This is a genomic window from Mesorhizobium qingshengii, assembly GCF_900103325.1.
Lineage (GTDB): Bacteria > Pseudomonadota > Alphaproteobacteria > Rhizobiales > Rhizobiaceae > Mesorhizobium > Mesorhizobium qingshengii.
On sequence record NZ_FMXM01000028.1, the window covers coordinates 1 to 54594 of the forward strand.

At 61.8% G+C, this 54594-nt stretch carries 59 protein-coding genes, 2 tRNA genes and 1 pseudogene; 38 read left to right on the top strand and 24 right to left on the bottom strand.

Going from position 1 to position 54594, the window contains the following annotated elements; all coding sequences use genetic code 11:
• The 3 genes from BLS48_RS30300 to BLS48_RS30310 form a co-directional block, all read left to right on the top strand.
• Positions 1-501, top strand: a 501-nt coding sequence (locus BLS48_RS30300) for a helix-turn-helix domain-containing protein (RefSeq protein WP_091585863.1), incomplete at its 5' end; no start/stop codon positions are given.
• A gap of 49 nt (positions 502-550) precedes the next feature.
• Positions 551-1072 carry a GNAT family N-acetyltransferase gene (locus BLS48_RS30305; protein ID WP_091585749.1) on the top strand — a complete coding sequence of 174 codons (522 nt, stop codon included), beginning with the start codon at positions 551-553 and terminating at the stop codon, positions 1070-1072.
• 255 nt (positions 1073-1327) lie between these two features.
• A tRNA-Ser gene (locus BLS48_RS30310) sits at positions 1328-1417 on the top strand.
• Positions 1418-1784: 367 nt separating this feature from the next.
• On the opposite strand, the gene BLS48_RS30315 is transcribed toward BLS48_RS30310, so the two are convergent.
• Positions 1785-2162 (bottom strand): YybH family protein, encoded by a 378-nt coding sequence (locus tag BLS48_RS30315; RefSeq protein WP_342028546.1) that lies wholly within the window; start codon positions 2160-2162, stop codon positions 1785-1787.
• A 239-nt stretch (positions 2163-2401) separates the two neighbouring features.
• On the opposite strand from BLS48_RS30315, the gene BLS48_RS30320 reads away from it, so the two are divergent.
• The 6 genes from BLS48_RS30320 (at position 2402) to rimO (ending at position 7264) form a co-directional block, all read left to right on the top strand.
• Positions 2402-3028 carry a CatB-related O-acetyltransferase gene (locus BLS48_RS30320; protein WP_244529975.1) on the top strand — a complete coding sequence of 209 codons (627 nt, stop codon included), beginning with the start codon at positions 2402-2404 and terminating at the stop codon, positions 3026-3028.
• Between the two features lie 158 nt (positions 3029-3186).
• On the top strand, positions 3187-3381 hold the full coding sequence (locus BLS48_RS35325) for a hypothetical protein (RefSeq protein ID WP_143019552.1): 195 nt from the start codon (positions 3187-3189) through the stop codon (positions 3379-3381).
• A gap of 370 nt (positions 3382-3751) precedes the next feature.
• Positions 3752-4450, top strand: coding sequence for a DUF2161 domain-containing phosphodiesterase (locus BLS48_RS30330; RefSeq protein WP_091585753.1), 699 nt, complete (start codon positions 3752-3754; stop codon positions 4448-4450).
• A 100-nt stretch (positions 4451-4550) separates the two neighbouring features.
• On the top strand, positions 4551-4958 hold the full coding sequence (locus tag BLS48_RS30335) for a DUF930 domain-containing protein (RefSeq protein WP_167365306.1): 408 nt from the start codon (positions 4551-4553) through the stop codon (positions 4956-4958).
• Positions 4959-5145: 187 nt separating this feature from the next.
• A complete protein-coding gene (locus tag BLS48_RS30340) occupies positions 5146-5805 on the top strand; it encodes a TerC family protein (protein WP_091585755.1) in 660 nt (219 codons plus the stop codon).
• 145 nt (positions 5806-5950) lie between these two features.
• Complete coding sequence (gene rimO, locus BLS48_RS30345; RefSeq protein WP_091585757.1) at positions 5951-7264, top strand: 30S ribosomal protein S12 methylthiotransferase RimO; 1314 nt, start codon at positions 5951-5953, stop codon at positions 7262-7264.
• 73 nt (positions 7265-7337) lie between these two features.
• On the opposite strand, the gene BLS48_RS30350 is transcribed toward rimO, so the two are convergent.
• The 8 genes from BLS48_RS30350 to BLS48_RS30385 all read right to left on the bottom strand — a co-directional run bounded on the left by BLS48_RS30350 (position 7338) and on the right by BLS48_RS30385 (position 15584).
• A complete protein-coding gene (locus BLS48_RS30350; RefSeq protein ID WP_091585759.1) occupies positions 7338-8405 on the bottom strand; it encodes a BMP family ABC transporter substrate-binding protein in 1068 nt (355 codons plus the stop codon).
• A 50-nt stretch (positions 8406-8455) separates the two neighbouring features.
• Positions 8456-9376, bottom strand: coding sequence for an ABC transporter permease (locus BLS48_RS30355; protein ID WP_091585761.1), 921 nt, complete (start codon positions 9374-9376; stop codon positions 8456-8458).
• Positions 9376-10506, bottom strand: coding sequence for an ABC transporter permease (locus BLS48_RS30360; RefSeq protein ID WP_091585763.1), 1131 nt, complete (start codon positions 10504-10506; stop codon positions 9376-9378). Before BLS48_RS30360 ends, BLS48_RS30355 begins: the two co-directional genes overlap by 1 nt.
• Complete coding sequence (locus tag BLS48_RS30365) at positions 10503-12080, bottom strand: ABC transporter ATP-binding protein (RefSeq protein WP_167365307.1); 1578 nt, start codon at positions 12078-12080, stop codon at positions 10503-10505. The genes BLS48_RS30360 and BLS48_RS30365 overlap by 4 nt, the downstream gene beginning before the upstream one ends.
• Positions 12081-12213: 133 nt before the next feature.
• Positions 12214-13191, bottom strand: coding sequence for a quinone oxidoreductase family protein (locus BLS48_RS30370; RefSeq protein WP_091585765.1), 978 nt, complete (start codon positions 13189-13191; stop codon positions 12214-12216).
• 22 nt (positions 13192-13213) lie between these two features.
• The gene (gene pcsA / locus BLS48_RS30375) at positions 13214-14020 is read right to left on the bottom strand and encodes a phosphatidylcholine synthase (RefSeq protein ID WP_167365308.1); all 807 of its coding nucleotides are present in this window, start codon (positions 14018-14020) and stop codon (positions 13214-13216) included.
• Complete coding sequence (locus tag BLS48_RS30380) at positions 14017-14631, bottom strand: DUF1326 domain-containing protein (protein ID WP_091585767.1); 615 nt, start codon at positions 14629-14631, stop codon at positions 14017-14019. The genes pcsA and BLS48_RS30380 overlap by 4 nt, the downstream gene beginning before the upstream one ends.
• A gap of 14 nt (positions 14632-14645) precedes the next feature.
• Entirely contained in the window at positions 14646-15584 is a 939-nt protein-coding gene (locus tag BLS48_RS30385; protein WP_091585769.1) for a DUF2182 domain-containing protein, read from the bottom strand.
• Positions 15585-15654: 70 nt separating this feature from the next.
• On the opposite strand from BLS48_RS30385, the gene BLS48_RS30390 reads away from it, so the two are divergent.
• Both BLS48_RS30390 and hspQ read left to right on the top strand, forming a co-directional pair.
• Positions 15655-16866 (top strand): UbiH/UbiF family hydroxylase, encoded by a 1212-nt coding sequence (locus BLS48_RS30390; RefSeq protein WP_091585771.1) that lies wholly within the window; start codon positions 15655-15657, stop codon positions 16864-16866.
• A 172-nt stretch (positions 16867-17038) separates the two neighbouring features.
• On the top strand, positions 17039-17362 hold the full coding sequence (gene hspQ / locus BLS48_RS30395; protein ID WP_167365309.1) for a heat shock protein HspQ: 324 nt from the start codon (positions 17039-17041) through the stop codon (positions 17360-17362).
• 91 nt (positions 17363-17453) lie between these two features.
• Here hspQ and BLS48_RS30400 read toward each other — a convergent pair whose 3' ends face one another.
• A complete protein-coding gene (locus tag BLS48_RS30400) occupies positions 17454-18083 on the bottom strand; it encodes an invasion associated locus B family protein (protein WP_091585775.1) in 630 nt (209 codons plus the stop codon).
• 233 nt (positions 18084-18316) lie between these two features.
• On the opposite strand from BLS48_RS30400, the gene BLS48_RS30405 reads away from it, so the two are divergent.
• From BLS48_RS30405 to mgtE, 4 genes are all read left to right on the top strand, one after another.
• Positions 18317-20137, top strand: a complete 1821-nt coding sequence (locus BLS48_RS30405) for an extracellular solute-binding protein (protein ID WP_091585777.1) — start codon at positions 18317-18319, stop codon at positions 20135-20137.
• 16 nt (positions 20138-20153) lie between these two features.
• Positions 20154-20831, top strand: coding sequence for a DsbA family oxidoreductase (locus BLS48_RS30410; RefSeq protein ID WP_091585779.1), 678 nt, complete (start codon positions 20154-20156; stop codon positions 20829-20831).
• A gap of 757 nt (positions 20832-21588) precedes the next feature.
• Positions 21589-23481 carry an ABC transporter ATP-binding protein/permease gene (locus BLS48_RS30420; protein ID WP_167365310.1) on the top strand — a complete coding sequence of 631 codons (1893 nt, stop codon included), beginning with the start codon at positions 21589-21591 and terminating at the stop codon, positions 23479-23481.
• A 271-nt stretch (positions 23482-23752) separates the two neighbouring features.
• Positions 23753-25117, top strand: coding sequence for a magnesium transporter (gene mgtE, locus BLS48_RS30425; RefSeq protein ID WP_091585782.1), 1365 nt, complete (start codon positions 23753-23755; stop codon positions 25115-25117).
• A gap of 140 nt (positions 25118-25257) precedes the next feature.
• On the opposite strand, the gene BLS48_RS35845 is transcribed toward mgtE, so the two are convergent.
• The 4 genes from BLS48_RS35845 to rpiA form a co-directional block, all read right to left on the bottom strand.
• Positions 25258-25416, bottom strand: a complete 159-nt coding sequence (locus tag BLS48_RS35845; RefSeq protein ID WP_167365311.1) for a hypothetical protein — start codon at positions 25414-25416, stop codon at positions 25258-25260.
• A 36-nt stretch (positions 25417-25452) separates the two neighbouring features.
• Positions 25453-26841: a glutathione-disulfide reductase gene (gene gor / locus BLS48_RS30430; protein ID WP_091585784.1), complete on the bottom strand. Its 1389-nt coding sequence runs from the start codon at positions 26839-26841 to the stop codon at positions 25453-25455.
• 117 nt (positions 26842-26958) lie between these two features.
• The gene (locus tag BLS48_RS30435) at positions 26959-27573 is read right to left on the bottom strand and encodes a DUF2059 domain-containing protein (protein WP_091585786.1); all 615 of its coding nucleotides are present in this window, start codon (positions 27571-27573) and stop codon (positions 26959-26961) included.
• Positions 27560-28291: a ribose-5-phosphate isomerase RpiA gene (gene rpiA, locus BLS48_RS30440; RefSeq protein ID WP_091585788.1), complete on the bottom strand. Its 732-nt coding sequence runs from the start codon at positions 28289-28291 to the stop codon at positions 27560-27562. Before rpiA ends, BLS48_RS30435 begins: the two co-directional genes overlap by 14 nt.
• Positions 28292-28456: 165 nt before the next feature.
• Here rpiA and BLS48_RS30445 point away from each other — a divergent pair, with 165 nt between their 5' ends.
• The 5 genes from BLS48_RS30445 to BLS48_RS30465 all read left to right on the top strand — a co-directional run bounded on the left by BLS48_RS30445 (position 28457) and on the right by BLS48_RS30465 (position 31222).
• Positions 28457-29143 (top strand): phosphoglycolate phosphatase, encoded by a 687-nt coding sequence (locus tag BLS48_RS30445; RefSeq protein ID WP_091585790.1) that lies wholly within the window; start codon positions 28457-28459, stop codon positions 29141-29143.
• Positions 29144-29279: 136 nt separating this feature from the next.
• Positions 29280-29354, top strand: a tRNA-Val gene (locus BLS48_RS30450).
• A 161-nt stretch (positions 29355-29515) separates the two neighbouring features.
• Entirely contained in the window at positions 29516-29773 is a 258-nt protein-coding gene (locus tag BLS48_RS30455) for a PepSY domain-containing protein (RefSeq protein ID WP_091585792.1), read from the top strand.
• Between the two features lie 133 nt (positions 29774-29906).
• A complete protein-coding gene (locus BLS48_RS30460) occupies positions 29907-30647 on the top strand; it encodes a lysozyme inhibitor LprI family protein (protein WP_091585794.1) in 741 nt (246 codons plus the stop codon).
• Between the two features lie 89 nt (positions 30648-30736).
• Positions 30737-31222, top strand: coding sequence for a hypothetical protein (locus BLS48_RS30465; protein ID WP_167365312.1), 486 nt, complete (start codon positions 30737-30739; stop codon positions 31220-31222).
• A 63-nt stretch (positions 31223-31285) separates the two neighbouring features.
• Here the strand turns inward: BLS48_RS30465 and BLS48_RS30470 are convergent, their stop codons facing one another.
• Complete coding sequence (locus BLS48_RS30470; protein ID WP_091585796.1) at positions 31286-33166, bottom strand: L,D-transpeptidase family protein; 1881 nt, start codon at positions 33164-33166, stop codon at positions 31286-31288.
• 396 nt (positions 33167-33562) lie between these two features.
• Between BLS48_RS30470 and BLS48_RS30475 the strand changes: the two genes are divergently transcribed.
• Positions 33563-33958 (top strand): rhodanese-like domain-containing protein, encoded by a 396-nt coding sequence (locus BLS48_RS30475; RefSeq protein WP_091585877.1) that lies wholly within the window; start codon positions 33563-33565, stop codon positions 33956-33958.
• Positions 33959-33970: 12 nt separating this feature from the next.
• Here BLS48_RS30475 and BLS48_RS30480 read toward each other — a convergent pair whose 3' ends face one another.
• A complete protein-coding gene (locus BLS48_RS30480) occupies positions 33971-34882 on the bottom strand; it encodes an alpha/beta hydrolase (RefSeq protein WP_091585798.1) in 912 nt (303 codons plus the stop codon).
• Positions 34883-34929: 47 nt separating this feature from the next.
• Between BLS48_RS30480 and BLS48_RS30485 the strand changes: the two genes are divergently transcribed.
• Positions 34930-35382 (top strand): MarR family winged helix-turn-helix transcriptional regulator, encoded by a 453-nt coding sequence (locus tag BLS48_RS30485; RefSeq protein ID WP_091585800.1) that lies wholly within the window; start codon positions 34930-34932, stop codon positions 35380-35382.
• Between the two features lie 25 nt (positions 35383-35407).
• Here BLS48_RS30485 and BLS48_RS30490 read toward each other — a convergent pair whose 3' ends face one another.
• Complete coding sequence (locus BLS48_RS30490) at positions 35408-36019, bottom strand: pyridoxamine 5'-phosphate oxidase family protein (protein ID WP_091585802.1); 612 nt, start codon at positions 36017-36019, stop codon at positions 35408-35410.
• A 71-nt stretch (positions 36020-36090) separates the two neighbouring features.
• Entirely contained in the window at positions 36091-36444 is a 354-nt protein-coding gene (locus tag BLS48_RS30495; protein WP_091585803.1) for a gamma-butyrobetaine hydroxylase family protein, read from the bottom strand.
• Positions 36445-36643: 199 nt separating this feature from the next.
• On the opposite strand from BLS48_RS30495, the gene moaA reads away from it, so the two are divergent.
• The 13 genes and pseudogenes from moaA (at position 36644) to BLS48_RS30560 (ending at position 46403) form a co-directional block, all read left to right on the top strand.
• Positions 36644-37639, top strand: coding sequence for a GTP 3',8-cyclase MoaA (moaA, locus tag BLS48_RS30500; protein WP_091585804.1), 996 nt, complete (start codon positions 36644-36646; stop codon positions 37637-37639).
• Between the two features lie 55 nt (positions 37640-37694).
• On the top strand, positions 37695-38168 hold the full coding sequence (locus tag BLS48_RS30505; protein ID WP_091585806.1) for a hypothetical protein: 474 nt from the start codon (positions 37695-37697) through the stop codon (positions 38166-38168).
• A 116-nt stretch (positions 38169-38284) separates the two neighbouring features.
• On the top strand, positions 38285-38644 hold the full coding sequence (locus tag BLS48_RS30510; RefSeq protein ID WP_091585808.1) for a hypothetical protein: 360 nt from the start codon (positions 38285-38287) through the stop codon (positions 38642-38644).
• 119 nt (positions 38645-38763) lie between these two features.
• Positions 38764-39684, top strand: a complete 921-nt coding sequence (locus BLS48_RS30515) for a DMT family transporter (RefSeq protein ID WP_091585810.1) — start codon at positions 38764-38766, stop codon at positions 39682-39684.
• A gap of 56 nt (positions 39685-39740) precedes the next feature.
• Complete coding sequence (gene mobA, locus BLS48_RS30520) at positions 39741-40373, top strand: molybdenum cofactor guanylyltransferase MobA (RefSeq protein ID WP_091585812.1); 633 nt, start codon at positions 39741-39743, stop codon at positions 40371-40373.
• Positions 40370-40879: a molybdopterin-guanine dinucleotide biosynthesis protein B gene (gene mobB / locus BLS48_RS30525; RefSeq protein ID WP_091585814.1), complete on the top strand. Its 510-nt coding sequence runs from the start codon at positions 40370-40372 to the stop codon at positions 40877-40879. The genes mobA and mobB overlap by 4 nt, the downstream gene beginning before the upstream one ends.
• 157 nt (positions 40880-41036) lie before the next feature.
• Positions 41037-41822 (top strand): ABC transporter substrate-binding protein, encoded by a 786-nt coding sequence (locus tag BLS48_RS30530; protein ID WP_091585816.1) that lies wholly within the window; start codon positions 41037-41039, stop codon positions 41820-41822.
• 80 nt (positions 41823-41902) lie between these two features.
• The gene (locus tag BLS48_RS30535; protein WP_091585819.1) at positions 41903-42622 is read left to right on the top strand and encodes an ABC transporter permease; all 720 of its coding nucleotides are present in this window, start codon (positions 41903-41905) and stop codon (positions 42620-42622) included.
• Entirely contained in the window at positions 42619-43524 is a 906-nt protein-coding gene (locus BLS48_RS30540) for an ABC transporter permease (RefSeq protein ID WP_091585821.1), read from the top strand. The genes BLS48_RS30535 and BLS48_RS30540 overlap by 4 nt, the downstream gene beginning before the upstream one ends.
• A gap of 112 nt (positions 43525-43636) precedes the next feature.
• Complete coding sequence (locus tag BLS48_RS30545; RefSeq protein ID WP_091585823.1) at positions 43637-44506, top strand: NAD(P)-dependent oxidoreductase; 870 nt, start codon at positions 43637-43639, stop codon at positions 44504-44506.
• A pseudogene (locus BLS48_RS30550) lies at positions 44503-45232 on the top strand (DNA alkylation repair protein). The gene BLS48_RS30545 and the pseudogene BLS48_RS30550 overlap by 4 nt, the downstream one beginning before the upstream one ends.
• On the top strand, positions 45229-45768 hold the full coding sequence (locus BLS48_RS30555) for a GNAT family N-acetyltransferase (RefSeq protein ID WP_091585827.1): 540 nt from the start codon (positions 45229-45231) through the stop codon (positions 45766-45768). The pseudogene BLS48_RS30550 and the gene BLS48_RS30555 overlap by 4 nt, the downstream one beginning before the upstream one ends.
• Positions 45765-46403 (top strand): DUF3299 domain-containing protein, encoded by a 639-nt coding sequence (locus BLS48_RS30560; protein WP_244529976.1) that lies wholly within the window; start codon positions 45765-45767, stop codon positions 46401-46403. The genes BLS48_RS30555 and BLS48_RS30560 overlap by 4 nt, the downstream gene beginning before the upstream one ends.
• A 27-nt stretch (positions 46404-46430) precedes the next feature.
• Here BLS48_RS30560 and BLS48_RS30565 read toward each other — a convergent pair whose 3' ends face one another.
• The 4 genes from BLS48_RS30565 to BLS48_RS30580 form a co-directional block, all read right to left on the bottom strand.
• A complete protein-coding gene (locus BLS48_RS30565; RefSeq protein ID WP_006205209.1) occupies positions 46431-46922 on the bottom strand; it encodes an Lrp/AsnC family transcriptional regulator in 492 nt (163 codons plus the stop codon).
• A gap of 108 nt (positions 46923-47030) precedes the next feature.
• Positions 47031-47756 carry a uracil-DNA glycosylase family protein gene (locus BLS48_RS30570; protein ID WP_091585832.1) on the bottom strand — a complete coding sequence of 242 codons (726 nt, stop codon included), beginning with the start codon at positions 47754-47756 and terminating at the stop codon, positions 47031-47033.
• The gene (locus BLS48_RS30575) at positions 47696-48307 is read right to left on the bottom strand and encodes a glutathione S-transferase (protein ID WP_091585834.1); all 612 of its coding nucleotides are present in this window, start codon (positions 48305-48307) and stop codon (positions 47696-47698) included. Before BLS48_RS30575 ends, BLS48_RS30570 begins: the two co-directional genes overlap by 61 nt.
• A 43-nt stretch (positions 48308-48350) precedes the next feature.
• Complete coding sequence (locus BLS48_RS30580) at positions 48351-48974, bottom strand: thermonuclease family protein (protein WP_091585836.1); 624 nt, start codon at positions 48972-48974, stop codon at positions 48351-48353.
• Positions 48975-49049: 75 nt separating this feature from the next.
• Here BLS48_RS30580 and BLS48_RS30585 point away from each other — a divergent pair, with 75 nt between their 5' ends.
• Complete coding sequence (locus BLS48_RS30585) at positions 49050-50570, top strand: sensor histidine kinase (RefSeq protein ID WP_091585838.1); 1521 nt, start codon at positions 49050-49052, stop codon at positions 50568-50570.
• Positions 50571-50603: 33 nt separating this feature from the next.
• Here the strand turns inward: BLS48_RS30585 and BLS48_RS30590 are convergent, their stop codons facing one another.
• Complete coding sequence (locus BLS48_RS30590; protein WP_091585879.1) at positions 50604-51602, bottom strand: nicotinate-nucleotide--dimethylbenzimidazole phosphoribosyltransferase; 999 nt, start codon at positions 51600-51602, stop codon at positions 50604-50606.
• A 198-nt stretch (positions 51603-51800) separates the two neighbouring features.
• Between BLS48_RS30590 and BLS48_RS30595 the strand changes: the two genes are divergently transcribed.
• Entirely contained in the window at positions 51801-52034 is a 234-nt protein-coding gene (locus BLS48_RS30595) for a DUF1289 domain-containing protein (protein WP_091585840.1), read from the top strand.
• A gap of 13 nt (positions 52035-52047) precedes the next feature.
• The gene (locus tag BLS48_RS30600; protein ID WP_091585842.1) at positions 52048-52749 is read left to right on the top strand and encodes a TIGR02281 family clan AA aspartic protease; all 702 of its coding nucleotides are present in this window, start codon (positions 52048-52050) and stop codon (positions 52747-52749) included.
• Between the two features lie 16 nt (positions 52750-52765).
• On the opposite strand, the gene dusA is transcribed toward BLS48_RS30600, so the two are convergent.
• Positions 52766-53764, bottom strand: a complete 999-nt coding sequence (gene dusA, locus BLS48_RS30605) for a tRNA dihydrouridine(20/20a) synthase DusA (protein ID WP_091585843.1) — start codon at positions 53762-53764, stop codon at positions 52766-52768.
• Positions 53765-54594: the final 830 nt, after the last annotated feature.

Below are 54594 nucleotides of genomic sequence, written 5' to 3' on the forward strand. Positions count from 1 at the left end.
CCCTTCTACCAGGTCGAGTTCGGCGCCGTCCGCATCTACCGCCTGCTGGCCGATGGCCGTCGCCAGATCAGCGCCTTTCACCTGGCCGGAGAAACATTCGGCTTCGAGGCCGACAGCACGCATCATTTCTTCGCCGAGGCAATCAACGCCACCGGCATCCGCGTCTTCCGCTTCGCCACGGGGGCGGACATCTCCCGTCAGTTGCTGCCGCTGGCGCTCAAAGGGCTGACCAGGGCGCAGGAACACCTGTTGGTCCTCGGCCGCCAGAATGCCATCGAACGCGTCGCCGCCTTCCTCCTCGACATGGCCGAGCGGCAGGGCGGATTGCAGCCGATCGAGCTGCCGATGTCGCGCATGGACATCGGCGACTATCTCGGCCTCACCATCGAGACCGTGTCGCGGGTGCTGACCCGGCTGAAGGACAAGGGCGTGATCCGCCTCACCAGCCTGCGCAGCATCGAAATCGTCAAGCACGACGCGCTGCAAGACATGAGCGAATGACCAACGGGTAGCGTATTGCTTCCGAACAACCCAGGACTAGAGGCCGCATATGACCACGAATAGCGCAATTACCACACGTACCGGATTTCGCTTTGAGGTGCGCCGTGCGCGGCCTGAAGACGAACCGACCCTGGCGGAATTCTTCACCCATGTGACGCCAGACGACCTGCGATTTCGCTTTCTCGGCGGAGTGAAAGAAGTTTCGCACGAGCGGCTTGTGGCAATGACGCGGTCCGATGATGCACGAATACACAATTTTCTTGCGTTCTCGACCGACGGAATGCTGATCGCGGTCGGAACACTCGCGTGCGATGAGGCTCGTCGGCACGGAGAGGTCGCGATCTGCATCAGAGCGGATCGCAAGCATATGGGCGTCAGCTGGGAACTGCTCGCCTACATAGCGAGATATGCCGAAGGCTTGGGCCTCAATACAATCGAGTCGATCGAGAATCGCGAAAACCGTGCAGCTATCGAGCTTGAACGTGACATGGGGTTCACCGTCACGGCTTACCCCGACGATCCGACCCTAGTCCTGGTTCAACGCCAGCTGGGCAGCGGACTACCGAACTAACTGCCACAGCTTGCCAGTTTTCAGAGACTCGGAAATGGAGTTTGCTGCCCACGGCCTTTCCTCCTCCGTGGGATCGACGCTGGATCCGGCAGCCTCATGTCATGCTTGGAATGCAGGCGGACGCTGCTGAGCAAGTTGACGTGGCGATCCGGAGCGCGGTAAAGGCGAAGGCGGAAACGCCCTTTCGGTAGCAAAATGGTAGCAGCGGCCACCCTCGGCTCCTGTCGAGCCAGAAAACCTAACGAAATCAGGCACGGAGGAATGGCCGAGCGGTTTAAGGCACCGGTCTTGAAAACCGGCGTGGGTGCAAGCTCACCGTGGGTTCGAATCCCACTTCCTCCGCCATTGGTCATTGATTTAACTGAACAATCTTCTGTTTTGTTGGACGTGCGTACACAATTGCGCACAGTTGAGGACGGAAGAGAATGCCAAAGGTTTCCCATATCTACTATGCCTTGAACAGGGGCGCTGGTCGTTGAGAGGTTTGAACATCGCAGCGGCGTCGGCCATTCTTTGTTGTGGATCAGTTCCGATGGGAAGCCGATCTATTTCCCGCTAAAACGTGGGGACGGTCCGGCGTGATCTCCTCGATCCGCGCCTTAGCTCGTCAGGAACCATCGCCTGTTCAAGCGCTTCGGCCACCCCTTGGCCGCTGTGGTCCGGATCGTCCGCCAATGCGGCTTGTTGAAACGGTCGTTGCCGGCTTCTCCGGTCATTCTGCGGGGTCGCTGCTGTTCAGGCTACACATACGGATCAACCAGCCTCCGCCGACCTGACGCTGAAAGACGCTGAGCGAAGTTCCGTTTCCGGTCGCCGCGCCTTCCGAATAGGCCGCGAGAGACCAGGCTAGGTCACCGGACCCTCCTGCCTGCGTTATGACCAGAGTTTTGTCGGGAGTGGCGTGTTGGGTCCAGATGCCGTGCAGTGCCTCTATCGCCGCGCGGCCGCGAGCCGGCGGCGCATAGGGAGAATGCAATTCTGCGTCAGATGTAAATATGGCCGCGCAACCGACAGCGTCCCCGGTCCGATAGGCCGCAATGTAGATGTTCCAAATTCCCTGTAATTCATCGCGGATCGACACAATCCCCACTCCCTGGCCAGCTCCTTAATTTGCATGCTTCGAATATTAGCATGAATGTATGCAATCGCGAGTGGGTCACCGCCCCGCCGCGAAGCACCAATAATTTGGGGGCTAATATTCTGTCAGGCCGTTTCTTCATGGCGGGCAGGAAGTTGCGAGCCATAGCATTGCCCTTTCGGCCAATGAATGGCTAACGTCACGCCGCGAGCGAGCAGACGGGCCGCTGCAGAAGTGTAGTTGGGGGTGCAATGTCGAAGTTGTCTATGTGGTGGCGCAACAGACGCCATCCAATTCCGAAGAGTGCCACAATCGGGCGCTGGACTTACGGTATTGACGACGGTCAAAAAATTGCCGGATGCGGTCCAGAGTCACCGCTTGAGATCGGTTCCTTTTGCTCAATCGCTGCGGAGGTCGTGCTCTTGTGCAGCGGCAACCACCCAACGGACTGCGCGACGACGTCCTATGTCCACTCGAATATGATGGGAAAGGCCTCGCCTTGGGACCGCCCCGGAAAGGGCGGAATCAAGGTCGGTAATGATGTATGGATCGGCAGAAGAACCCTTATCCTGCCTGGAGTGAACGTCGGCCACGGTGGCGTTGTGGGAGCGCAAGCCACGGTTACGAAGGACGTGCCACCCTACGCCATTGTCGGCGGCAACCCGGGCAAGATCATCCGGCTACGCTTCTCCGAAGAAATCATCGGTAAAATGCTGGTTATTCGCTGGTGGGACTGGGACGACGAAAAGATCAAGCAGGAGGCCGATTTCTTGACAGGTCCGATCGATGCTTTCGTGGCTCGGCATTTCACGCCACAGACCATCCGGGCACTTCACGGCACAGCTCGTGAGGTCGAGGCGCGAAAAGCTCTCGCATAGCGTCGCTCGAAAGTCAGCTTCCAGCGCCTGTTCCTGTTCCGGTCCCGCTGCTGGCCTTCGTAATCGGGAATGATCGTGAAGAACACCGGCCGTCGGTGGCGGCCGCAGCTTGCAGCTCAAGCAGTCAAAGATCCCCAGCAGATCCTGTGCGTCGAGCCATGGTCGACGCCGAGCCTGTCGATGAGCGCCTGGAGCTTGGTCAATTTGCAGCACATCGGATGCCCGCAATTGACGTACATCGTCTCACGGGCGGCCAGGGTGCCGACGAGGGTATTTTTGAGGTTTGGCGATCTCCATTGAAGGGTCGCCGTAACGAGGAACCTATTCCTGAAATCGAGCTGGCCGGTAAGTGAACAATCAGGGGATACCGTCGAACGCACAGGGCCGACTCCTTGCATTTTAGCCAACTTGAATGTGAGAAGGGTCATGGAATTCCGAGCGGGGGCTCATGACCACAGACCTATTTCTCGCCGCTGTCGCGGCGTTCTCGATTCTCGTCCCGCTCTACTTCATCCTGAGGTGATGCGTCAGGCCCTCTCCGAGCCTCACCAGAGCGCGTTTCTGCTCCTTGCAAAGGCCCGAAAGTATAACCCATCTAACTGGAATGAACTGTGATCCATCTTTCGGGAAGGCCAGATGTTTCCAGATGGCGATCCAGCGGGCGCACGCTAAGCCCTGCACGGACGGAAGGCTTTATCGCCCGAATCGGCTAAGCCTTGAGGGATGAACGAGACCTCACTTTATGCACCGGTGAAGCGGTTCCTCGAAAGCCTCGACTTCGTCGTGAAAGGCGAGATCGGCGGCTGCGACATTGTTGCGTTGCGCGAGGGCGAGCCGCCGGTCGTCGTCATCTGCGAACTGAAGCTGCAGTTCAATCTCGAACTGGTGCTGCAAGGCGTCGATCGCGCGACGGTCTGCGACGAGGTGTGGCTGGCCGCGCGCATGTCGGTGCGGGGCAAGGGACGCGAAGGCGATGCCAGGTTTCGCAATCTCTGCCGCAGGCTTGGCTTCGGCCTGCTTGGCGTGACCACGAATGATCGGGTCGAGGTGCTTCTCAGCCCGATCGCGCTGTCGCCGCGCAAGAATGCGCGACGGCGCTCTCGGCTGATCGACGAACATCAGCGCCGCCGCGGCGATCCCGTTGCGGGAGGCGGGTCGCGCAATCCGATCATGACGGCGTACCGGCAAAGCGCCCTCGCCTGTGCCGCCGCAATGGCCGACGGACCCAAGCGTCCGCGTGATCTGAAGGTGCTGACGCCGATCGCGCCCAAGATCCTGCTGCACAATGTCTATGGCTGGTTCGCGCGCGTCGACCGTGGTCTCTATGACCTTACCGACGCCGGCCGCGCTTCGCTGGTTCGTTGGCCGCAATTGCCTGACGCAGCAGAGCAGACGACAGATTTGAACGTGTCGGACGGGTGAAAAAGGGCGCATGTCCGGTCGGGCGGTCGCCGATCACATTTCGATCATCGATTTCTGATCGGTGCGGAATGCCCCGTCATGTTGATTTTTCCGACAAAACATGCTGCTTGTCCCGCCCATGAAGAAGCTCTGCATGACCGCCTTGGCGTCTGTGACGCTGAGTTTTCCGGCCAACGCAATGGACAGTGCATTGCGCGCCGGCCTGATGAAACTCGATCCGCAAACCCGCCTTGAACAACGTTGTGACGCTGAAGTGCTCGACCGGATCACTCACGACGATCGCAAATTCAAAGCGGATCGCGTCGTCGCCTACGCCTTCGCGACGCCCGAGATGGGCACGGATGCAATCAGGAGCCCGGGTGCCGCGTTTCGCAGCAAGGGGCAATGGTACCGGTTGAAGTTCAAGTGCCAGACGGGGCCGGACCATATGCAGGTTCTGCAACTCCGCTACCGGATCGGTGATGAGATTCCGGAAACCGATTGGGCAAAGTACAATCTCTACGATTGATTTGTTCTCGGCCGTGGCGGTTTTGCCCGGCTGTCGGAAAGTGCCGCAGATCATTTGATCCGGCCTCGGTGGAACGATGGTTTGGTGACGCCGCCATGGGCGAACCCTTGACGTCAAGGGATCACCAAGTTAGGGCCCGTCTGGATAATCGACGAACACTCGGCAAACAGGCAAGGGCTTCCGGTCGATGGACATTTTCAGCGCTGCCAGCCTGACGGCCCTGCTCCAGGTCATCGCCATCGACCTCGTGCTTGCTGGCGACAATGCGATCGTCATCGGCCTTGCTGCCGCGGGCTTGCCGGCCGAACAACGCAAGAAGGCCATCCTCATCGGCGTGCTGGCGGCAACGGTGCTGCGCATCGGTTTCGCCTCGGTGACCGTCAGGCTGCTGGCGATCGTCGGCCTGCTGCTGGCCGGCGGTATCTTGCTGCTGTGGGTCTGCTGGAAGATGTACCGCGAGCTGCGCACGTCGCATGCCGATGAGTTGGAAGCGACCGAGGCGCTGTCGAATTCCGATCTCGACAACGATAACGCGGTGGCCGGGAAGACGAAGCGCAAGACGCTCGGCCAGGCAGCATTGCAGATCGTCGTCGCCGACGTGTCGATGTCGCTCGACAACGTACTGGCGGTCGCGGGTGCCGCGCGCGATCATTTCCCGGTGCTGGTCATAGGCCTCGTGCTGTCGATCGCGCTGATGGGCCTGGCGGCCAGTTTCATGGCCAAGCTGCTGCACCGCCATCGCTGGATCGCTTATATCGGCCTGCTCATCATTCTCTATGTCGCGGTCGACATGGTCTATCGTGGGGCGATGGAAGTGTGGCCGCATGTCAGCAATGCGGTAAGCTGAAGAAAGCCTGTCTCCGGATCGTTCGATCTGGCTTGAGGTTTCACGCTTGATCGCCACGCGTCTGGCCATCGGTGTCTTCAACCATACCAATGCCGCAATAAGTGTGGTACTGGCGCCGCAATCCTGAAAAGTCCGGAAACCCTATATGTCCGCTCCCCGCGTGAGTTTTGTCAGTCTTGGATGCCCGAAGGCCCTGGTGGATTCGGAGCGCATCATCACGCGCCTGCGCGCCGAAGGCTACGAGATCGCGCGCAAGCACGACGGCGCTGATCTCGTCGTCGTCAACACCTGCGGCTTTCTCGATTCCGCGCGTGACGAGTCGCTCAACGCCATCGGCTCCGCGCTTTCGGAAAACGGCAGGGTCATCGTCACCGGTTGCCTGGGCGCCGAGCCGGACGTGATCCGCGAGAAGCACCCCAACGTTCTCGCCATCACCGGCCCGCAGGCCTATGAGAGCGTGATGGCCGCCGTGCATGAAGCGGCGCCACCTTCGCATGATCCCTATGTCGACCTGTTGCCGCCGCAGGGCGTCAAGCTGACGCCGCGCCACTATGCCTATCTCAAGATTTCGGAAGGTTGCAACAACCGCTGCACCTTCTGCATCATCCCTGCGCTGCGTGGCGATCTTGTCTCGAGGCCGGCGGCCGATGTGCTGCGCGAAGCCGAGAAACTGGCCAAGGCAGGCGTCAAGGAACTTCTGGTCATCTCGCAGGACACCAGCGCCTACGGCATCGACATCAAGTACCAGACCAGCATGTTTGGCGACCGCGAGGTCCGGGCGAAGTTCCTCGATCTGTCCGAGGAATTGGGCAAGCTCGGCATCTGGGTGCGCATGCATTATGTGTACCCCTACCCGCATGTCGCCGACATCATCCCGCTGATGGCCGAAGGCAAGATCCTTCCCTACCTCGACATCCCGTTCCAGCACGCCTCGCCGCAGGTGCTGAAGAACATGCGCCGGCCCGCCCATGGCGAGAAGACGCTCGAGCGCATTCGCGGCTGGCGTGAGGTGTGCCCGGATCTTGCCATCCGCTCGACCTTCATCGTCGGCTTCCCCGGCGAAACGGACGAAGATTTCGAGATGCTGCTCGACTGGCTGGACGAAGCCAGGATCGACCGTGCCGGCTGCTTCAAATACGAGCCGGTCCGGGGCGCCCGCTCCAACGACCTGGGCCTCGACCAGGTTCCGCAGGAGATCAAGGAAGCGCGCTGGCACCGCTTCATGCAACGCCAGCAGAAGATTTCGGCGACGCAGTTGGCCAAGAAGGTCGGCAAGCGCCTGCCGGTGCTGATCGACGAGGCGCACGGCACCTCGGCAAAAGGCCGCACCAAATACGACGCGCCTGAGATCGACGGCTCGGTTCACATCCAGTCGCGCCGTCCGCTGCGCCAAGGCGACATCGTCACCGTCAAGATCGATCGCGCCGATGCCTACGACCTCTACGGGTCGGCGGTCTGATTTCATTCCGTTCACGCAAGCAAATGAAAAAGGGCGCCTCGCGGCGCCCTCTTCATTTCGACATCCGTGCGGCTTACTGCGGCAGCTTGTCGTCGACACCCTTCACATAGAAATTCATGCCGAGCAGCGTGCCGTCGTCGGCGACTTCGCCGTCCTTCAGCCACGGCGTGCCGTCCTGCTTGGCAATCGGTCCGGTGAAGGGGTTCCAGCCGCCCGCGATCTTCTTCTCGGTCGCCTCGGCCATCGCCTTCACGTCGTCGGGCATGTTGGTGTAGGGGGCGAGCTTGACCGCGCCGTCCTTGATGCCGAGCCAGACATTGTCCGGCTTCCAGGTGCCGTCGATGGCTGCCTGGACCCGGCTGATGTAGTACGGACCCCATTCGTCGGTCAGCGAGGTCAGCTGCGCGTTCGGCGCGAATTTGATCATGTCGGAAGATTGGCCGAAGCCGTGCAGCTTGCGCTCCTCGGCCACCTGCAGGGCGGCGGTCGAATCGGTGTGCTGGACGATGATGTCGGCACCCTGGTCGAACAGCGCCTTGGCGGCGTCGGCTTCCTTGCCCGGATCGAACCAGGAATTCACCCAGACGATCTTGGCCTTGAAGTTCGGATTGATTGACTGCGCGCCGAGCATGAAGGAGTTGATGCCCATAACCACTTCGGGAATCGGGAAGGAAACGATGTAGCCGGCGACGCCGGACTTGGATTCCTTGGCGGCGATCTGGCCAAGCACGTAGCGGCCTTCGTAGAAGCGCGCATTGTAGATGCCGAGATTATCGCCGGTCTTGTAGCCGGTCGCGTGCTCGAACATCACTTTGGGGAATTTCTTGGCCACCTTCACTTCGGCGTCCATGAAGCCGAACGATGTGCCGAAGATCAGCTTGCAGCCTTCGCGCGCCAGACGCTCGAAAGCGCGGTCGGCGTCGGGGCCTTCGGAGACGTTCTCCAGATAGGCTGTTTCGACCTTGTCGCCGAGCGCCTTCTCGACCTCAAGGCGGCCCTGATCATGCTGGTAGGAATAACCGAAATCGCCGATCGGGCCGGTATAAACCCAGCAGGCTTTCAATTTGTCGGCGGCCTCCGCTGATGCTGCCAGCGAAAATGCCGCCGTCGTGGTCATCAGGGCAATAAGCAGTTTTTTCATTGTGTTACCTCTCTGTGTTAAGCCTTGGAGCTTCCCGTTTGTTTTTGTTGTCAACGATCTGGAACGAATGGCTGCCCCAAGGAAGCCGGCGTGTTCATCATCGTCAGACGCTTGTTGCGCGAGATTAGAACGAGAACCACGATGGTTGCCAGATAGGGCAGAGAAGAAAGCATCTGCGATGGCACAGGAATGCCAAAAGCCTGTGCATGAAGCTGGCCGATCCACACCGCGCCGAAGATGTAGGCACCGGCCAGTACGCGCCACGGCCGCCACGAGGCGAACACCACCAGCGCCAGCGCGATCCAGCCGCGGCCGGCGGTCATGTTCTCGACCCATTGCGGCGTGTAGACGAGCGACAGATGGCCACCGGCGAGGCCGGCACAGGCGCCGCCGAAGATGACCGAGAGATACCGATAGCGGATGACCTTGATGCCGAGAGCATGCGCCGAGGCGTGGCTATCGCCGATCGAGCGCAGCGTCAGCCCGGTACGCGTCTTGAACAGGAACCACATGACGGCCGCCGTCAGCGCGATCGAGATGTAGAAGATCGGGTCCTGGCCGAACAACAGCCTGCCGATCACGGGAAGAGAGGTCAGGCCGGGAATGTCGAGATTGGGCAGTCTTTCGCCCGGCTGACCGACGAAGCTCGTCCCCATCATCCCGGAAAGGCCAAGACCGAGCAGCGTCAGCGACAGGCCGGTCGCCACCTGGTTGGTGGCCAGCGACAGCGTCATGACGGCAAACAGCAGCGAGAACAGCGCCCCCATAGCGATTGCCGCCAAAAGGCCGATCCACGGCGATCCGGTCAGATAACCGGCGCCGAAGCCGCCGACCGCCCCCATGATCATCATGCCCTCGACGCCGAGATTGAGCACGCCGGAGCGCTCGACCACCAGTTCGCCGATCGCCGCGATCAAAAGCGGCGTCGCCGCCGTGGCGATGGTCAAAAGGATGTTGACGGTGATGTCCATCAGCGGGCTTCCTTCAACTTTGGCGCGGCTTCGAGTTTGGCCGCGGCTTCCGGTTTCGTCAGCGCCAGGCCGATCAGACGGATGCGGTAGTGGATGAGCGTGTCGCAGCCGAGAACGAAGAACAACAGCATGCCCTGGAACACCCGCGCCACCTTGTCGGAAATGCCGAGCGCGCTTTGCACGGCTTCGCCACCGAGATAGGTCAGCGCCAGCACCAGGCCGGCGGCGACGATGCCGAGCGGGTTGAGCCGGCCAAGGAAGGCCACGATGATGGCGGTGAAGCCATAGCCGGGAGAAATCACTGGCTGCAGTTGGCCGATGGCGCCGGAGACTTCCGAGATGCCGGCAAGACCCGCCAGCGCACCCGACAGCAAGAAGGCAAAGAACACCATGCGGTTGAGACCGAAGCCGGCGAACCGCCCTGCCCGCGGGCTCGACCCCAGCACGCGAACCTCGAAGCCCTTCAGCATGCGGCTCATCAGGATCCAGATCAACACCGCGGCGATCAGCGCGAAGACGAAGCCCCAGTTCGCCCGCCCGGCGTCCGGCATCAACTCCGGCAACACGGCAGAGTCACCGAACTGGATCGTCTGCGGGAAACCATGGCCCTGCGGATCGCGCCAGGGGCCGCGCACCAGCCAGTCGAGGAACAGCTGGGCGACATAGACCAGCATCAAGCTGGTCAGGATCTCGTTGGTCCCGAAACGCGTCTTGAGCAGAGCCGGGATCGCCGCATAGGCCGCACCGCCGACCATGCCGAGCAACAGCATCAGCGGCAGCACCAGCGGGCCTTCGAACTGCGGAAACAGAACCGGAATGGCCGAGCCGAAGATGGCCCCGAAGATGAACTGGCCCTCGGCGCCGATATTCCAGATGTTGGCCTTGTAGCAGACCGACAGGCCCACAGCGATCAGGATCAGCGGCGCCGCCTTGATCGCAAGCTCATGCAACTGCCAGACCTGGCTGACCGGTTCGATGAAATAGATCCGGAACGCGGTCAACGGATTGACGCCGAGCAGCGCGAACATGATGGCGCCGGCGATGATGGTCAGCACGAAGGCCATGAACGGCGACAGTGCCGAAAACAGCGCCGAGCGCTGCGGACGCTTGACGAGTTCGAGGCGCATCATGCCGTCTCCAGCGTGTGTTCGGCGTGGCCGGGCTCGGCGCCGCCCATCAGCAAGCCGACTTTCTCGAAGGTCGCTTCGGCGATCGGCATGGCCTTGGACAGCTCGCCATTGTGCATGACCGCGATGGCATCCGATATCTCGAACAGTTCGTCGAGGTCCTGGCTGATCACCAGCACCGCCGATCCGCTGCGCGACAGTTCGATCAAGGCCTGGCGGATGTGGGCGGCGGCACCGGCGTCGACGCCCCAGGTCGGCTGGTTCACCACCATGACGCTGGGCCGGCGGTCGAGTTCGCGACCGACGATGAATTTCTGCAGATTGCCGCCCGAAAGTGCCGCGGCTTCCGGATCCGGTGCGCTCTTGCGCACGTCCATCGCCGCGATGATGCGTTGGGACGCGGCGTAGATAGCGCCGCTCTTCACCATCCCGCCAGTGCCGACAAAGGCCTTGCCGTCGGTGGCATGGCGCGACAACAGCAGGTTTTCCGAGAGCTTCATGCGCGGTGCCGCACCGTGGCCGAGACGTTCTTCGGGGACGAAAGCGGCACCCAGCAAACGCCGTCCGGTGATGGTGAGGCCACCGGCGTCCTTGCCGCGGATGCGTACGGATGCGGCATCCTGCTGCAACACCTCGCCCGAGACGGATTCGAAGAACTCGCCCTGGCCGTTGCCGGCGACGCCGGCGATGCCGATCACCTCGCCGGCGCGGACATTCAGGCTGATGTTCCTGAGCGGGATAGAGAACGGCGTCGCCGGCTTGCGGGTCAGGCCGCGGATTTCGAGCAGCGGCTGCGCCGTCTCGATCCCCTCGACCGGCGCACGCACCACGGCCTGCACTTCGTTGCCGACCATCATGCGGGCCAGCGAGGCCGCGGTCTCTTCGCGCGGATTGCAGTGGCCAACCACCTTGCCATGTCGCAGCACGGTGGCGCGGTCGCAGATGCGTTTGACCTCTTCGAGCCGGTGCGAAATGTAGAGGATCGATTTGCCTTCCGAGCGCAGCCGCTCCAGCGTCTCGAACAGCTTGTCGGCTTCCTGTGGCGTCAGCACCGAGGTCGGCTCGTCGAGGATGATGAGTTGCGGCGTCTGCAGCAGGCAGCGGATGATCTCGATGCGCTGGCGCTCGCCGACCGACAGGTCGCCGACCATAGATTCAGGATCGAGCGGCAGGCCATAGCTGTAGGAAAGCGCCCTCGCCTTCGCCGCGATGCTGCTGATCGGCGAGCCGTCGTCCAGGGATAACGCGATGTTCTCCGCCGCCGTCAGCGCCTCGAACAGCGAGAAATGCTGGAACACCATGCCGATGCCGAGCTTTTTCGCAACGCCAGGGCTGGTGATCCTGACCGCCTGGCCGTTCCAGAAAATTTCCCCGGAATTGGGCTCCAGCGATCCGAAAAGCATCTTGACCAGCGTCGACTTGCCGGCGCCGTTCTCGCCGAGCAATGCGTGGATTTCACCCCTGGCGATGTCGAGATCGATATGATCGCACGCCGTCAGCGTACCGAATATTTTGGTAAGGCCACGAACCTCGAGCAAGTTCGTGCCATCCTGATTTGCACTCACAGTGCCTCCCATCTGGTTAGCCAGATATGTTCTGTGTTCCCGCAAGCATGGTAGGCGCGGCCGGCTCCTATCGGAAAGCGGCACGCGTCTTGAAAGAGCTTCAAGAATTTCAGCGGAAATTCAAGGGATAGCAAGCCAGAAGGGACTAAGGGATGAGAATGGTGGTCCCGGTTGTCCTGCGGCCTTCGAGGTCCGAATGCGCCTTGCCGGCATCCTTCAGCGCGTAGCGCTGGTTGATCCTGATCTTCACCGCGCCGCTGAGCACGACCTCGAACAAGGCGGCGGCGGAGGCCTCGAGGGCCTCACGTTTTGCATTGTAGACGAACAACGTTGGCCTTGTGGCGAACAAGGAGCCCTTCTGGGCCAGCAATGATATGCTGAATGGCGGGATCGGCCCCGAGGACTGGCCGAAGCTGACGAACATGCCGAGCGGCTTCAGGCAGTCCAGCGACGCCGGAAACGTGTCGTTGCCGACCGAATCGTAGACGACATCGCATTTTCCGCCGCCCGTGATGGCGGCGACGCCGGCGACGAAATCCTGCTCCTTGTAGTTGATGACATGGTCGAAGCCATGCGCCTTGGCGAGTTCGATCTTGTCGGCCGAGCTGGCCGTGCCGATGACCGTCGCACCGAGATGTTTCGCCCATTGGCCGAGGATCAATCCGACGCCGCCGGCCGCGGCGTGAAACAGGATGGTGTCGCCTGCCTTCATCTTGAAGGTGCGGCGCAGCAGGTACTCGGCGGTCATGCCTTTCAGCATCATCGCGGCCGCCTGTTCGTCGCTGATGCCATCCGGAACCCTGACGACGCGGCTGGCGTCGATAACCCGCTCTTGCGCGTAAGCGCCCGTGGTCACCGCATAGGCGATCCGGTCGCCCGGCTTCAGCCAGTCGACGCCCTGGCCGACTTCCAGCACCACGCCGGCGGCTTCACTGCCGGGGACAAGCGGAAATCCGCCAGGCGGCGGATAGAGGCCCGAACGATGATAGACGTCGATGAAATTGAGGCCGATCGCCGTGTGCTTGATCAGGATCTGCTCGGAGCCCGGCCGGCCGGGATCGGCATCCTCATAGGTGAGAACTTCCGGACCACCATTGGCGTGGATACGGATCGCCTTGGACATGGGTTAGGCTTCCTCTGGCTGATCAGGCCTTTTTAGCACCGAGATTTGGAAAGAACTGCATGATCCCGCCGATACAGGCAAGGTAGAGCCCGGTAATGGTGATACCAATCTTGGTGAAGGTGCCGACCTGCTCGCCCAACACGCCGATCTGATCGTAGAAGGCGGCGAGTGCCGCTTGCGCCAGGGCAAGTGCGCCGAAGGCGCACCACAAAAGGGTCATCGCAAGATTGATGGGCCGCAACCGCACCACCCTCACCGGATGGATGAAGTTGATCGGCACGAAAGTCAAAATGCCGGCCACCACCACCACCGCGAGCGAAACCCATTGTCCCGGCTCAATGACAAACAGTGTGAAGACCACCATGTTCCAGACCACGGGGAAACCCTTGAAGAAGTTCTCCTTCGTCTTCATGCCGGTGTCGGCATAGTAGATGGCGCTGGAGACGACGATGATCGCCGCCGACAGGAATGACAGTCCCTCCCCCATGAAGCCGCGCTGATAGAGCGCGAAGGCCGGGATCAGGACGTAGGTCACGTAGTCGATGATGTTGTCGAGGAGTTCGCCTGACCATGTCGGCAGGATTTCCTTCACCTCGAGCTTTCTGGCAATCGGTCCGTCGATACCATCGACGAACAGCGCCAGGCCGAGCCACCAGAACATCGCCGTCCAGCGCTCTTCGCTCGCCGCCACCAGCGACAGGAACGCCAGGAACGAGCCCGACGCTGTGAGCAGATGGACGGAAAACGCCCTCGCCTGCGGCCAGGTGACTTTCTTCTTCGGCCGCGGAATCCGATCCCTGATCTTCTTGGCCGTTGTGTTTTTGCTCACGGGCCCCGCCAATCCAGCTTGCAGATTTCGGCCGAACGGCCAGCGAAATTCCAGTTGCGGCCGAAAGCCCGCATCTTGCTCTTGTCGGACTTGGCCACGATGATCTCCGGCGCGATCCAGTATTCCGAATTGCTGATCACCGTATCCTTGTCGCGGTCCTTGCCGGGAATGGGCGTTACCGCCCCGTCGATGATCTTCGGTATCTGGAAGATGCGCGTCTTGTCGCGCGTCTCGTAGGTGATCGGCGCCTGCTCGACGCCGAGGAATTTGCCGACAAGGATGGAGAGCAACGAGGTGGTGCCGCCCGCCTTGCCGGTGAAAATCCTCGTCAACGCCTTGACCGCGTAGACAGTGGCGCGCTTGTCGATGAACAGGCCGGCGGTCCAGTTGCCGCGGCTCATGTAACCGGGGATTTCCATGACCAGCCCGAGATTGAGACCAGACAGGTCGACGTCGCCGAAATGGCCGGCATCGATGCGAAACCCCGCCCAGGTCTGGCAATAGCCTTCGGTTGGCGGATGATTGCCGAGAGACAGCACGCAAGGACAGAAAACCGTGCAATTGCAGGAGAGTACGAGCTCTCCCTTCATCGCCCAGCCCTGATCTGCCATCGAAATTTCCCCCACTATCGTGAGACTACTAGCAGGGCGGCTGCCCAGACAAGCAGTATCGCACCGGCCAGCCGGGTTGGAACCCTGCTGGCTGTTTGTTTTTCGATCAGGGTGAACAACCCGATCAAGGCCATCCAGAAGACGTTCATCACGCCGACGGCGAACATCACCAGCATCAGCGCCCAGCAGCAGCCGAGGCACCATATTCCTTGCGCGAGGCCAAGCCGGAAGACGCGGGCGGGCCTCGCGCTCCAGTTCGAAAACAGGATCGAGAACGGGTTTCGGCATTTCTTCAGGCAGGCTGCCTTCAGGCCACTGAACTGGTAGAGGCCGGCAATCAGCAGGGCGAGCGCGCCGGCAATCCCGATAGCCGGGTCAAGCAGCCCATCGGAAGAGGCGAATGCGTGGCCGGCAAAGGTCAGCGCCGCGAACATTGCCGAGGCGGCGAGCCAGACGCTGAGGTAACCGGCGACCAGCACCAGCGGATGGACAACCGGTTCGCCCTTTATTCGTGCCGTATCGGCGATCTCGCAATAGGTGCGGATCATCGGTGCGGCGGACGGCAGCATCGTCGCGACCGCCATCAGGAACCACATCGCAACGAGCGCGCCGGCCTGCAGGCCGACACTTTCGTTCAGCGGCGCCGGCGAGAGGCAAAGTGCGAAGAACCGTTCCAGGAAACCCGGCAGTGGCAGTCGCGGCAGGTTTTGCAGGATCGTGTCGCCAGGAGCGCCGCCGCCTGCAGCCCGACCTTCAGCGCCACGGATTGCCGTCGCGGCAAGGGACAGCCAGGCAAGCAGAATACCGACGCCAATAACCACATTTACCGTGAAACGCGGGCTGCGCGCAATGCTCGCCATGGCGCGGCCCGCGCGGTCGAGATGGCTGAAGTCGTCTTGCTGGCCGGTCATGTCATTCGAATGAGCCGAATCGCCGCGTTGATCAAGCGGCATGATCTGACCTATATGCTCATTGACTGGCAGGTCGGGTGGACCGCCTCGCATTGCAAGCCGGAAGCCGATCTTGGAGCATCAGGGAACTGCGCGGATACTGGTTGCTGGCACGGGGCCGGCAGGACTGATCGCGGCGCTCGGTTTCGCTGATGCCGGTTTCCCGGTGACGCTCGTCGGGCCCGAGGCTTCTGCTCCCGATAGCCGCACGACGGCCCTGATGAATCCTGCCTTGAAAGTGCTCGAGCGGCTGGGCGTCCTCGAAGACATCAAGCCCAAGGCTGCGCCCTTGAAAGTGATGCGCATCATCGACGCGACCAGCCGGCTGATCCGCAGTCCGGTCGTCACCTTCCGCGCCAGCGAGATCGACGAGGAACAGTTCGGGTTGAACCTGCCCAACAGCGCCCTCAATCCGACGCTGGCCGGCGCGGCAGCCGCGCATGCCGGCATCGAGTGGCGAAGGTCGATGGTGGCGAGATGGCATCTCGATGCCGAGCACGCCGGTGCCATTCTGAGCGACGGCAGCACGGTGGACGCATCGCTGGCGGTCGCCGCCGACGGACGGCTGTCGCCGGCTCGCCAGGCGGCTGGCATCACGACCTCGGCTCGCTCCTACCCACAGGCAGCGCTTGTCCTCAATTTCCATCACACTGGCGACCATGCCTATACCTCGACCGAATTCCACACCGAGACCGGGCCGTTTACACAGGTTCCCCTGCCCGGCAATCGCTCGAGCCTCGTCTGGGTGGTGAAACCGGAGACCGCGACAGAACTTGCCGCTTTGGACGATGCAACGCTTTCGCTGCGGATCGAACAACAGATGCAGTCGATGCTGGGACGGGTGACGGTCGAGCCGGGCCGCCAGATCTATCCGCTTTCGGCAGTGACCCCGCTGCGTTTCGCGCGAGACCGGATAGCGCTTGTCGGCGAAGCCGCCCACGTGTTTCCACCTATTGGCGCACAGGGCCTCAATCTCGGCATCAGGGATATCGAAGATCTTATTGGGATTGCTTGTGAAAATCGTCGCGACCCAGGTTCTCCAACGGCGCTCGCGGCTTACGATTTCAAGCGCCGCCCCGATATTCTGGCACGCAGCAGCGCGGTCAACCTGCTCAACATGTCGCTCCTCTCCGATATGCTGCCGGCCCAGATTGCCCGCGTTGCCGGGCTCGGCGTGCTCGGCGGCTTCGCACCGCTTCGCGCCTTCTTCATGCGCGAGGGACTTCGTCCCGGCAGCGGCTTCGCGGCGCTCGCGGACGGCCTGCGAAGGCCGGTGCGCCGGTAACGACCTTCCGGAGATTCCTGCTAATTTGCGTCATCGACGATCGTCGATATCGCCCGCATACCGCGGACCTGTACCCCCGCCCTGCGGCGCTTGACGGCGCGTCAAACACCGCAGGATTGAATTGACACGCGGTCCGCGCCAAATAAAGCTAAGGAATTCAGTGGTGAGTACGATGAAAACAGCCAAATTCGCAATCGGGCAAGTGGTTCGCCACCGGCTGTTTCCGTTCAGGGGCATCATTTTCGACGTTGATCCGCAGTTCGCCAACACCGACGAATGGTACGAAGCCATCCCCGCCGATGTGCGGCCGCGCAAGGATCAACCTTTCTACCACCTGCTCGCCGAAAATTCGGAAACCGAATACATCGCCTATGTGTCCGAGCAGAATCTGCTCGAGGATCAGTCGGGTGAACCGGTCAGGCATCCGCAGATCAAGGAGATGTTCGACAAGAGGCCCGACGGTCGCTACGAGCCCAAACGGCAGTCCAAGCACTGATTACCCGGGATTGCCGGTGTGGTCAGGAACGAAAAAAGCGGGGCATGACCCCGCTTTTTCCTTGGCTTGAGAATGACCCAATGACAGGTGATCAGTTGGCGGTCTTCGCCTTGTCCTGCTCTTCCTTGAGCTTCTTGGCGAAGTCCTGATTGTTCTTGGCGACGAAGTCCTGCAGCTTCTTCTGCCGGTCCTCGATGTCCGATTGCTGCAGCGGCGGGCCGTCATAGGCGCCGCTGAAGCCCTGCAGGGCGATCTTGATCGGATTGGGCTGGTTCTGGAAATTGACCGACGTCAGCGTGATCGCCTGGCCCTTCTTGAACGAGGCGACGAGCTGGTCGGTCAACGGCACTTCCGCCACGCAACGATCCGGGAAGCAGATCACATAGTCGAGCTTCTGCGCCTTGCCGGTATCGATCTGCAAGCCGATGCCGGGAGGCACCAGACGACCGGTCGGCACCGTCACCTGGAACACCTTGCGGTTCACCTTGCCCTTCAGTTCGATCAGGCTGACGCCGGTGATCAATTGGCCGTTGCCGGCGGTGGTGATGTTCTGGACGTTGCAGATGTCGACATCTTCCTGCTTGGTGCAAGCCTTGAACCAGCCTTGTGGAATCTGCTGCTGCTGCTGTGCGGAAGCAGCGGGAAGCCCTGCGCCTAGAAAGCCGATCACGCCAGCGGCCATGACCGACAGGCGGTACGCGTTGCTGTTCAGGCTCGTCATGTCGTGCACTTCCTCTCAAATGATCCCGGGACCGGCTTCTTCGCGCCGTGTGGTCCAGCTACCTGTTGCCGAAATGAGGCAACAGAATGACTTCGGACGGCGTGTTACACTGCAAGTGATGCCGAATCCAGCCCGCCACTTGTAATTCTTGACCACGCCATTGGCAGTCGCGCGGTTGGCCTCATGCTAGGGTGAGCACCGAATCATCAAGCCGACCCAGTAAGGAGACGGTCATGGGCCGCGTTCTTGTTTGGCTGATCACCGCGATATCGTTTCTCGCCCTTTCGCATCAGCCGGCGGCGTCGGAGCCGAAGCACGCGATCGCCATGCAGGGCGAACCGGCGCTGCCGCCCGACTACACGCATTTCGACTACGTCAATCCCGACGCGCCGAAGGGCGGCAGCATAACCTATTGCGTCGTCGGCAGCTTCGACAACCTCAACCCCTTCATCCTCAAGAGCCTGCGCACAACGGCGCGCGGTATGATGGACACGATCTTCGGCAATCTGGTCTTCGAGCCATTGATGCAGCGTAGTGCCGACGAGGCTTTTACCCTCTACGGGCTGCTGGCAGACACCGCCGACATGGACCCTGAGCGCAAGAGCATCGAATTCCATCTCAACCCGAATGCCAAATGGTCGGATGGTGAGCCGGTGACGCCCGAGGATGTGCTGTTTACGTACGATGTCTATACGGACAAGGGCCGCCCGCCTTATAGCGACCGCATGGCCAGGATCGCCAAGCTCGAAAAGACCGGCGACCACAGCGTGCGTTTCACCTTCAATGACAAGGCCGATCGCGAATTTCCGCTGATCGTCGCGCTGACGCCGATCATCCCCAAGCATGCTTTCGACAAGGAAACCTTCGACAAGACCACGCTGAAGCCGCTGATCGGCAGTGGCCCCTATACGATAGCCCAGGTACAGCCCGGCCAACGCATCGTCTTCAAGCGCAATCCGGATTACTGGGGCAAGGACGTTCCGGCCAAGCGCGGTTTCGACAATTACGACCAGATCACCATCGAGTACTTCCTCAACGCCAATGCCAAGCTGGAAGCGTTCAAGAAAGGCCTTTGCGCCATCGACGACGACAGCGACCCGGTGAAGCGCGAGCGCGATCTGGATTTCCCGGCCTTCCACAAGGGCGAAGTGATTGCCGAGACCTTCAACACCGGCATTCCGCCTGTGGTGACCGGCTTCCTGTTCAACACCCGGCTGCAGAAATTCTCCAACCCCGTCGTGCGCCGCGCACTCGGCATGCTCTACGATTTCGAATGGGCCAACAAGAACCTGTTCGGCGGCAAATACACACGCACGATGAGCTATTGGCAGAATTCAGAGCTTTCCGCGCTCGGCCATCCGGCCGACGACAGGGAGAAAGCACTTCTGGCGCCCTACCCCGGTCGCGTGCCGGCCGATGTCATGGACGGCACCTACCGGCCGCCGGTCACTGACGGTTCAGGCCAGGATCGAAAGGTGCTGAAGGCCGCCTTCGACCTGCTCAAAAGCGTCGGTTACCGCGTGCAGGATGGGACAATGCTCGATCCCGAGGGCAAACCCTTCGGCTTCGAGATCCTGACTGCCTCGCAGGACGAGGAGCGTCTTGCCGGAATCTACCAGCGCGCGCTGGAGAAGATCGGCATCAATGTCAGCATTCGCAGCCTCGATGGCGATCAGATCCAGTCGCGCAAGCAGCGCTTCGATTTCGAGGTGCTGGTCGGCTCGAGCGGCTTCAACAATTCGCTGTCGCCCGGCATCGAACAGACCGGCCGCTGGAGTTCGGCCGCGGCCAGGGCGGAGGGCTCGTTCAATCTCGCCGGGGTTGCCGATCCGGCGGTGGACGCGGCGATCGAGGCGATGCTGCACGCCCGCTCGAAGGAAGACTATGTCGCCGCCGTTCGCGTTCTCGACCGGCTGCTGATCTCCGGCAACTACATGGTGCCGATGCAGCACAACACGCAGCAATGGATCGCCTATTGGAGCTACTTGGAACATCCGCAGAAGACGCCCATATTCGGCTATCAACTGCCAACCTGGTGGCGCAAGGCGAACTGAAGATCAGGAGATCGAGATGAGCGTACTCAACGCCATCACCGTCGATGTGGTGTCCGATGTCGTTTGCCCCTGGTGCTTCATCGGTCAGAAGCGGCTCGACAAGGCGATCGCCGCTGTCGGCGGTGAAGTGCATGTTCGATGGCGGCCGTTCCAGCTCGATCCTACCATTCCGTCGCAAGGCAAGGATCGTCGCGAGTATATGCTGGCCAAGTTCGGTAGCGACGAGCGCATCCGCGAGATCCATGCCCGCATCGAGCCGCTGGGCGAAGCCGAAGGCATTTCCTTCGCCTTCGGGGCCATCAAGGTGGCGGCGAACACGCTGGATGCGCACCGGCTGATCCGCTGGGCCGGAGCTGTGGGCGAGGATGTCCAGAACCGGCTGGTGCGCCGCCTGTTCCAGCTGAATTTCGAGGAAGGCGCCAACATCGGCGACCATACGGTGCTGGTCGAAGCCGCGCGCGAGGCTGGCATGGACGCCTCCGTGGTCGCCGCACTCTTGCCTACCGACGCCGATGTCGAGGCGGTTCGCACCGAGATCGCCACCGCGTCGCGCATGGGGATATCAGGCGTGCCGTGCTTCCTGCTCGAAGGCAAATACGCGGTCATGGGTGCGCAGGATGTCGACACGCTGGCCGACGCCATTCGCCAGGTTGCGGCGGCGAAGGCGCGCGGCGAATTGGAAAGAGCCGGCTGAGGCACGATCTCTGCTGCACCTGGCGACGCTGGCTATTGCACCATCACCTCTGCCTTGCCGACGAAGAAGCCGTGACCCGTTGCTGCCGGTGCGACTCAGCCCCTTGGTCGACGGCTGGCGAGTGAATGTTGCGCTAGTCGAGCTTGTCGACGTCGCAGCAGGCTTGCTCGCCCGGGCTCTTGATCGGCATGGCCCGCCCTTTCGGGCCAAGAATTGCGCTTATGTAGCTCGGTTCCACCCGCGAATTTGAGGCGTTGTTCTTGGCAAGTACGACTTGCCGCAGGGCCGTTGCCGGGCATTTTTGCGGCTCCGCCAAGAACGAAGAAAGCGAGTCTGTCGGAATCACGAACGGTATTTTGGGGCGTTCAGGTCAGTCCGCGGTAAGAAAATCGATCTCATCGCACGATTTCCAGTTCACAAAACCGTGTGAAAAGCTTCCCCAAGGGAAGCTTCGGCGAAGGCGTGCCTGCGTCGATCAAGAGTTTGAAATCAATGGTGATATCCCGATTTTGCCGGTGAGATCTGTGGCATTCCGGCCATGCGATCTGTTGCTTCATGGCAACGGCCGCTGGGAGTAATCCGATCGGCCAACTTCAAAAATTAATGGAAAATGATCAATTGGTGTTACCATCCGTAACAAAACAAAAAAGGTTTGGGCGGGATCGTGATTCGGATCGGCAAACGATCGCAAGAGTCAGCACCGGATGAACTACACCGCGATGCCGCGAGGCGGTCGCTTCTGACGCCGGTGTCCTCGATGCGCAGCTTCTGGGGCCTGATGCGGGCCTACTGGGTCTCGGATCGCTGGAAAGAAGCCTGGATGCTAACGTTGGTCATCGCGCTGCTCACGGCGCTGTCCAGCAAGGCCGGTGTCTGGTTCGCCGAAGCGTCCGGGGAACTCGTAAACTCGATCGCCTTCTTCCATGACGCCGCCAACACCACGCCGCTTCGCACGTTGCTGGTCAACGCCGGCATCCTCGTTCTCCTGGTCGTGCTCAAGGACGCCGGCTTTACCGGCATCCGAAATCTTGTCTCGGCGACGTTGCACCGCAAATGGCGAGGCTGGCTGGACAGCCGCTTCAACGAAGCGCTGCTGGACACCAATCATACGCATTTCCACGCCCAGCACGCCTCGACCGGCACAGGCGCACCCGCTCCCGACAACATCGACCAGCGCGTCCAGGAATCCATCAAGGACATGACCGGCGGTGCCATCGGCCTCGCCATGGGCGTTCTGGGGGTTGCCACCTCGCTCTATTTCGTCGGCCAGAAGCTGCTCGAGACCTCTGTCGAGGTGAAGGGGCTGGAGTTCCTCGGCAGCTATGGCAGTGCCGTCCTGGCCTTCCTGGCGGTCGCCACCTATGTGCCGCTGAACACCTGGATAGCGGTCAAGCTCGGCGGCCTGCTCGAGCGTCTCAACATCAGGATGCAGCAGGCTGAAGGCAGCTATCGCGGTGAGCTGACGACGTTCCTGCGCCGCAGTTTCCATGTCGCCGCCTCTCAGGGCGAAGGCGTGCAGAAGACCATGCACGGCCGGCTCTATGTCGATATCGACGGCACGTGGACGCGGCTGAACATCGTCAACACCGTCTACATGTCGTTCGAGCTGATCTACAATTTTGTCGGCGCCCGCATTGTCGCCTATGGGCCTGGCCTCGTGCCGTTCATCCACAACGGTCTCGACCTCAAGGGCTACATTACCGGCTCCGAACTGGTCAATGCGCTGATCGGCCAATGTTCGTGGTTCATCCATGTCATGCCCGCCATTGCCACGCTGCGGGCCAACAGCCAGCGCGTGACCGAACTGGCGGTGGCGATCGAGAATGTCCAGCATCCACAGGAGTTCTACAGCCAGACCGGTCGCTCCGAATTCCGCTACGCCAGCCAGAACCCGGTTTTCGGTTTGACCATCCAGAAGCTCGAACTGGCGCATCAGGGTGAAGACGCCACGCCGTTCCTCAGTGCCGCCAATCTGCGCTTCCGGCGCGGCGAATGGACATTCCTGAAAGGCGAATCCGGTTGCGGCAAGACTTCACTGATCAAGGCGATCAATGGACTATGGCCCTACGGCCATGGCACCATCGTTTTCCCCGAGGGAGTGAGGAGTTTCTATGCCGCCCAGGAGGTCAAGCTGCAGCAAGTGTCGCTGAAGCAGCTGGTCTGCCTGCCGGGTTCCGAACACGACCATGGCGACGCGCAGGTCGCCTCGGCTTTGCACAAGGCCGGTCTCGGCGACTTCATCGAGCATATGGCCGACAACAGCCGTGAAGGCAAAAGCTGGGATCAGGTTCTGTCGGGTGGCCAGAAACAGAAGCTGGTGGTGGCTCGCATCGTACTGCAGCAGCCAGGACTGCTGTTCCTGGATGAGGCCACCGGCGCGCTCGACCCGCACGGCAAGATTGCCTTCCACCAGGCGATCAAGGACAACTGTCCCGATGTCACGGTGATCAGCGTCATGCACGAGGCGGTGGCGCCGCGATCGATGACCGGCAGCGAATTCTATCACAGCATCGTCGCGATCGCCGACGGCGTCGCCACCAAGAAGCCTTTGGTTCCGACCCTGCCTGTCGAACTCACCACCATTCTCGCGCAGCCGAGGCCGGTCGAGGACAAATGGCTGCGTTTCTCGCGCCGGCTGAAGCAGAAATAACGAGGCTGTGAGACGCGCCACCGCGTCATGCGGCGGCCGGTGATCACAGTCTCGCGAGACTGCCCGCTCGCCGGCATTTTCCCTTCTCACCACGATTGACTCGGCAAGGCGCGCCCCTATGTTGCGCCGGCTTGCAGACATTCAAACGCGAACCCGCAAGCAGAAAGGTCACCGCGCCATGCCTGGCGACAGTCACAGTCGAACGCAACCGCCGTCCGCCTAGACGTGACCTTGAATGGTTCATGTCCTGCCGGACGGCAAGGAGTGAACCATGAACGAATTTACCCCGATAGCGGGCGACGATGCCGTCGCAATCGCTCGTATCCTGGCCAATGATCACGTCGCCGACATTGTCGAGGCGCTGAACAGGGAGCCGCGAGAAACCGCGACGGAGCTGCTCTGTGAAGTGCAGTTTGAGCGTCTGGTCGAGATTTTCGACCAGCCGGAACTTGATGGCGCGTCCGAACTCATGGATACGCTCCCGCGTGCCAGGGCAGGCAAGCTGCTCACCGCCATGTCGGTCGACCGCGCCGCCGACATCCTGCGCGATCTCGACGAGCCGGCCCGCTCCGAACTGCTCGGAGCCCTGGCGCCGCCGCTGCGCGCGACACTACTTTCCATTCTGGGTTATCCCGAAGGCAGCGCCGCATCGATCATGACGACGGAGTTTGTCAGCGTTCCCTCGGACTGGACCATTGGCCGCACACTCGACCATATCCGCAAGGTCGAGCGGACACGCGAAACCGTCTACGCGATCTATATCGTTGACCCACAGACGCATCTCCTGGTGCGCTCGACCGGCCTGCGTCGCCTCATCACCGGTGAGCCGGACGATCTGATCATGACGGTGGCGCCGGACCGCGTGCCGGTGACGGTTTCACCGCTGACCGACAGCGAGAAAGTCGCTCAACTCATTTCCAAATACGATTTGCTCGCCGTCCCGGTCGTCGACCATGGCAAGATCCTGGGCATCGTCACCATCGACGACATCATCGACACGATGATCGAGGAGACGACGGAAGACGTGCACCGCTTCGGCGGCATGGAGGCTCTCGACGAGCCGTATATGAAGATGAGTTTTCTCGCCATGATCAGGAAGCGGGGCGGCTGGCTGTGTGCGCTCTTCATCAGCGAGATGCTGACGGCCAACGCCATGCAGACCTATGAGGGCGAGCTGGAAAAGGCAATCGTGCTGACGCTGTTCATCCCGCTGATCATGAGCTCCGGCGGCAACTCCGGCTCACAGGCGACATCGCTTGTCATCCGGGCGCTGGCCCTGCGCGAGATCGGGCTTGGCGACTGGTGGCGGGTGGCGCTGCGCGAGTTGCCCACCGGCCTCGTGCTGGGCGCCATGCTGGGCGTGGTCGGCATCTGCCGCATCGCGCTTTGGCAATACATGGGCTTCTACGACTATGGGCCGCACTGGCTGCTGATCGCCACGACAGTGGGCGCGGCACTGGTAGGCATCGTGACCTTCGGCTCGCTGTCGGGGTCGATGCTGCCCTTTGCCTTGAAACGCATCGGCTTCGATCCGGCCAGCGCATCGGCCCCGTTCGTCGCCACATTGGTCGATGTCACCGGGCTGGTGATCTATTTCTCGGTGGCGCTGGTGATCCTGCGCGGCACGCTGCTCTAATAAGCTGCGTCAATTGTCTCCGCCGCCGGCAAATGGCCGGCGGTGGGTTCCGCCCTTCCCGTCCTAGGCTTGCCTGCCATAGACCGCGTCGCGGAGTGCATCGGGGAAGGAGCCCACCATGCCGGCGATCGCCGTGTTTGTCAGGTCCAATCTCGGATCCACGAACCAGGAATGCCCTTCCGTCGGGCGACAAGGATCATGGCGCCGACAATGCGCTCCTCCTCGATGGCCCTGTCGACAACTTGATCGACGCGTCCGCCAAAGTCATGGAGCGGCGTGGAACCGATGGTCGCGGTCATTGATTGCCCCTTCACGACGAGCGAACTGGCGAAAGGTCAGACGCGCTGCCCATCCTTCACGCGGTAGGTCGGTTTGTACATGGTGACGAGTTCTTCCGCCGCCGTCGGATGCACCGCCATTGTGCGGTCGAAATCATCCTTGGTCAGGCCGGCTTTCAGCGGAATGCCGAGAAGCTGCGCCATCTCGCCGGCATCTGGCCCCAGGATGTGGGCGCCGAGCACCTTCTTCGACGCGCCATCGACAACCAGCTTCATCAGCATTTTCTCGTCGCGGCCGGACAGCGTGTTTCGCATCGGCCGGAATGTGGCGCGGTAGATTTCGATGTCGGGGAACCTCTTGACGGCATCATCCTCCGACAGACCGACCGTGCCGATCTCGGGTTGCGAAAAGACGGCGGTCGCGATCGTCTCATGGTCGGGCGCGGTCGGATTTCCCTTGAAGGCGGTTTCGATGAAACACATCGCCTCGTGGATCGCCACCGGCGTCAACTGAACGCGATTGGTGACGTCGCCGATCGCCCAGATGTTGTCGATGTTGGTGCGGGAGTATTTGTCGACGGCGATCGCACCGGTCTTGGTCATCTCCAGCCCGATACCTTCAAGGCCCATGTTCTCGGTGTTGGGAATGCGGCCGATGGCGAGCATGACCTGGTCGACCGTCAGCACCTTGCCGCCCGTGACCACTGCGTCGAGCCGGCCGTCAGGACGCTTGCGGACCCATTCGGACACGGAATGACAGAGGATCTTTATCCCCTTCTTTTCCATCGTCTCATGCAGCATGCGCCGCAGATCCATGTCGAAGCGGCTGAGGATCTCCTTGCCCCGGTAGACCAGCGTGGTGTCGACGCCGAGGCCATGGAAGATGTTGGCGAACTCGACGGCGATATAGCCGCCACCTTCGATCATGATCGCTCTTGGCAGTTGCTTGAGGTCGAACGCTTCGTTGGAAAAGATGCAAAGTTCATGGCCGGGCAACGCCGGATGCGCGGCCGGGCGGCCGCCGGTGGCGATCAGGATCTGGTCGGCGGTGACGGTGCGGTCATCGCCCAGAAGATGCACGACATGCGGATCGACGATCATGGCGCGCGAATGAAACGTCTCGCCGCCGGCGCCTTGTACATTCTTCTCGTAGATCGCCTCGAGTCGGCTGATCTCGCGATCCTTGTTGGCGACCAGTGTCTGCCAGTCGAAATTGGCTTCCGGCACCGTCCAGCCATAGCCCGCGGCATCGGCGAAATGCTCGGGAAATTGCGATGCATAGACATAGAGTTTTTTCGGCACGCAGCCGCGAATGACGCAGGTGCCGCCATAGCGGAATTCTTCGGCAATGCCGACGCGCTTGCCGAGCGCGGCGGCGACGCGCGCCGCCCTCACCCCACCCGAACCGCCGCCGATGACGAAAAGATCGTAGTCGTAACCGGCCATGACGCGGCTCCTCGAGCTTTGGAAAATCCAGAGACAGGTAGGCTGCAAACCATCAAAAGAAAAGCCCGGACAAGCCGGGCTTCACAGATGGCCGCAAGGCCGGTTGGAAAAGTAGGATCAGTTCTGCGTGTTGTCCGCGGGAGCCGAACCATCGGCGGGCGCTGCGCCATCCGCCGGAGCCGCTCCATCCGCCGGAGCGGTGGCATCGGCCGGCGCCGCTGGCGCCTTTGCCTTGGCGGCTGCGGCCAGTGTCTCGCCGACCTGCTGGGCGAGATCCCGGGCGAGGCCGTTCTGCCAGATGTCGGCTGCCTTGACCAGTTCACGCGTCACGGTCGGGCCGCTGTCGAGCAGCTTCTTGCCAGAGTCCGAGCTGTAGAAAGCCGCGATATCGGTCAGTTCCTTCTCGGAAAACACTTTCGCATAGGCGAGCGCCGCTTCCTTTTCCAGGTCGGCGCGGCGCGAGGCCAGCGCCAATGCCTTCTCGTTGATCGTCTTGCCGATCAGCTCCTGCATGTCCGGGTTCTTCTGGATGAGCTGCGACTCGAGCGCGGCTGCCGCCTGCGGCAGGATGTTGTCGAACGGGTCGGTCGCGTGGATCGCCGCGACCGCCGCCCGGGCGGCCTTCAGGTGCGATTCCGTGACATCCTGCGAAAACGCCGGCGAAGAGAACGCGAAAATGGCCGAAGCCGCCAGAACGGCGCAAAGGCTGCGGACCCGGTTATGCAACATCATGATCGGTAGAACTCCCTGGTTTTCGGGCGGCATGGACGGTTTGGATGCCGTCGCCACCGGCGATGATGGCCGCTGACGCCAGCCCGATGAAAAGACCATGCTCGACCACGCCCGGAATGGCGTGGAGAGCATTCGAAAGCGCTCTTGTATCCGGAATGCGGCCAAAAGATGCATCGAGGATAAAATGGCCGCCGTCTGTAACAAAAGCCTGGCTCCCCGTCATCCTCAATGTAGTCGGACCGGAAAGGCCGAGATCTTGTGCCGCGGCGGCAATCGCGATTTCGGTTGCGCGCAGGCCGAACCGATTGACTTCGATCGGCAGCGGAAAACGGCCAAGCGTCTCGACCATCTTCGAGCGGTCGGCAATCACGATCATGCGCTGGGAAGCAGCGGCGACGATCTTCTCGCGCAGCAGCGCCCCGCCACCGCCCTTGATCAAGGTCAGCTCCGGGTCGACTTCATCGGCGCCATCGACGGTGAGGTCGAGCTCGGGCGTTTCCTCCAATGTCGACAACGGCACGCCAAGCTCGCGGCACAGCAACGCGGTGCGCTCCGAAGTTGGTACGCCGATGACGGTCATGCCGGTGGCAACCTTGTCGGCAAGCAGCCGCACGAACTCTTCGGCGGTGGTGCCGGTGCCGATGCCGAGTCGCATGCCGTCCGTAACATGGGCAAGGGCCGCCCGCGCGGCCTCGACCTTCAATTGTCTTGCATCCATGCCGCTTGCTGCCCCGGAACCTGCTGGTTGGGCTCCTAGCATTTTTGACGGTCTGGTCAAAGCCCTTGGCCGCCATCCCCCCGGCCTGCTTGCCCTGACGCGCTTGCCTTGGCGCGCCGCAGCCGCTATCGCCTGCCAGTTGCATGAACCTGCGCAGGACAGACCATGACCCGCCCGATCATTGTGTTCGACCTCGACGGTACGCTGGTCGATACAGCGCCGGACCTGCTCGACAGCCTGAATCACAGCCTGGCCGCCAGCGCGCTCGCGGCCGTCGATGAAGCAGGCTTCAAGCGCTTCGTCGGCCATGGCGGCCGCGTGATGATCGAACGAGCGCATGCTGCCCAGCAGCGATCACTTGACGTCGCCGAGCATGACCGGCTGCTGAAACTGTTCCTCGATCACTACACCGATAACATCCCCGGCAAATCGCGCCCCTACCCCGGCGTCGTCGAGGCGATCGCGCGCTTCGAAAATGCAGGCTATCTGCTGGCCATCTGCACCAACAAGTACGAAGCCAATTCGCTGGCGCTGATCGATGCGCTCGGCCTGACCAGACATTTCGCCGCAATTGCCGGACAGGACACGTTCGCGTTCCGCAAACCCGACCCACGCCACCTGACCGAGACCATCGCGCGGGCCGGCGGCGACCCGCACCGCGCCCTGATGGTGGGCGATTCGCAAACCGACATCGACACCGCGAAGGCCGCCGGCATTCCGGTGGTGGCGGTCGATTTCGGCTATACCGACCGTCATGTGCGCGAATTCGAGCCTTCGGCGGTGATTTCGCATTTCGACGCGCTGACCCTGGATCTGGCGCAAAGACTGATCGCCGCCGCTGCCGGACGTTGACCTGAAGGCACCGACTGCGCCGGATAGAGGCTCGAAAGGACAGCAATCCGATCCTTGTCAGAACGCCCGACACTGCCTTGACTTAACCGGCCGGCCTCCCTTATATCGCGGCTCGCTTGGCCTTCGGGCAACGAGCGGGCGATTAGCTCAGCGGGAGAGCACACCCTTCACACGGGTGGGGTCGCAGGTTCAATCCCTGCATCGCCCACCATTTTCCCCAAAGTTTTTCGGCTTCACCTCCAGCTTGCCGTCCTGTTGGCGACGGCCCTGCGAATCGCAGCTTGTGCAAGCCGGGTCGGGCACGTGTTGCGGCACGGCGGAACAAATCAGCCGGCCAGCGAGTTTCTGTCCGGCGAAACTTGAGGGAAAACCATGTCCAGATTTCTGCTGGCGACCAGCGTCGCCGTTCTTCTTGCCACCGGGCCGGCCTTGGCCGCGGACGAGAAGCCGCTGCCGCCGCCCAATGCCAAGAAACTGTCGGAGATCATCGCCAAGGTCGAGCAGCGCGACGGTTTCCGCTATATCAAGGAGATCGACTGGGACAGCGGCGCCTACACCGTCACCTACTACACGTCGGACAAGGCCAAGGTCGAAATCACGTACGATCCCGTGACGGCCGAGCCGAAATAGGGTTCTTCCGGAGACATCCGCAGTTCGAAGAGGCGCCCCGTTTCTCGGGGCGTTCTCAATGACCAACCGTCTCGCCCAAAATGTCCAACCTGGGATATGATATGTGTGCAATCCTGTCGGCTTGGGGGCACGCATGCGATCTTCCGTTCGAACCGATGTCTTGCTCGTGCTCGCCATCATCCTGGCCGGCGGCGTGCTTGGGGCCGCTCCGGCGCGGGCCGACGGGCCGTCCTTCGACTGCGCCAAGGCAAGTCTGCCGGCGGAAAAAGCGATCTGCGCCGATCCGCAGCTATCGGCCATCGATCTGCTGGTCTCCAAGGCGTTCAAGGGTTTCGAGCCGGCGTTCGGCGGCGACAAGCGCAAGATCGCCCGCGGGCTGATCACCGACCGCAATGCCTGCAAGAGCGACACCGCCTGCATCGTAAGCGCGCTGAACAACGCACTACAAACCTATGGCAATGCCCCGTCATGGGTGCAGGATTACAACATCGCGCTGATCGGCAAAAAGGCGCTGGAAGCCGCCTCGCGGAACCCTCAAGGCACGGATCAGCCCCTGCCCTCGGCAATCGGACAATGCGCGTCCACGCATATCAAGACGCTTACCGCGCGGCTTGGCGACGATCCGCTGGAAACCGCCAGCCCCGAGGCCGGCAGCGCCGCGACATTCACCAATGGCGGCACGGCCGTCTCCTATGATCGTGAGCCAGGCCTGGCCGCCTCGAAGGTCGGCGACGCGGCGATCATGTGCCTGATCTCAATTCCGCGAGATTGCCCTTCAGGCGACGATCGCGGCCGGTTCTACTATGGCATCGATCTCGCCATCAAAGGGTCATGGGCGCTACCCGATTCGCAGCATTTGTGCGGTGGCGCCTGAGCTGCCGCCACACCGAGGTTACCTCCCGCCGCTTGCATCAGCCTCGCTTTGATGGCTGACTGGAATGGGTTGACTGCGCCGCATGGGGGATGGGCATGGCGACAGCGAAGCACATATTGAAGCGTATCCTGATGGTGCTTGCCGGTTATCTCGTCGCCGTACTGGTCGGCCTGGTCGCCGTAGCGGCGATCTATGCCGCGCTCAGTTCCCTGCCCAATGCGCCGGCGTATTTCGATGTCATGGGCGTCACACCGATCGCGGCCCTGGTCGTGCCGCCGCTCGGCATGTTCATCTATTTCCTGACGATTGTCGTGACCGGACCGCAGACGCTTGTCTTCGCGCTGATCGCCGAGTTCTTCTCGTTGCGCAATGCCCTGTTGCACATGTTCTTCGCCGCCGCGGCCGCGGCGGGCGGCTTCTTCCTGATCTGGCCGAGTACGGCGGAGGACATGGATCCCGAGCGCTGGGCCGACATCGGCATCATTGCTGCTGCCGGCCTTGTCGCCGGACTGGTCTACTGGCTCATCGCCGGGCGGGACGCCAGCTTCCGGCGATCACTGTCACCAGATCAATAAAAGAGTTGAGGCGGCTAAACGTTCGAACGTTGCGCCGCCTCTGGAAGCCGGAACTGCTTTTGCTCAACTCGACGGTGAACGCACGGCCTCGGTCGCGTCCAATGCCTGCTTCAGCCGCGCGTCGCGATCGTAGACGTCGCCGAAATACTCGACTTTGCCGGACATGTCCGGCCATGCGGTGAAATAGGCGACATAGACCGGGATCTTGCGTGTTACGTTTTCTGTCGAATGCCCATGCTTCAGCTTTTCCGCGATATAGTCCACCGAGGTGCCGAGCACTGCTGCCGCCATGCCGCGCGGATCCTGCAGCCGCACGCAGCCGTGGCTGAGCGCGCGCATGTCCTGCTTGAAGAATGACTTCTGCGGCGTGTCGTGCATGTAGATCGCATGCTTGTTGGGGAACAGGATCTTCAGCTCGCCCAACGCATTGGCCTCGCTCGGCTGCTGGCGCACGCTGTAAGGAATGTTTGCGCCATAGGCGCCCCAGTCGACCGCGGACGACGGGATGCGGTTGCCGCGCGAGTCGGTCACTTCGTAGCCGGCCCGGTCGAGATAGCCGGGATCGCTGCGCAATCTGGGCAGCATTTCGTTGACGATGATCGACTGCGGCACCCCCCAATAGGGATGAAAGTCGACCTGCTTGATCTGGTCGTAGAAGAAAGCCGTCTGGTTGGTGGTTCGACCGACGACCACACGTGTCTTCAGCTTCTCCTCGCCATTGTCGATGTAGCTCGCGGTGAAGGCCGGCTGGTTGATGAACACGCGCGGGCTGCCGAGGTCGGAAGGCAGCCAGCGCAGTTCCTCCAGCGCCACTTCCACCTTTAGAAGCTTGTCGGCCTTGGATGTCCCGGCCAGTAACGCGACGGTGCGCGGCCCGATGACGCCGTCGCCCTTCATGCCTGCCTTCTGCTGCACGGCCTTTATGACCGGAACCAAATCCGGAACGTAGACCTCACTGGTGGCCAGCCTGGACAGGACCTCGCCATAGGCGCCGCCCATCTCGTCATCGAGATTGCGCGCGATCAGCGTCAGGAGCTTCGGCAGTTCGGGGCTGGTCTCGCCCGGCTTCAGCAACAGCTTGGGATCGACGACGATTTCGTTCTCGGCGCTTGCCTGCAAAGCTTCCAGTTCGACGCGCAGCGCCTGGTATTCCGGATTCTGCGGATGCCGCGATTCGAGATAGGTGCGCACTTCCTGGGTGTGAGCCAACGTTTTCAGCACGCCTTCCAAGTCGAGCGGCTTGGCCGGGAAATCATAGTAGCCGGTCATGCGGTTGGGCTCGACACGGCCATTCTGGGCATCATGGGCATAGCGCAGCACGCGCGCCGACAAGGTCATTTCGAAACGGACGAGGTCCTTCAGCCGCGCGGCGGCGTCGGCCGTGGATGAGTCGGCGGCGGGCACATCGACGGCATAGTCGGCGGGCGTAAGGCCATAGCTCGCGGCCTCGCCGAGCACCCGCACCGCATCCTGCGCGCGGCTGTTGAGGCTGGTTCCGCTTACCCAGATGAAATCCGGATTGGCCGAGTAATAGGCGATCAGCGCCTTGGCGATGTCGGGCTCGGCGTAGAGTTCGTAGTCGCTTAAGCTGGCAATCGCATCGCGAAAAGCAGCGCCGGTGGCTGATGGAACGAAAGCGGCGTCCTGCGGTGTCGCCGGCTGCGGCGCTGCCGTCAGCGCCGAGAAATCGATTCGGACCAGGCGATCGGCCTTGTAGGTGTAGTAGGACGGACCGCTGATTTTCACCCCGCCACCACCGGCAGGGACTTTCGGCTTGTGCTTCGGAGGAGGTGGTGGAAACTCGCCTTGTGGCGCATGTCTGATGCCGCCCCCGAAAAGCATCTCGAAAAGCCCTTGCGCTTCCGCCTGAGGCACGCCGAGAGCGAGCGTTGCCGTGATCGCCACCAGCGGCATCACCGCTGCTTTGTTTCCGAGGAATTTCATGGATCACCCGCTCCGGTCGCAACCGGTTCCCGTTCCGCACCGTTAGACGATCTCGCTCACCGCATGGCGGATGTAAGACGCGACTATACCGATTCATACTGATTTCGTTAAGCTTCCATAAATTTCGGGGCGCCTGTTGCAGAACGGTTTCACAACCTCGTGACGGCCGGAACGGATGCGGTTCCGCTCCGGCCGGGGAAACCATTGGCGATCAGCCGTTGGCGCCACCGTCGACGGTCCGCGCGGCGCCGGTGACGAAACGGCCTTCCGCGACCTTGGCCAGGGCGATTGCTGCCTGGCGGACGATGGCCGGCATCGACGCGGCGTGACAAACGCCGGCTGTTGTGCTCGAAATTCGACCTGCCAGCAAACCACCTGGCCCGGAGGGATGAGACGGTGAAAAAGGGTTATCGCGAACTGCTCGACGAGGCTAACGCCGAGATCGAAGTGGTGTCGCCCGAGGAAGCAGCGGGACTGCTCGAGGACGAAGGCACCATCTTCATTGATCTGCGCGATCCGCGCGAAGTGGACCGCGACGGCAGGATTCCAGGCGCCAGGCATGTCACCCGCGGCATGCTGGAGTTCTGGATCGATCCCGAAAGCCCCTATCACAAGCCGTTCTTCGCTTCGGGAAAGAGTTTCGTTTTCTTCTGCGCCGGCGGCTGGCGCTCGGCGCTGGCCACCAAGACGGCGCAGGACATGGGGCTTTCGCCGGTCAAGCACATCCTGGGCGGCTACACGGCCTGGAAGGCCGCCGGACTGCCGGTCGAGCCCGGCGAAAAGAAGAAATAATCTCGATTGCCGCTAGTGGAGCAGCGACGGCTCGCGGTGCGTGGCCACAAAGCCGACGGCGCGTTCGACCACGCCCCTGTCGGCGAGAATGCGGCGGTGCCCGAGTCCGTCGGCCCAGTAAAGCCGCACATGGCCGCCAGCGCCAGCATAGCGCTTGGCATGATCGGCCGAGACCTCGCGGTCGTCGGGCGCGTGGATGACCAGGGTCGGCACGGGTGCATGGGCGAGTTGGCGGTCGCCGGTGAATTCATGCAGTGGCCGGCCGGAAAGGTGTTCGACGCGGTCCGCCATGGCGGCCTGCGAACGCGGCCCGACATTGAGCATCCGGCTGAAGTCGGCGAAGATTGCCGGCAGGGAACTTGGCGCCGCGATCAGGACCAGCCGTCCGGCCGCCAGCGGCGGGATGTTCTTGACCGAACCAGCGATGGCGTTGGCGGCGACGGCGCCGCCGAAGGAATGGCCGACCGCCGCCGCGAACGGACCGAACCATTCGCCGGCAACGCGCACGGCATCCACGGCATTGACCATGTTCAACCGCCGCCCCCGCGACTGGCCATGGCCCGGCAGATCAAGCGAAGCAACCCTGTAGCCAGCGGCGCGATACCCTTCGATCAACGCGCGCATGTATTCGGTGCGCGAACGCCAGCCGTGGACGACAAGCACCGTGCCGACAACCGCCCTGCCCGGTTCCGGCCGGAACTCGTGCACCATGACGCAGCCGGTGGCAGTCTTCAGCCGATGATGCCGCGCCTCGGCCATGAACTCCGCGGCACGGTCGACAGCGCGGCGTTCGCCGTCGGTCAGCGCCTTGGCATTCGGCGTGCGGCAGAACAATTCGAAAGCCGCGCGACCGGTCAGGCGCGGCGCAATATGTTCGGCCGCACCAAACACCCCTCGGATGACCTTTAGCCCGATTGATGCCATAGTGAGAATCCATCCATACGTTCAAGCATGAACATAATAGTTCAAAGATGAACAATAAACAAGACCTACCCTGGGACAACCCACGTTTTCGCAACTGGGTCGCGGTGGCGCGCGCCTGCCATGTGCTGGAGCGCACGCTGGCGGTGAAGCTTGCCCCGCTCGACCTGAAGCCGGCACAGCTCGATGTGCTGATGAACCTCTATCGTCACCCCGGCATGTCGCAGCACGACCTTGCCCGCAAGCTGCTCGTCGGCCGCTCCAACATCACCATGCTGCTGCCGCAGTTGGAGACGCGCGGCCTGCTGCGGCGCGAAGGCGATGAGAAGGACAAGCGTATCCTGCGGCTCGCCCTGACGGAAGCCGGTGAGGCGCTGCTGATGCAGGCGCTGAAAGTGCATATGGCGCTGATCGAAAAGGCGATGAGCCAGTCGACACCGGAGCAATGCGACATGATCGGCGATCAGATGCGCAAGATCTATGAGGTGCTGAAGGAGGCGTGACCGCCGTCTCGCCCAGGCCGTCAGCTTACCACATCGTCTTTTTCGCCCGCTCCGGCCACTCCCTGTCGTAGGTTTCGCCGTCGATGTTCTTGCGACTGGTTATTTCGAGGATTTGTCCAGGTGTCGGCAGCGACTTCGGATCGACATGCCTCGCCGGGTTCCAGAGCTCGGAACGGACGATGGCGCGGGCACACTGGAAATAAACCGAATCGACGTTGATGACGGTCACCGAGCGCGCCGGTTTGCCCTCGACCGTGAACGACGCGCAGAGCGTTGTATCCGTGGTGATATGGGCGCGACCGTTGATGCGCAGCGTCGTGCCCGAGCCCGGCACCAGAAAAAGCAGGCCAACGCGCGGATCGCGAATGATGTTCTTCAGCGAATCGGCGCGATTGTTGCCGCGCCGGTCCGGCATCATCAGCGTTTTCGGATCGAGAATGCGCACGAAGCCGGCGAGATCGCCGCGCGGCGAACAGTCCAGCCCCTCCGGCCCACTGGTCGCCAGGGCGACGAATGGCGAAGCCTCGATAAAGGCGGCATACTCGGGAACCACATGGTCGAGTTCCTTGACCAGCGAGGTGTCGCCGGGCAATCCGTAAAGGGCTTCGAGCTGTTCGACCGTGGTGATGACGGACATCTTTTCGTCTCCGTATATCCGCCGCCCTTACTCCCGCTGGGTGACGTTTTCACGACGCCGACTTGCCGGAGCTAGCGATCCCGGCTCAGGCCTTTTTCGGCAAGCTCGGCGAGGTAGGCGGTCCAGCGCGCGTCCTTCTCGTGGCCGAGCGTGTGCAGGTAGTTCCAGGTGAAGATGCCGGTGTCGTGGAAGTCATCAAAGGTGATGCGGACGGCGTAGTTGCCGACCGGCTCGATCTTGAGGATCGCCACATTGCGCTTGCCGGGAACCGTAACGCGCTGTTCGGGCGAATGGCCCTGCACCTCGGCCGAGGGCGAGGCGACGCGCAACAGTTCCGCCGGCAGTTCGAACGGTTGATGATCGGGAAAGGTCACCGAGAGCAGTCGGCGGTCTTTCGAGACCCGGAGTTCCCTGGGTGCGGTCATGGTGTTCGATCCCTTGGCAATCCACCCTCCCTACGCTGCTTCGCCAAACGGGAAAAGGCCGTTTGCGGTGAGCCGACATGCGATGTCGGCCAGGGAATGTTACCAAAGATCGAGAAACGATATCTTGATTGGCGGGCCGGATCGTATCACATAGCTATATATAACGAAGCCGTTCACGGCCGCGGGAAGCGCTTGAAGCATGGACATGATCGATCCTTTCGGTCGCACGATCAGTTATCTCAGGGTGTCGGTCACCGACCGCTGCGATTTCCGCTGCACCTATTGCATGGCCGAGGACATGGCCTTCCTGCCGAAGAAGGACCTGCTTTCGCTGGAGGAACTCGACCGGCTGTGCAGCGTCTTCATCGAAAAGGGCGTCAGGAGATTGCGCCTCACCGGTGGTGAGCCGCTGGTTCGCAAGAACATCATGCACCTCGTGCGCCAGTTATCGCGACATCTCGAAAGCGGCGCCCTGGAAGAACTGACGCTGACCACCAACGGCTCGCAGCTTTCGCGCTTTGCCGCCGAACTTGCCGATTGCGGTGTCAAGCGCATCAACGTTTCACTGGACACGCTTGACGCCGACAAATTCCACAAGATCACCCGCTGGGGCCATCTCGGCAAGGTCATGGAAGGCATCGATGCCGCGCAGGCGGCCGGGCTGAAGGTCAAGCTCAACGCGGTGGCGCTGAAGGATTTCAACGACGCCGAACTGCCCGACATGATGCGCTGGGCGCATGGCCGCGGCATGGACCTGACGGTCATCGAAACCATGCCGATGGGCGAGATCGACGCCGACCGCACCGACCAGTATTTGCCGCTGTCGCTGCTGCGCGCTTCGCTGGAGCGCCAGTTCACGCTGACCGACATTCCCTTCAAGACAGGCGGGCCGGCCCGCTATGTCCACGTCGCCGAAACCGGCGGCCGGCTCGGCTTCATCACGCCGATGACCCACAATTTCTGCGAAAGCTGCAACCGCGTCCGGCTGACCTGCACGGGTACGCTCTATATGTGCCTCGGCCAGGAGGATGCGGCTGACCTGCGGGCGCCCTTGCGCGCGTCCGAAGGCAACGAATTGGTCGCCGACGCCATCGACGAAGCCATCGGCCGCAAGCCGAAAGGCCATGATTTCATCATCGACCGCCGCACCAGCCGCCCCTCCGTTTCGCGGCATATGAGCGTTACGGGCGGCTGATCTTTTCGAGAGATTCGTGCAAGATCGCGCCCGGTCATTGGCACCGAGGCGAGATATGCAGAGGCGTTCCTCATTCCTGGCGGTTGTCGCAACCATTGCAGCGACCAACGCAGTTGCCGCGCAATTCACCTATGTGAACGAGCGCTTCGGCACCGTCTGCACTTTTCCCGACGAGGTCTTCACCGATCGCCAGCCTGAGCCCGAAAATGGCGACGGGCAGGAATGGCTCAGCGCCGATGGTGCCAGCCTGATCTGCTCGGGTATTCTCAACACCGACGACGACACACCGAAGGGTTTCGTCGCGGCGGAGAAAGCCAGCAAGGAGCCGGGCTACAGGATCACCTACAGCAAGGCCGGCAAGGATTGGGCGGTGCTGTCGGGCTTGAAGGATGGAAAGATCTTTTACGAGCGTCGCCTCTTCGGCAAGGATGGTGTCATTCGCACCGTATGGATCGAATACCCGCCTGCCGTGAAGTCGAAGTACGATCGGCTTGTCGCGGCGATAGCAGGCAGCCTCAAGGCACACTGAACATTTCGGCCACACGACGACAATATTGCCGAACACAGGCACCGGCCGGATTTACCGTCGGCCTGTTGCGCCCTAAGGCTGCCCGTCGCGATTTTCGCTTCTCGGGGGTTTAAGATATGCGCAAACTCATTCTTTCTCTTGCCATGCTTGGCCTCGCGGCCATGCCAGCCGCAGCCCAGTCGATTGGCGGCACCTACACGGTCGCCGGTACCAACTTCGACGGCTCGACCTATGACGGTGAAGCCACCATCACGCTCACCAGCCAGACGACCTGCACGATCCACTGGGAGACGGGCGGCTCGTCCTCCGACGGCATCTGCATGCGCAACGATGATGCCTTCTCGGCCGGCTATGTCATGGACAAGGACATCGGCCTCGTCGTCTACAAGGTGATGGAAGACGGTTCGCTGCACGGTCTGTGGACGATCGCCGGCAAGGACGGCAATGGCACCGAAGTGCTGACGCCAAAGAAGTAAATTCCACCGTTATCGCAGGGGTTTTATGGGCCGCGGCAAGGCCGTGGCCCAGTCCTTTGCCATTGCTGTTTCAGGCCCGGCTGCTACAGGCTTGCTGCAAAGCAGAACCGGTAGTTGTCTTGCCCCTTTCTCCAAATCTTCGCGGCGCATTGCTCATGGTGGTGGCGATGGCTGGCTTCACCCTCAACGACGCCATTACCAAATACTCGTCGCAATCGATGAGCATGGCGCAAGTCATGCTTATCAGAGGAGCATTTGCTACCCTTTTCGTCGGCTCGCTTGCCTGGCAGCGCGGCGCTCTCGTCCGCCTGCGCTCGATGCTGGACCCGCTGGTGGCGCTGCGCGTCCTCGGCGAAGCCGGCGGCACGGTGACGTTTCTGATCGCGCTCGCCCATTTGCCGATCGCCAGCGTCTCGGCCGTTCTGCAGGCGCTGCCGCTGGCGGTGACGATGGGCGCGGCGCTCGTCTTCGGCGAAGATGTCGGCTGGCGGCGCTGGTTGGCCATCGCCATCGGATTTGTCGGCGTTCTGGTCATCGTGCGGCCGGGCTTCGAAGGGTTCAGCGTATTTTCCCTGGTCGCGTTGGCCTGCGTCGCATGTTGCGCGGTGCGCGATCTCGCCACCAAGAGGATCCCCAAGGCCATTCCGACCCTTCTGGTTTCGACCGCGACCGCACTTGCCATGACCATCGTCGGCGCGCTGCTGTTGTCGCCGATGGGCGGCTGGACACCGATGACAGGGAAAAGCACGGCCTTACTGGCGCTCGCCGCGGTGCTCGTGCTCATCGGCTACCAGTCGATCATCATGGCGATGCGGGTGGGCGACATCTCCTTCATTGCACCGTTCCGCTATACGGCCCTGATCTGGTCGATCCTGCTTGGCCTCTTCATCTTCGCCGACGTTCCCGACCTGCCGATGGTCATCGGCGCCACCATCATCATCGGCTCCGGCCTTTATGCACTCTACCGCGAGCGGATCGTCGGCCGGCGAAAGATCGTCGCCGAAAGCACCGGGCCGACCATGGTCCCGGACGGAATCTAGCCAGCTCCCGAGAAGGTTCTTGTGATTCCCGACGGCTGGCGTACAGGCTCGATGGCATGAAGCGAGACGTTGTGGGGATCATTCTGGCCGGTGGCCAATCAAGACGGATGGGCGGTGGCGACAAGAGCCTGTTGCCGCTCGGCGACGGCTGCCTGCTCGACCATGTCATCTCGCGTCTTGCCCCGCAGGTGGCGCCGCTGGCGCTCAGCGCCAATGGCGACCCGGCGCGCTTCTCCCGCTTTGGACTGCCGGTGCTTGCCGACACGGTCACCGGCTTTGCCGGGCCGCTTGCCGGAATCCTGACCGGCCTCGAATGGGCCACCGCCAACACCGCTTGCAAGGCAATCGTCACCGCTGCGGGCGACACGCCGTTCCTGCCGCTGGATCTTGTCGAGCGGCTGGCGGCAGCCATCGATCAACGCCCCGGTTCGATTGCCGTTGCCTGCTCGGCAGGCAAGCGGCACCCGACCTTCACGCTCTGGCCGGCCAATTGTCGCGACGCCTTGCGGCGCTTCCTGGTCGACGAGGACAACAGGCGGGTTTCGGCCTTCATCGAGCGGCATGATTTTGTCGACGTGGAATTCTCCGTCGCGCAGTCCGCGGGCCAAACGATCGACCCTTTCTTCAATATCAACGAGCCTGATGATCTTGTCCGGGCTGAGCGGCTGTTGCAGAGCATGAAACCATGAACAGACGCATCTTCGGCATCACCGGCTGGAAGAACTCCGGCAAGACGACATTGACCGAGAAGCTGGTCACCGAGCTTGTCCGGCGCGGCTGGAAGGTCTCGACGGTGAAACACGCCCATCATGACTTCGACATCGACAAGCCTGGGGCCGACAGCTTTCGTCACCGGCAGGCCGGTGCCATGGAAGTCGCGATCGTCTCCGGTGTTCGCTGGGCGCTGATGCACGAACTGCGCGGCGAGGATGAGCCGACGCTGGAGGCGGTTCTGTCGCGGCTTGCGCCGTGCGACATCGTGCTGGTCGAGGGCTACAAGCGCGAGGCTCACCGCAAGATAGAAACCCGCCGGGGGGAAGCGAAGGACCGCACACCGCTTTCGGCAAGTGATCCCGCCATCGTCGCAGTGGCCGCCGACTTCACGACGGAGGGCGAAAGCCTGCCGGTGTTCGATCTCGACGATACAAAATCGATAGCCGACTTCATCGAGCGCGCCACCGGGCTCGTTGCTTGAGAGGTAACGCAGCGGCAGAATAGCATTGCCTATTTTTGTGGTTTTGCAGTTGCTTTTTTCTTGGAAAGAGTGGGAGTATCGCCGCAGCGGGCGGTCAAAAGCACCGCCCCACAGAGCCGTTTCGGAACAACGGCCGGGACATAAAGAGAGGACTATCATGCGTATTGCACTGCGTATCGCGCTTGCCGCTTCGGCTGCGCTGCTGACGCTCGGCGTAGCCCAGGCCCAGGAGAAGACCCTGAGGATCGGCACCGAAGGCGCTTATCCCCCATTCAACAACCTGACTTCCGATGGCCAGCTTGTCGGCTTCGACATCGATATCGCCAAGGCGCTTTGCGATGAAATGAAGGTCAAGTGCACCTTCGTCGCCCAGGATTGGGACGGCATTATTCCGGCGCTTCAGGCCGGCAAGTTCGACGCCATCGTCGCCTCGATGTCGATCACGCCGGAGCGGAAGGAGAAGGTCGACTTCACCCACAAATACTACAACACGCCGTCGGCCCTCGCCGTGCCGAAGGACAGCACGCTGAAGGGTGTGACCAAGGAAGATCTCGCCGGCAAGACCGTCGGCGTCGCCACGACGACCACGCATTTCAACTATGCCACGAAGACCTTCACCGACAGCACCGTGAAGGGATATCCGAGCAGCCCCGAGGAGCAGGCAGATCTTGCCAATGGTCGCCTCGACGCCATCGAGGACGACATCGTCGTGCTGCAGCAGTGGCTGGATTCGCCTGATGGCGCCTGCTGCAAGATTCTCGGCCAGCCGTCGCCGCAACCGGTCGAGATCTTCGGGCCGGGCGCCGGCATCGCCGTGCGCAAGGGCGAGACCGACCTGGTCAACAAGCTCAATGCCGCCATCGACGCCATCCGCGCCAATGGAAAATACAAGGAAATCAACGACAAGTACTTCAAGTTCGACGTCTTCGGCGCCGAGTCCTGATAGACAGGATCAAGACGGCGGGGAAATTCCCCGCCGTCTTTCTTTTCATCTTGGTAACGCCGTGGGGATAAGACCTGTCAATGCCAGCCCAAAGCATATGGACACTTCTCAGTTGGGGACCCGATGGCTGGCTTGACGATATCGCTTATGGCGTCATTGTAACGGTTCTTCTTGCGCTTGCGACGCTTCCCATCGGTTTGACGATTGGCTTTTTTGTCGCGCTGGGCAAGCAATCCGAAGAGCCTTCGCTGCGGCTGGCGGCCAACATCTACACCACGGTCTTTCGTGGCCTACCGGAACTGGTGACGCTTTTCCTGTTCTTCTTCGGCATGCCGATCCTGCTGCAACACCTCATCCGATATTTTCGCCCCGAGGCGACCATCGACGTCAACAGCTTCTTCGCCGGGATGATCGTGCTCGCGCTGATCTTCTCTTCTTACGCCAGCGAGGTTTTCCTTTCGGCCTTTCGTGCCATCCCGAAAGGGCAATATGAGGGGGGCTATTCCATTGGTCTGTCCAAATGGCAGACGATGCGCAAGGTGATCTTGCCGCAACTGCTTCGTATCGCGTTCCCCGGTCTGGAAAACTGCTGGCTCAGCCTGCTCAAGGACACCTCGCTTGTCTCGGTTGTCGGTCTCGCCGAGACGTTGCGCAACGCCGGTGTGGCGGCTCGCGTCACCAAGCATTCGTTCCTGTTCTACAGCCTGGCGGCCCTGGTCTTTCTTGGTCTGGCGGTCGTGTCGTCTTTCGCCACCAGTGCCATTTTGCGCTCGCTCGGCAACCGTGAGGCACAACGATGAGCGCTACAGCCGCCATGGTCGAACGGCCGCCACCTCGAGCGCGCGGCTGGCCGCGCCGGCGCATCATCGGCTATGCGCTGGTCTGCCTGTGGATAGCCTTTGGCCTCGGTATCGTCAGCTACCTCTTCCTTGCCTGGAACGCCGCTTTTTTCGCCAAATACGCGCCGGCCTATCTCCAGGGACTCGGCGTCACCCTGTCGCTGGTTGCGATTTCGATGGTGCTTGGCGCCATTATGTCTCTGCCTGTTGCCTATGGGCGTATGTCCAGGAACCGGATCCTGTCCGGCCTTGCCTATTGTTACGTCTATTTCTTCCGCGGCACGCCGCTGCTGGTTCAGACGTTTCTTGTCTACTACGGGTTAGGATCGTTCAGACCGGAACTTAGCGCGGTTGGCCTATACATGCCGGTTGTCAGCGACTGGTTCCAACTTCTGCCTCACGTAAGCATCCCAGCCGGATTGGCGATCGGCCGTTTCACGCTCTGGGATTTTTTCAAAGACGCCTTCAACTGCGGCGTCTTCGCTTTTGCGCTAAACACCGCCGCCTACCAGGCCGAGATTCTACGTGGCGCCATTGAGAGCGTCCCCAAGGGCCAATGGGAAGGCGCAGCTTCGCTCGGCCTGCACAAATTGCAGACGCTGCGCAAGATCATCCTGCCGCAGGCCTTGATCGTCGCACTGCGGCCCTATGGCAACGAACTGATCCTCATGGTCAAGGCTTCGGCGATCGTCGCCATCATCACCGTCTACGATCTGATGGGCAATGCAAAACTCGCCTTCGCCAATAGCTTTGACATCCAGGCCTATATCTGGGTCGCCTTGGTGTACCTTGTGATGGTCGAGCTGTTGCGCCATGCGGTCGAATGGATCGAGCGCCGGATCACCATCCACCTGAAACGCTGACCGCTTCGAACGCTGCTGTCCCAGTCAATCGGGCTACGCGCGTCTTGACGAATTGAGCGCAGAGCCTAGAGCTTTCGCAGCAAATTCCGTTTTCATTCTGAAGGGCAAGCTTATGGCATCTGTGGCATTTCTCGGTCTTGGCGTGATGGGTTACCCGATGGCCGGGCACCTCAGGAACAAGGGCGGCCATGACGTCACCGTCTACAACCGCACCAAGGCGAAAGCCGAGCAATGGGTTGGCCAGCATGGCGGCAGCTTCGCCGCAACACCGGCGGAGGCGGCCGAGGGCAAGGATTTCGTCTTTTCCTGCGTCGGCAATGACGACGATTTGCGTTCGGTGACGACAGGTCCGGACGGCGCCTTCAAATCGATGAAGAAGGGTTCGGTTTTCATCGACAACACCACCGCCTCCGCCGAGGTGGCGCGTGAACTGGCGGCGGCGGCGGAAGCGCGCGGCTTTTCATTCCTCGATGCTCCAGTCTCAGGTGGCCAGGCCGGTGCCGAGAACGGCGTTCTCACTGTCATGGTCGGCGGCGAGCAGGAAGCCTTCGACAAGGCCAGGCCCGTCATCGATGCCTTTGCCCGCATGGTCGGCTTGATGGGTTCCGCAGGCGCTGGCCAGCTCACCAAGATGATCAACCAGATCTGCATCGCCGGGCTGGTGCAGGGACTGGCCGAAGGCATCCATTTCGGCAAGAAGGCCGGGCTCGACATCGAGAAGGTGATCGAGGTGCTTTCCAAGGGTGCTGCCGGGTCCTGGCAGATGGAGAACCGCCACAAGACGATGAATGCCGGCAAGTATGATTTCGGCTTTGCCGTCGACTGGATGCGCAAGGATCTCGGTATCTGCCTGGACGAGGCCGACCGCAACGGCGCCAAGCTGCCGGTGACCGCACTTGTCGATCAGTTCTACAAGGATGTGCAGGCGATGGGCGGCAAGCGCTGGGATACGTCCTCGCTGCTGGCGCGGCTGGAGAAATAGCACTTGGCTGCGATGTCTCAGCCAGATCCGGATTGGACGGCCGATGACATCATTGCCCATCTAAAGGTATTTCGCGCTCCCGAAAATCTCTCTGGCATGGCGCGGTTCGGCATCAACATCGAGACCGCGCTCGGCATCGGCAATTCGCATTTGCGGCCATTGGCGCGCAAGGTGAAGCGCAACCACGAGCGGGCTCTGGTGCTTTGGGACAGCGGCATTCGCGAAGCGCGGCTGATGGCGGCGTTCACCGGCGAGCCGAAAAAGATCACCATCGAAGAATGCCGCCGCTGGGCGGGCGACTTCAATTCCTGGGAGGTCGTCGACAGCGTCTCGGACCTGTTTGCCGCAACGCCTTTCTGGCGCGACCTTATCGACGAGTTCGCCACGGATGAGCGCGAATTCGTCCGCCGAACCGCGTTTGCCATGCTGGCATGGGCAACGGTGCATTTGAAGAAGGAGCCGGACGCAACCTTCTTAGACTATCTGCCGCTGATCAAGGCTCATGCCGGCGATCCGCGCAACTTCGTCAGGAAGGCGGTGAACTGGGCGCTGCGGCAGATCGGCAAGCGGTCTTTGAACCTGCACGGCCCTGCCCTTGCCGTGGCGCAAAAGCTGGCAGCCTCGGCGGACAAGACGGCGCGCTGGATCGGCAAGGATGCCGTCAAGGAGCTCACTGCCCGCAAAACGCTCGAGCGTCTGTCGGCAAGGACGATGCCCAAAACATGATCGATCTGGATTTCGTTCCTGTCACCAGGCAGACATGGCCGGACTTCGAGACGCTGTTCGAACAGTCAGGTGGCCCGAAATACTGCTGGTGCATGAGTTGGCGGGAGCTTGCTGGCCGTCAGTCGAGCAGTAGTGCCGACAAGAAGCGGGCCATGGAGTCGACCGTCGCGGCCGGAACACCAGTGGGCATCATCGCGCGCGCTGGTAAGGAGGTCGTTGGCTGGTGCTCCGTTGCGCCACGCCAGTCTTTCAGAAAGTTGTCGCCGGATCAGAATGACAATGAGAAGGATGTCTGGTCCATCGTCTGCTTCTTCGTCGCTCGCCCTCACCGTGCTGTCGGCATGGGCGCTCGTTTGCTTGAGGCCGCCGTCGATCACGCCTTCAAGAGCGGCGCATCCGCTGTCGAGGCCTATCCGGTCGATCCGGATTCGCCGAGCTTCCGCTTCATGGGCTTCAAGTCGATGTTTGCCGCGCGCGGGTTCCACGAAACCGGCATGGCCGGTTCTCGCCGACATGTGATGCGGCTCGTCCGTTGACGTCATTGGTGGCGGCGGCTTTACTTGACTTCAAAGGGAGCGGCCCCGGAACGGATCAGCCAATGAGCCACCGTCTCAAATCAACCATGGCGCTCGCGACCGCGTTGTTGGTGTCCGTTGCCGCCACCGATGCCTCGGCCGAGACCGCGCACATTTTCTGGAAGGATCTGCGCCCGGCGACGCAAGCCGCAGCCGAAAACGCCGGGCTGCCGATGATCGCGGCCAAGATGCCAGATCATGGCGAAACGCTCTCCGTCAACTTGCAGGACAAGACCATCCAGTTGGCCGGCTATGCATTGCCAGTCGATCGCGACGGCGACCTGGTCTATCAGTTCCTGCTGGTGCCATGGACGGGCGCCTGCAGTCATATGCCGACACCGCCGCCCAATCAGATCGTGCTGGTCACACCAGCCCATCCCTACAAGATGTCTGAGGCTTATCAGCCGGTTGCCGTCACCGGCACGCTGACGCCCGGGATGGAGAAGAGCCAGCTTTTCATCCTCGACGGCGTCAGCGTCATCCAGTCGGGCTATATGGTACGCAAGGCGGATGTGGTGAGCGTCGACAATGTGCCAGACACGATCACGCTACCGGTCAACTCGCCGTGGAGTTTCCTTAACAAAAAGAAGAACTGAGCAGAACGATCCTGTGTGGGGCCATGCTCAGGCGGCGTTGGCGCCGGATTCCTTGTCCAGCACCATGTAGTCGAGCGGGATTTCGGTCGTGTACTTGATCTGCTCCATAGCAAACGACGACGACACGTCGCGGATCTCGATCTTGGCGATCAGGCGCTTGTAGAACGCGTCATAGGCGGCGATATCGGGCACCACCACGCGCAGGAGATAGTCGACATCGCCGCTCATGCGGTAGAACTCGACCACCTCGGGAAACTCCTGGATGACCTCGGAGAAGCGCCGCAGCCATTCATGGCTGTGCGAGTTGGTGCGGATCGACACGAAGACGGTGACCCGCACATTGACCTTTTCGTGGTCGAGGATAGCGACGCGCCGCTTGATGACGCCCTCCTCCTCGAGCTTCTGGATGCGCCGCCAGCAAGGTGTTGTCGACAGCCCGACCTTCTTGGCAACGTCGGCGACCGCGAGTGTCGCATCCTCCTGCAAGAGGCGGAGAATTTTTCTATCGAGGCGATCCATTTCATGCTCCCAAGGGAATAGATTGGCTATATTCCGCCTTATCATGGGCTTTCACAAGAAAGAAATTCTGCAGGATGGCTGAAAAGCGAGTGATTTCTTGCTGAAAGGTCAACCGAGGCGATAGCGGATTTCCGATCGCAGGAAAGGCAGCAAATCTATTTCAAACCAGGGATTCTTCTTCAACCAGCCGGTGTTTCGCCATGATGGATGTGGCAACGGCAGCACTTTCGGACCGGCGGAAGTCTCCCAGATGGCACGCCAGTCCATCACCGTTTCCGTCAGCGAGGGTCGGCGCGCGGCGCCCATGTGCCAGGACTGCGCGTAGATGCCGATCGTCAGCACCAGATCGATGCGTGGCATCAAGGCCATCAAAGGCGCGCGCCAGGCCGGGGCGCATTCGCGCCTCGGCGGCAAGTCCCCGCCCTTGGCGTCCTGGCCGGGAAAGCAGAAGCCCATCGGCACGATGGCAAATTTCTCGATGTCGTAGAATTCGTCGCTTGCCACCCCGAGCCAGCTGCGCAGGCGGTCGCCGGAGGCATCGGTGAACGGCATGCCCGTGACATGCACCTTGGTTCCCGGCGCCTGGCTGGCGATCAGGATGCGGGCCTTGGACGAGGGTCGCAGCACTGGCCGTGGCTCGTGCGGCAGCGGCTTGCCGATCGGATTCTCGACGCAGATCCGGCAAGCGCGAACCGTTGCTGCAAAACTATCGAGCGCATCCTGATCGACCATGGTCTTGTCCGAAAACCGGCTTCCACTTTTCAAGATCATGGTTAGGCGGCGGCGCTCGGTCGGCTGGAAACCGCCTGATGCCAGCGCAACACATTGGTGCATTCCTCCGGCACCTTGATGCGTGCCGGTTTCATGAAGTCGACGGCGATCAGGCCTGTGATATCGGCGATCGAATAGCTGTCGCCGGCTATGAACTCCCGGCTGCCCAGTTCACTGTCCAGAATCCTGAGGAACTCCACGGCTTTCGGCTTGTTGGCCTCGCCCCATTCGACAATCTGCGGGATTTCCCATTCCTTCATGGCCGGGTGGATGTGACGAAAGGCCTGCGCGACGCAGCTGAGCAGGTTGAACTCCATCCGTCTCTGCCACATCTCGACCTGTGCCTTGCCGAGGGCGCCGCGTCCGAACAGGGCCGGCTCCGGATGCAACTCCTCGAAATAGCGGCAGATAGCAATGGATTCGGTGATGACGGTGCCGTCGTCGAGCTCCAGCACCGGCAGGCGTTGCAGGGGGTTGCGCGAGCTGACCGCCTGCTTCCTGTGCTCCAGTGCGCCCATGTCGACGGGCACCAGTGGCACCGCAATGCCTTTCTCGGCCAGGAAAACGCGGACCCTCCGTGGATTGGGCGCCCGGCCGCCGTCGAAGAGCTTCATTCCTTCCTCCTGCTCGTTCTCGGTACAGTTACAGGATGCGCGATCACCAGAAGCGGAAAATCTCGCGCACGGCATCGCCGATCGACGCCAGCGTGCCGTGCTTTCTTTCGACGACTTCGCCGTGATGACTGGCGCGCCAGTCCTGCGGCTGGTCGAATGTGCCCGCCCAGATGCCGGCCTTTCCCGCGCGGGCGTTGGCTTCCTCGCTCTTGTAGTCGCCATAGGCGACCGCCCAGCCCGCCTCGACCTGCGCACGGTTGAGATCCTTGCCGTCGGCGGTGCAGTCGCCAAGCAGGCGGCCATAGCGGTCACGCTGCCAGCCGCTGCAGGAAACGGGCTTCCCGGCGATCAGCCGCATCAGCGATTGGCGCGCGAGCGTCCCGCAAGGATAGTCGCCGCCATTCTTGCGGCAGGTCTGCGAATACTCCGGGGCGTCAATTCCCCGCATGCGAATGCGCTCGGTGCCGAGCGTGATCGAATCGCCGTCATTGACGATTGCAGTTCCCTCCGTCTTGCGTGTTTCCACCCGGTCGAGGCGAGCCGCCAGCAGGATCAGCAATCCGAGAATGACGACGGTAAGCCCGTAGTCCACCAGCCGGCGCCACAAGCTTCTTTGACGTGGCGCGGCGTATCGCCGGCGCGGCCCTGGGGCCCATGAACGGCTCATATGGCAAACGGTTGGTTAATCATTCGAACGTAGCTTAACACTTGGAAACCGCTGCTCGCATAAATTGAAGTTTTGATGCCCTTGCAACGCTCGAACACAGCGGACAAGTTCATTGTGGACCGCAGGAAACCCCATCGCAACAGCGATGTGGCGCGCGCGGTGCGCAAGACGCGTGACCGTCTTTCGCAGCAGGCCGGCAATCCCGATTTCGATCGCGAACTGCTGAAGCTCCACGCCCGCGCCATGACGAGCGGCGCCATCGCCATTCCGCTTCTCGTCCTGGCGATCGCGGCTGTTGGCCGGCTCGCCGGCGTCGGCAACGAGATCGGCCTCTGGGCGCTGTTCACGCTAACTTGCTACACCACCGTCGCCTTCATGGCGCGGCGCATTGAGCGTGCTGAAGCTTCCGAGCTCAATCCCTTGCAAACACAACGGGAATTCCTGGTCGGCCATTTCCTTTGTGGCCTCGGCTGGAGCTGGTTCGTCTGGCTCGGCTGCGGCGCCTGCCAGGTCGACCAGTTCCACGTGGTCAAGGCGGTGGTGCTGCTGTTCGCCATGGCGGCGACCGCTGTGATGGCCTCATCCCTGCGTGGGGCGCTGTTGGCGACCTTTGCGGCTCCGGTGGCCCTCTATGCCTATGTTGGGGTCAAGTTGTGGATGCCGGTCGAGGCGATCATGGCCGGGCTGCTGGTTGTGTCGCTACCCTTCTTCGCCTATGTGGCCCGCCACCTCAACCGCTCCTCCCTGATGCTCTTGTCGTTTCGCTCCGAGAAGGACGCGCTGATCGCCGAACTGGAGACGGCGAAATCGATGTCGGACGAGGCGCGGCGGCGGGCAGAGGATGCCAATCTGGCGAAGTCGCGGTTCCTCGCCTCTATGAGCCACGAGCTGCGTACGCCACTCAACGCCATTCTCGGTTTTTCCGAGGTGATGTCGAACGAGGTGCTGGGGCCGATGAGCAACCCCACCTATCGCGACTACGCCCATGACGTGCATGAATCCGGCCAGCATCTGCTCGACCTGATCAACGAGATCCTCGACCTGTCGCGCATCGAGGCCGGCCGCTACCAGCTCAACGAGGAGCCGGTGATGCTGCTCAACATTGTCGAGGATTGCTGCCACATGATGGAACTCAAGGCGCGCAACAAGGATATCCGCATTGTTCAGGATTTCGAGCATGAGTTGCCGCGCCTTTTCGCCGACGAGCGGGCGGTGCGGCAGATCACGCTCAACCTTCTGTCGAATGCCATCAAGTTCACCGCCACCGGCGGCGAAATTCGCGTTCGCGTCGGCTGGACGGCGGGCGGCGGTCAATACATTTCGGTCAAGGACAATGGTCCCGGCATACCCGAGGACGAAATCCCGATTGTGCTCTCGGCCTTCGGCCAGGGCTCGATCGCCATCAAGAGTGCCGAGCAAGGCACAGGTCTTGGCCTGCCGATCGTGCAGGGGTTGTTAGCTATGCATGGCGGCGAGTTCGAGCTTCATTCCAAGCTGCGCGAGGGCACCGAGGCGATCGCCATCTTCCCGCTGAGCCGGGTGATGGAGGAACTGCCCGCGCTGCCGACCGCGGCGGTGGCGGCGCGCCGGCGGTAACGGAAGTCGTACTGACGTAGCCTTGCCCGGCGCCTAGCCACGAACAGCCGCGGCCATGCCCGAACTGGTCAGCGCCGCCGCCTTGACCAGACCTGCGGCAAGAGCGGCCCCTGCCCCTTCGCCATGGCTTATGCCGAGGTCGAGCAACGGGCGCAGACCGAGCCGTTCGGCGGCCCGGGCATGCGCGGGCTCTGGCGACAGGCTGGCAACAAGACAATGGTCGAGTGCTGCGGGGTTGGCGGCATGCAGCACCGCCGCGGCCGCCATTGCCGCGACTCCGTCGAGCAGAACCGGAATCTTCTGCATCCGTGCGGCGAGGATGGCGCCGGCTATCGCCGCGAACTCGCGGCCGCCGACCCGGCGCAGCACCTCAAACGGGTCGCCGAGATGGCCGCCGTGAAAAGCCAGCGCCGAATCGACCACGTCAGCCTTGCGTGCCTGCATCGCCGCCTCGGCGCCCGACCCCGGACCGACCCAGTCGACGCCCCTGCCCCCGAACAGCGCCGCGAACAGGGCGGCAGCGACGGTGGAGTTGCCGACGCCGAGGTCGCCGAGGCAAAGCAGATCGGTGCCGCCGGCGATCGCTTCCATGCCGAAGGCCATGGTGACGGCGCAGCCGCGCTCGTCAAGCGCGGCGTCCTCGCTGATGTCGGCGGTCGGGATGTGCAGGGCAAGATCGAAAACCTTCAAGCCGAGATCATTGGCGATGCATATCTGGTTGATCGCAGCACCTCCCGCCGCGCAGAGCTCGACCGCATTGGCGGTCGCCGCCACCGGCCGAGGCGAAATGCCGTGGCGGGTGACGCCGTGATTGCCGGCAAAGACCGCCATCAACGGTCTCGTCACCGCGGGCGGAGCACGGCCGCTCCAGGTTGCCAGCCAGGCGGCAATGTCCTCGATGCGGCCAAGTGAATTCCTGGGCTTGTCGGCCTTGGCAAACAGCGTGCGCACGCGAGCCTCGGCTGTCGTGTCGGCTGCTGGCAGGTTGGCCAGCAGGTTGCGAAAGTCATCGAAGGGCAGAGTGCTGGTCATGTCGTTGGCGATCATTCCATGGAGTTGGGGAGCGGCATAGCCGCGTTGCGTGGTCGGCACAACCTCTTGGATCATCCTCCTGTATTGCCGCAAAGGTGGTCCCGGAAGGCGCAATCGCGAGGGCTTGCATTGGCATTGCGGTTGCACCATGTGGAGATGGAACAAGGGATTCCGGCAGGAAGCCCTCAAGAGAAAGTCATGACGGCCATCGAATCCCCGTGCATCCTGGTCTGTTCGATCGACATGAAAACCGGCTTCTGTTTCGGTTGCGGCCGTACGCGCGAAGAAATCGGCTCCTGGATGGGGATGACGCCGGAAACGCGCCGCAATGTCATGGCTGAATTGCCTGCCCGTCTGGAGACGGTCGAGCGCCGGCCGCGTCGCGAAACGCGTCGCACCCGCATGGCGCGCGAACGCGACGCGCTTTCGTGAGGCAGCCACGCGGATGAGGTTGTTCTGGATACTGATGGCGGCGATCGGGGTGGGAACGGTCCTGCTGATGTTCAACGATTCCGGCGGCAGCACGCTCGGCGTCGAGAATTACGATTTCAGCCGGTTGATCTGGCTTGGCGCCTTTGGCGCGCTTATCGGCGCCGGTCTGCTCCGGTCGGGTCGACCGTTGGGAGCCATGGCCCGCAACCTCGGCGCCTGGGCGGCAATCGTGCTCGTGCTGATCGCTGGCTACCAATATCGTTACGAACTGCAGGATATTGCCAGCCGGGTAACCGCGGGTCTCGTTCCCGGCAGTCCGCTCGCCCTGGGCGTGGAAGATGGCCACGCCACGGTGACGCTCGACAAGGCCGACAATGGTCACTTCGAAGCGAGAATCCTGATCAACGGCAACCCGGTGCGGGCCGTTGTCGATACCGGCGCGACCAGCACCGTGCTGACGTCGGAGGACGCGCAAGCCGCCGGGTTCAATCCAGCGGCGCTCAACTACACCATACCAGTCTCGACCGCCAACGGAATGGCGCGCGCAGCCGCCGTGAAAACCGACGAGGTGGCGATCGGCGGCATCGTGCGCAAGGACATGTCGGTGATGGTCGCCGCACCCGGCATGCTCAGCCAGAGTCTGCTCGGTATGAACTTCATCGGCTCGCTGTCAGGCTTCGACGTGCGCGGCGACCGCATGATCCTCAGGGATTGAAGCCAGCCTTGACGTGTCAGGCCGCTTCGGCCGCCGCTCCACTGAATTCAACGGCGGCGAAAGCCGTCTTCAGCACATCCGGTCCAGCACCGGGCCGGGTCGCGTCGGTGGACAGGATCTGGCGGTAGCGGCGCGCGCCGGGCAATCCGTGAAACAGCCCGACCATATGGCGAGTGACATGGCCAAGCCGGCCGCCCTGCTCGATATGGCGTGCCGCATAGCCCACCATCCTGTCGATCAGCGCGGCGAAATCGAACGCATCGGACTGGACGCCATAGAAGGCGGCATCGACGCCGGCCAGAATGCCGGGCGTGTGGTAGGCCGCGCGGCCAAGCATGGCGCCGTCGACATGATCGAGATGCGCCCGCGCCTCTTCAATCGACTGAATGCCGCCATTGATGCCAATGAATTCGTTTGGTTTTCTGACCTTCAGCCGGTACACGCGGCCATAGTCGAGCGGCGGAATGTCACGGTTTTCCTTGGGACTCAGCCCTTCCAGCCAGGCCTTGCGCGCATGCACCCACAACGCATCGGCGCTGGCATCGAAAACACCGTCCGCCAGCGCATCGAGTGCCGGCTCGGGATCCTGCTCGTCGACGCCGATCCGGCATTTGACGGTGACGGGAACTGTCACCGCCGCTTTCATCGCAGAGATGCACTCGGCGACGAGATCAGGCACCTTCATCAGGCAGGCGCCAAACGTGCCAGACTGGACGCGGTCGGACGGACAGCCGACATTGAGGTTGATCTCGTCATAACCGAAGGCTTCGCCAATGCGCGCCGCCTCGGCAAGCTTGCGCGGATCCGAGCCGCCGAGCTGCAGCGCGATCGGATGTTCCGCCTCATCGAAGCCAAGCAACCGCTCGCGCGCGCCCTGGATGATCGCGTCGGCCACCACCATCTCGGTGTAGAGCAGCGCACGGGTCGTCAGCTGGCGATGGAAGAACCGGCAATGCCGATCCGTCCAGTCCATCATGGGTGCCACGGCCAGTCTATAATCTTGATTTATCAGCATTTTTTCTTAACATCAAATCGTTAGACCCTGCCGAGTGCGCACGAATTTACGACAGAATACGACCCTTTTCGCCACCTTTCGATCTCTCAGTGCACACGGAACGCACTCGAAGTTGGCCACCTGTACAAAACTCTCATCCGGCTCCTGGCGTGTCCAAGTCCGTCTCAAGGGTCGCTACGTCAGCGAGACCTTCCTGCGCCGAGACGACGTACGGCACTGGGCAACCGAAACCGAGCGCCAGGTCGATCGCGGTGAGACGCCGACGAAGTCCCGTATAGCGCGCCTGAAGACTCTCAGCGAACTCATCGACCTTCCTATCGACGACCTGTGCGATGTAGGCAAGTCCCCTCGCCGCTCCAAGGCCGCAGCCCTCGATATGTTCCAAAGACATATGGGGAAATGCAACATCGCGGCTCGCGGACGGCTCATTCGTTCTGGTCGCGATCGGACCGCCCAAGGTGCCGGGCCGAGGACTCTCGGTATCGACATCGGCTTTGTGAAACTTATCCTGTCTCATGTCTTGTCGGCAAAGGGCACCAGCGCGCCTGCGACCTACCCAGGATGAGCTCGACAGGCTGATCGCCTACTTCGATGAAAACCCTCGTCAGAGCTCCGGTCGTGAGCCCAGTTGTATCTCACCCTTTCCATTGTAAATCAAAATCCGGGGCGATATCGGCCTGACGTTGCGGGCAACTTTTCGCAACAATCCGAAGGGCTTTGTCGGCACGCCGCCATCCTGGGACACATCGATGACTTTGGACAAATGTCACCGATGAGCTGTTGAGAATTATCTGGCCGCGGCACCGATGCGTCGGCCTTCGGTTTGGCAC

Coding starts and splice junctions, on each gene's coding strand:
- BLS48_RS30595 (WP_091585840.1), top strand. CDS start 51,801: ATGACGGCCATCGAATCCCCGTGCATCCTGGTCTGTTCGATCGACATG.
- BLS48_RS30330 (WP_091585753.1), top strand. CDS start 3,752: ATGAACGAGACCTCACTTTATGCACCGGTGAAGCGGTTCCTCGAAAGC.
- BLS48_RS30575 (WP_091585834.1), bottom strand. CDS start 48,307: ATGAAGCTCTTCGACGGCGGCCGGGCGCCCAATCCACGGAGGGTCCGC.
- BLS48_RS30570 (WP_091585832.1), bottom strand. CDS start 47,756: ATGCACCAATGTGTTGCGCTGGCATCAGGCGGTTTCCAGCCGACCGAG.
- BLS48_RS30445 (WP_091585790.1), top strand. CDS start 28,457: ATGACCCGCCCGATCATTGTGTTCGACCTCGACGGTACGCTGGTCGAT.
- BLS48_RS30505 (WP_091585806.1), top strand. CDS start 37,695: ATGCAGAGGCGTTCCTCATTCCTGGCGGTTGTCGCAACCATTGCAGCG.
- BLS48_RS30405 (WP_091585777.1), top strand. CDS start 18,317: ATGGGCCGCGTTCTTGTTTGGCTGATCACCGCGATATCGTTTCTCGCC.
- BLS48_RS30580 (WP_091585836.1), bottom strand. CDS start 48,974: ATGAGCCGTTCATGGGCCCCAGGGCCGCGCCGGCGATACGCCGCGCCA.
- BLS48_RS30400 (WP_091585775.1), bottom strand. CDS start 18,083: ATGACGAGCCTGAACAGCAACGCGTACCGCCTGTCGGTCATGGCCGCT.
- BLS48_RS30530 (WP_091585816.1), top strand. CDS start 41,037: ATGCGTATTGCACTGCGTATCGCGCTTGCCGCTTCGGCTGCGCTGCTG.
- BLS48_RS30410 (WP_091585779.1), top strand. CDS start 20,154: ATGAGCGTACTCAACGCCATCACCGTCGATGTGGTGTCCGATGTCGTT.
- BLS48_RS30495 (WP_091585803.1), bottom strand. CDS start 36,444: ATGACCGCACCCAGGGAACTCCGGGTCTCGAAAGACCGCCGACTGCTC.
- BLS48_RS35845 (WP_167365311.1), bottom strand. CDS start 25,416: ATGACCGCGACCATCGGTTCCACGCCGCTCCATGACTTTGGCGGACGC.
- BLS48_RS30335 (WP_167365306.1), top strand. CDS start 4,551: ATGCTGCTTGTCCCGCCCATGAAGAAGCTCTGCATGACCGCCTTGGCG.
- BLS48_RS30480 (WP_091585798.1), bottom strand. CDS start 34,882: ATGGCATCAATCGGGCTAAAGGTCATCCGAGGGGTGTTTGGTGCGGCC.
- mobA (WP_091585812.1), top strand. CDS start 39,741: ATGAAGCGAGACGTTGTGGGGATCATTCTGGCCGGTGGCCAATCAAGA.
- BLS48_RS30340 (WP_091585755.1), top strand. CDS start 5,146: ATGGACATTTTCAGCGCTGCCAGCCTGACGGCCCTGCTCCAGGTCATC.
- moaA (WP_091585804.1), top strand. CDS start 36,644: ATGGACATGATCGATCCTTTCGGTCGCACGATCAGTTATCTCAGGGTG.
- BLS48_RS30545 (WP_091585823.1), top strand. CDS start 43,637: ATGGCATCTGTGGCATTTCTCGGTCTTGGCGTGATGGGTTACCCGATG.
- gor (WP_091585784.1), bottom strand. CDS start 26,841: ATGGCCGGTTACGACTACGATCTTTTCGTCATCGGCGGCGGTTCGGGT.
- BLS48_RS35325 (WP_143019552.1), top strand. CDS start 3,187: ATGGTCGACGCCGAGCCTGTCGATGAGCGCCTGGAGCTTGGTCAATTT.
- BLS48_RS30320 (WP_244529975.1), top strand. CDS start 2,402: ATGTCGAAGTTGTCTATGTGGTGGCGCAACAGACGCCATCCAATTCCG.
- BLS48_RS30380 (WP_091585767.1), bottom strand. CDS start 14,631: ATGGCAGATCAGGGCTGGGCGATGAAGGGAGAGCTCGTACTCTCCTGC.
- rimO (WP_091585757.1), top strand. CDS start 5,951: ATGTCCGCTCCCCGCGTGAGTTTTGTCAGTCTTGGATGCCCGAAGGCC.
- BLS48_RS30385 (WP_091585769.1), bottom strand. CDS start 15,584: ATGCCGCTTGATCAACGCGGCGATTCGGCTCATTCGAATGACATGACC.
- BLS48_RS30460 (WP_091585794.1), top strand. CDS start 29,907: ATGCGATCTTCCGTTCGAACCGATGTCTTGCTCGTGCTCGCCATCATC.
- BLS48_RS30510 (WP_091585808.1), top strand. CDS start 38,285: ATGCGCAAACTCATTCTTTCTCTTGCCATGCTTGGCCTCGCGGCCATG.
- BLS48_RS30470 (WP_091585796.1), bottom strand. CDS start 33,166: ATGAAATTCCTCGGAAACAAAGCAGCGGTGATGCCGCTGGTGGCGATC.
- BLS48_RS30555 (WP_091585827.1), top strand. CDS start 45,229: ATGATCGATCTGGATTTCGTTCCTGTCACCAGGCAGACATGGCCGGAC.
- BLS48_RS30600 (WP_091585842.1), top strand. CDS start 52,048: ATGAGGTTGTTCTGGATACTGATGGCGGCGATCGGGGTGGGAACGGTC.
- BLS48_RS30435 (WP_091585786.1), bottom strand. CDS start 27,573: ATGATGTTGCATAACCGGGTCCGCAGCCTTTGCGCCGTTCTGGCGGCT.
- BLS48_RS30485 (WP_091585800.1), top strand. CDS start 34,930: ATGAACAATAAACAAGACCTACCCTGGGACAACCCACGTTTTCGCAAC.
- BLS48_RS30420 (WP_167365310.1), top strand. CDS start 21,589: ATGCGCAGCTTCTGGGGCCTGATGCGGGCCTACTGGGTCTCGGATCGC.
- BLS48_RS30585 (WP_091585838.1), top strand. CDS start 49,050: ATGCCCTTGCAACGCTCGAACACAGCGGACAAGTTCATTGTGGACCGC.
- BLS48_RS30305 (WP_091585749.1), top strand. CDS start 551: ATGACCACGAATAGCGCAATTACCACACGTACCGGATTTCGCTTTGAG.
- rpiA (WP_091585788.1), bottom strand. CDS start 28,291: ATGGATGCAAGACAATTGAAGGTCGAGGCCGCGCGGGCGGCCCTTGCC.
- BLS48_RS30365 (WP_167365307.1), bottom strand. CDS start 12,080: ATGGGAGGCACTGTGAGTGCAAATCAGGATGGCACGAACTTGCTCGAG.
- dusA (WP_091585843.1), bottom strand. CDS start 53,764: ATGCTGATAAATCAAGATTATAGACTGGCCGTGGCACCCATGATGGAC.
- BLS48_RS30355 (WP_091585761.1), bottom strand. CDS start 9,376: ATGGACATCACCGTCAACATCCTTTTGACCATCGCCACGGCGGCGACG.
- BLS48_RS30490 (WP_091585802.1), bottom strand. CDS start 36,019: ATGTCCGTCATCACCACGGTCGAACAGCTCGAAGCCCTTTACGGATTG.
- hspQ (WP_167365309.1), top strand. CDS start 17,039: ATGAAAACAGCCAAATTCGCAATCGGGCAAGTGGTTCGCCACCGGCTG.
- BLS48_RS30370 (WP_091585765.1), bottom strand. CDS start 13,191: ATGTCCAAGGCGATCCGTATCCACGCCAATGGTGGTCCGGAAGTTCTC.
- BLS48_RS30590 (WP_091585879.1), bottom strand. CDS start 51,602: ATGACCAGCACTCTGCCCTTCGATGACTTTCGCAACCTGCTGGCCAAC.
- BLS48_RS30540 (WP_091585821.1), top strand. CDS start 42,619: ATGAGCGCTACAGCCGCCATGGTCGAACGGCCGCCACCTCGAGCGCGC.
- mobB (WP_091585814.1), top strand. CDS start 40,370: ATGAACAGACGCATCTTCGGCATCACCGGCTGGAAGAACTCCGGCAAG.
- mgtE (WP_091585782.1), top strand. CDS start 23,753: ATGAACGAATTTACCCCGATAGCGGGCGACGATGCCGTCGCAATCGCT.
- BLS48_RS30565 (WP_006205209.1), bottom strand. CDS start 46,922: ATGGATCGCCTCGATAGAAAAATTCTCCGCCTCTTGCAGGAGGATGCG.
- BLS48_RS30350 (WP_091585759.1), bottom strand. CDS start 8,405: ATGAAAAAACTGCTTATTGCCCTGATGACCACGACGGCGGCATTTTCG.
- BLS48_RS30360 (WP_091585763.1), bottom strand. CDS start 10,506: ATGATGCGCCTCGAACTCGTCAAGCGTCCGCAGCGCTCGGCGCTGTTT.
- BLS48_RS30455 (WP_091585792.1), top strand. CDS start 29,516: ATGTCCAGATTTCTGCTGGCGACCAGCGTCGCCGTTCTTCTTGCCACC.
- BLS48_RS30465 (WP_167365312.1), top strand. CDS start 30,737: ATGGGCATGGCGACAGCGAAGCACATATTGAAGCGTATCCTGATGGTG.
- BLS48_RS30535 (WP_091585819.1), top strand. CDS start 41,903: ATGCCAGCCCAAAGCATATGGACACTTCTCAGTTGGGGACCCGATGGC.